Here is a 56010-nt window from a genome sequence, read left to right as displayed (position 1 = left end):
GGTGCTTTCCGAACCTCACGGTGCATGAGAACCTGGTTGCGGCCGCGCGTCCCGGTGCCTGGAGCCTGGAGCGCGTCAACGATCTCTTCCCCCGCCTGGCCGAGCGTCACGCACAGATGGCGCGGTCGCTTTCCGGCGGGGAGCAGCAGATGCTGGCAATCGGCCGTGCACTGATGACCAATCCGCGCCTGCTGATCCTCGACGAGGCGACGGAGGGACTTGCGCCGGTCATCCGACAGGACATCTGGGCAGCAATCCGCAAGCTGAAGGCCGAGGGGCTCTCCATCCTGGTGGTCGACAAGACGCTGTCGGAACTGCTGCCGGTCGCCGACCGCTGCGTCATTCTGGAAAACGGACGGAGCGCCTGGCATGGAACGCCGGCGGAACTGACCGCCGACCTGCAGGACCGTTATCTCGGCGTGTGAGCTGCCGCGAACATGGGCCCGCCCTTGTGGGCCGGAAAGCCGTAGCCGTTGATCATCACCAGATCGATGTCGCTCTCGCGAGCGGCGATACCGTCCTCAAGCAGCTTCCTGCCCTCAGCGGCCATCGCGGCAAGCAGACGGTCGACGATCTCTGTGGCAGTGAAGCTGCGCGGTGTAACAGTCTTGCTTGTGCGGCACTGCGCGATGATCTCGGTCACGACCGGATCCACCTGCCGCTTCCCCTCGGGATAGGCATACCAGCCTCGCCCGGCCTTCTGACCGAGCCGGCCGGCTTCGCAGAGCCGATCCGCAATCTCGACATAACGCTCCGACGGGTCACGCGTTACTGCCTGTCGCTTGCGTCGCGCCCAGGCGATCTCCAGTCCCGCCATATCGTAGACGGCGAAGAGACCCATCGGGAACCCATAGTCTTCCAGCGCCGCGTCGATCTCGTGCGGCAGGGCGCCGTCCTCCAGCAGGAACTCGGCTTCGCGTCGATAGGCGGAGAAGATGCTGTTGCCGATGAATCCTTCGGTGACGCCGGTGACGATCGCGAGCTTCCGGAGTTTCTTGGCCACGGCAAGCCCGGTCGCCAGAACGTCGGGCGCCGTGCGGGCGCAGCGCACGACCTCGAGCAGCCGCATGACATGAGCCGGCGAGAAGAAATGCAGGCCGATCACGCGCTCCGGGCGGGCCGTAGCAGCGGCGATCTCGTCCGGGTTCAGGTAGCTCGTATTGGTGGCGAGGATGGCGTCAGGCCGGATGACCTTGTCCAGGCGGCGGAAGAGATCGATCTTGACGTCGAGATCGTCGAACACCGCCTCGATCACGAGATCGCAGGGAGCAAGATCGGCATCGGCTGCCGTGACCGAGAGGCGGTTTTCCTGTGCGTCGAAGGCCGTCTGATCGATCCGTCCGGTGTAGAGGTTCTTCTGCAAAAGTCCGAGAATGCGCTCACGACCCCTGGCCGCTGCCTCATCGTCGCGGTCAAGCCCGATCACCCGATAGCCCGCGCCGAGCGCGGCGACTGCGATGCCGCTTCCCATCAAGCCGAGACCGGCGATCCCGATCGTCTCGACCAGGCGAGGGGGAACACCCTCCAGATCCTCCACCTTCGATGCCTGCCGTTCTGCAAAGAAGACATGGCGGAATGCGGCCGCCTCGCTGCTCTCGCGGAGCTTGAGGAAGGTGGCCCGCTCGTCGGCCATGCCTTCGGCGAGCGGCCGCGCGGCCGCTTCCACGAGGCGGATGGCTTGGGCGGGGGCGTGTTGCCCGCGTGCCTTGGCAAGGATCCGCGTCTTGGCCTTTTCGACGGCGGCGCTGTCGGTAGCCGGAACCGCCAATTGGCCGGTCCGGCGCGGGTCTTGGCCGGCAAGCCGCCGAACTGCCGCAAGGGCTGCCTCTACGGTGCCGGCATCCGCGATTTCATCGATCAGGCCGAGTTCGTGGGCTTCCTTCGCCTTCACGCTGCGGCCGCTGCCGATCAGGTCGATTGCCGCCGGGATGCCGATCAGCCGGGGCAGGCGCTGGGTGCCGCCCGCACCCGGGACGATGCCGAGCTTCACTTCGGGGAGCCCCATCTGAGCAGCCGAAGACGCCACCCTGTAGTGGCAGCCGAGTGCGACCTCCAGGCCGCCTCCGAGAGCCGCACCATTAAGGGCGGCGACGGTTGGTTTCTCTAAGTCTTCGATCCGCTCTATGACCGCCGGCAGGATCGGCTCCACCGGCGGCTGTCCGAATTCACGGATGTCGGCGCCGCCAATGAAGGTTCTTCCAGCTCCGGTTATGACGAGACCGAGGATGCCGGCGTCACCACGAGCGCGATCCAGTGCCGCTACGAGGCCAGAGCGGACATCGGCCGAGAGCGCATTGACCGGCGGATTGTCAATGATGACGACGAGAATATCGCCCTGGACCTCGCCGCGTACGGTGTCGGAGAAAAGGATCGCGGCGGCTTCCATCGGCTTACTCCGGAACGACGGCGATGGCCTGGATCTCGATCTTGGCGCGGTCCTCAATCAAGGCCGTCACCTGCATGGCGGCCATGGCGGGGAAGTTCTTGCCCATGATTTCGCGATAGGCCTGGCCGATGCCCTTCAGGTTGGCGAGATACTCTGCCTTGTCGGTGAAGTACCAGGTCATGGTCGTCACGTGCTCGGGGCCCGCACCGCCGGCGGCGAGGACGGCAACGACGTTCTTCAGCGTCTGGCGGACCTGCTCGATGAAATCGTCCGTCTCGAACTGGCACTGGCCGTTCCAGCCGATCTGGCCGCCGACATAGACCTGCCGGCCGCGTGCCGCCACGCCGTTGGAATAGCCGATCGGCTTCGCCCAACCCTCGGGCTGAAGAATGTCATGCATGCGTCTTCTCCGGAGGCGCGCTCTTCAGAAGTTCGCGCGCGATGATGAGTTTCTGGACTTCCGTGGCGCCCTCGTAGATCCGCAGCGCACGGATTTCGCGATAGAGGCTCTCGACGATCTCGCCGCTCTTCACGCCCCGTCCGCCGAACATCTGCACGGCGCGGTCGATCACCTGCTGGGCGTTCTCCGTCGCGACCATCTTCGCCATGGCTGCTTCCTTGGTGGTCGGCAGGCCCTGGACGTCGCGGCGCCAGGCGGCACGATAGGTCAGGAGAGCCGCGGCATCGATCTGCGCCGCCATGTCGCCGAATGCGGCCTGGGTCAGCTGAAGGTCGGAAAGGCGGTTGCCGAACATCGGACGGGCCGTCGCATGGGCAAGCGCCTCGTCCAGCGCCCGGCGGGCAAAGCCGACCGCAGCTGCGGCAACTGATGCGCGGAAGATGTCGAGCGTGCGCATGGCGATCTTGAAGCCCTCGCCGGGACTGCCGAGCAGCCGACCGGCAGGTATGCGGCAGTTCTCGAAGCGGATGGTCGCCAGTGGATGCGGCGCAATCACGTCAATTCGTTCGGCGATCGAGAAGCCGGGATCATCGGCATAGACGACAAACGCAGAAATGCCGCGGGTGCCAGACGCCTCGCCCGTGCGAGCGAAGACGGTGTAGACGTCGGCAATGCCGCCATTGGAGATCCAGGTCTTCTCGCCGTCGAGGACAAAGTGATCGCCGTCGCGGCGCGCCAAGCAGGCCATGGCAGCGACATCGGAGCCCGCGTCCTTCTCTGAGAGCGCGAATGCAGCGATCCATTCGCCGCTCTGCGCCTTCGGCAGCACGGTGCGACGCAGTTCCTCCGTTCCGGACAGCGCGATTGCACCGGTGCCGAGACCCTGCATGGCGAAGGCGAAATCGGCGAGGCCGTCATGCCAGGCAAGCGTTTCGCGGGTCAGGCAGGCTTCGCGGGAATCGATCGCGCGCTTGCCACCCGCGCCGGTCGCCGCGTCCAGTAGCCCCGCCTCTCCGAGTGAGCGAACGAGGCTGCGGCAGGCGCGGTCGGTGTCCGCATGGTCGATGCCGGACAGCGACCCCGATGCGGCATAGGCGTCGAGCCTGGCTGCGAGCGCGCGATGGCTGTCGTTGAAGAAGGGCCAGTCGAGATGCTCGCGGGTCGGACCGGTTAGCCGGGTCGGTGCCGCCATGTCAGTTCCCCTCGAAGACGGGCTTGCGCTTAGCGGCGAAGGCTTCGAAGGCGCGGCGGAAATCCTTGGTCGCCATGCAGACGGCTTGCGCCTGCGCCTCCGACTCGATCATCTCGTCGATGCCCATGGCCCATTCCTGGTTCAGCATGGTCTTGGTCATTGTGTGGGCGAACCATGGCCCGTCCGCGAGTGACTGCGCCAGCTTCAGTGCCTCGGCCTCTACCGTGGCCGCCGCGTGAAGCGCATTGTAGAAGCCCCAGGCGTGACCTTCCGAGGCGCTCATGGCGCGCCCAGTGAAGAGGAGTTCGGCGGCACGGCCCTGGCCGATGATGCGCGGCAGGATACCACAAGCGCCCATGTCGGCACCGGCAAGGCCCACGCGGGTGAAGAGAAAAGCGGTCTTCGCCTCGGGCGTCGCAAGCCGCAGGTCGGAGGCCATGGCGAGGATGGCGCCCGCGCCGGCGCAGATGCCGTCCACCGCCGCGATGATCGGCTGCGGGCACTTCTTCATCGCCTTGACCAGATCTCCGGTCATCCGCGTAAAGGCGAGAAGGTCCGGCATCGCCATCTGCGTCAGCGGTTCGATGATCTCGAATACGTCACCGCCAGACGAAAAATTGCCGCCGGCTCCGGTCAGGATCACTGCGCGAACATCAGAGGCATAGGCAAGGTTCCGGAACAGGTCTCGCAGCTCCGCGTAGCTTTCGAAGGTAAGCGGATTCTTACGGTCAGGCCGATTCAGCCGGATGGTAGCGACCCGCCCATCGGTGCTGACTTCCCAGAGGAAATGCTGCGCCTGATAATCCTTGAACGGGCGAAGGTGCCCTGCCATGGAAGCCGTGCTCATCCTGCCAATACCTCCCCGCCGGCGATTGCGATCGCCTGGCCGTTGATCGAAGCCGCGGCGGGCGATGCCAGCCACAGAACCGCGTCTGCGACTTCTTCAGGCCGGATCAGCCGTCCCTGCGGATTGCTTTTCGTGAATTCCTTCATCGCGTCTTCCAAGCTGCGGCCGGTCTTCGCGACGATCGTTTCCACCGCCTGCGCGATCAGCGGCGTATCGGTAAAGCCGGGGCAGACCGCGTTGACGGTGATACCCGTCTTCGCAAGTTCCAGCGCCAAGGAGCGCGTCAGACCGATGACACCATGCTTTGCCGCCGTATAGGCCGAAACATAGGCATAGCCTGTGAGGCCCGCGGTGGAGGCGACGTTGATGATACGGGCACCGTCGCCGCGCGACTTCAGGTCGGGAAGGACGGCCTGCGTTATGAGGAAGGCTCCAGTCAGGTCGACCGCGAGGACGTGGTTCCACATGTCCAGCGAGGTTTTCTCGAACGGCGCGCTCGGCGCCTCTCCGGCATTGTTGACGAGGATGTCCACGGGGCCGAGTGCGGCACGGGCGGCCTTCAAGCCCTCCGCCACAGCTGTCTCGTTTGTGACATCGAAGCCGTGAGCCACGTGAACCTGCGAGGGCCCGAGTCTTTCGGCGAGCGCCTTCAGGGGTTCTGCGCGGCGTCCGGCCAGGGTGACCCTCGCACCGGCCTCGACGAGCGCGGTGGCGATGGCAGCACCGATGCCGCTGCCGGCGCCGGTCACCAGCGCATGACGCCCCACAAGCTTGCGCGCTGCATCCATCAGCCGGTCCTCACTTCGCTGCCGCGGCACGCGCCAGATTGGTCTCGTATTGCTGTTTGCCGGAATAGTACTGCTTCGGCCAGGCAACGTCGGTGAGCCCGATGCGCGCTGCCTCGTGCAGCACCCAGGCCGGATCGGCGAGATGCGGACGGGCGACAGCGCAGAGATCGGCGCGGCCCGCGGCGATCACCGAATTGGCGTGGTCCGCTTCCGAGATCGCGCCGACGGCAATGGTGGGAATGCCGACCTCGTTGCGGATCTTGTCGGAGAACGGCGTCTGGAAGAGCCGGCCGTAGACCGGCTTTTCTTCCTTCCAGACCTGGCCCGACGAGCAGTCGATCATGTCGGCGCCAGCGTCCTTGAACATTTGCGCGAAGATCGCCGCATCGTCCGGCGTGTTGCCGCCCTCGAACCAGTCGTGGCAGGAGAGGCGCACCGAGATTGGCTTATCCTTGGGCCAGACGGCGCGAATGGCATTGAAGATCCCCAGCGGGTAGCGGGCGCGGTTCTCGTGGCTGCCGCCATATTCGTCGGTCCGGCGGTTGGTCAGCGGCGACAGGAAGCTCGAGAGCAGGTAGCCGTGCGCGCAGTGTAGCTCCAGCCAGTCGGCGCCGGTCGTCACGGCAAGCTCGGTGGCGCGGACAAAATCGGCCTTCACCCGATCCATGTCGGCGCGGTCCATGGCTTTCGGAACCTGGCTGTTCTTCAGGTAGGGCAGGGCGGAGGCGGAGATCAGCGGCCAGTCGCCCGTCTGAAGCGGCTGGTCGATCCCTTCCCATGCCAGCTTCGTGGCGCCCTTCCGTCCGGCATGACCAAGCTGGATGCCCACCTTAGCGGTGCTGTTGCCATGGACGAAATCCACGAATCGCTTCCAACCCTCCGCCTGCTTCTCGTTCCACAGGCCGAGGCAACCGGGGGTGATGCGGGCGTCCGGCGACACGCAGGTCATTTCGCCGAAGACGAGTGCTGCGCCGCCGAGCGCGCGGGCGCCCAGATGCACGAGATGGAAGTCGTCGAGCACGCCGTCCTTTGCCGAATACATCGCCATCGGCGACATGACGATGCGGTTCTTCAGCGTCACCCCGCGCATCGTATAGGGCGTGAACATCGGAGGCGGCACCCGGCCATCGGCTGACGGTTCGACGCCTGCCTGGCTGGCGAACCAGCGCTCGTAGCCTTCGAGCCAGGCCTTGTCGCGCAGCCGCAGGTTCTCATGGCTGATACGCTGCGACCGGGTCAGCATGGAATACATAAACTGTTCGGGCGGCAGCGTATCGGCATAGCGCCTGCCGACGACCTCGAACCATTCCATCGCGTTGCGGGCGGCGTTCTGAATGCGGGCGACGTCGACGCGGCGGATTTCCTCGTAGTCCTCCAGAACCGCCGGGATCTGCTCCTTCGCATGGCCGTGTCTGTTGAACTGGTTTGTGAGCTCGATCGCATCATCAATGGCGAGCTTCGTCCCCGACCCTATGGCGAAGTGGGCGGTATGGGCGGCGTCGCCCATCAGCACGACGTGCGAGTGACCGTTGAAATGGCTCCACTTGCCGCAGATCAGGCGGTTGAAGTTCAACCAGGCGGAGCCCCGCAGGTGGCGGGCATTGGTCATCAGTTTGGCGCCGTCCAGCACCTCGGAAAAGAGGTCCTGGCAGAAGTCGATCGAACCCTGCTGGTCCATCTGGCCGAGACCGTGCTTTTCGTAGGCATCCTCGGTGGTCTCGACGATGAAGGTCGAAGTCTTGTCGTCGAACTTGTAGATGTGCGCCTGGAACCAGCCGTGATCCGTCTTGCGGAAATCGAAGGTGAAGGCATCGTAAAGCTTGTTGGTGCCGAGCCAGATGTAGCGGTTCGGCCGTGTCACGAGGTCGGGTTCGAAAACCTCGTGATACCGGTTGCGGATCTTCGAATTGAAGCCGTCCGAGGCGATGACGAGATCTGCATCCGGATAGTCGAGGTCGCTCGCGACCTCCGTCTCGAACACCAGTTCCACGCCGAGCGCCTCGCAACGGCGTTGCAGGATGTTGAGGAGCTTCTTGCGGCCAATACCAACGAAGCCATGGCCGGAGGTGCGCTGACGGGTACCCTTGAACCAGACCTCGATGTCGTCCCAATGGTTGAAGGCGTCCTCGATCTCGGCCGCACTCTCGGGATCCCAGGCGCGCATCGCCTCCATGGTTGCATCGGAAAAGACGACTCCCCAGCCGAACGTGTCATAGGGACGATTGCGCTCGACGACCGAAATCTCGTGCGCAGGGTTCTGCTTCTTCATCAGGAGTGCGAAATAGAGCCCCGCCGGGCCGCCGCCGATGCAGACGATGCGCATGAAGCTGTTCCTCCTGATGTTTCACTTTATTATTTTAAGTTTAAACTATATGCCGCGTGACGCGATCGTCAAGCGCTTTCGGGACGGAGACCTCGACCAAGGGAGCCTTTGACAATTCAAATATCGCTTCGTAACTGTTCAGGCAGGGGGATGTCGCGCGGATGGATACGATGGAAAACGATGCCGCAAGCGCGGATCTGGAGCTGATCTTGCATGGCCCCGCGGGCGCGGCCAAGCCCGAGACGCGGCTGTGGCTGCGCATGCTCTCGACCACCAAGCTGATCACCACGGAAATCCGCCGTCGGCTGAGAACGGAGTTCGGCGCGACGCTGCCGCAATTCGATCTCATGGCGCAGCTCTACCGCGAGAAAAACGGGTTGCGTCTTGGGGAGCTGTCCCGCCGGACAATGGTTACCAACGGTAATGTTACCGGGCTGGTGGAGCGGCTTGAATCCGACGGACTGGTCAAACGCGTCACGCCGGATCGTGACCGGCGGGTTACGGTCGCGCAGCTGACGCCAGCGGGGGCAAAACTCTTCGCGGCCATGGCCGTCGCCCACGAGGCATGGCTTCGTGACCTGATGGCTGATGTCGACCGCGCCATGGTCGCCGACCTGTGGTCGGATATCGGCAAGGTCAAGACTTCGGTCCGCAACCATCTCTCCGGCTCGGAATTCGAATAGCGACCCCATGGAACACCTGCAGTCCATCGTGGACGAGATCCATCACGCACTCCTGCCGCGGCTTGGGGAAGGCAAGATAGCGGATTACATCCCGCAACTGGCCCATATCGACCCGAGGAAGTTCGGGATCGCCGTGATGGACGTGGATGGGACCGTCGCCAAGGCGGGTGACTGCGACGAGCCTTTCTCGATCCAGAGCATCTCCAAGGTCTTTACCCTGACGCTGGCACTCGGCAAGCACGGCGAGAATGTATGGAAGAGGGTGGGGCGGGAGCCGTCCGGATCGGCTTTCAATTCCATCGTCCAGCTGGAGCACGAGGAAGGCAAGCCGCGCAATCCGTTCATCAATGCCGGCGCAATTGCCGTCAGCGACATGGTCCTCGCCGGTCATACGCCAAGGGAGGCGATCGGCGAGATCGTTCGCTTCGTCCAGTACCTCGCGGACGATGATGGTATCGCGATAGACCCGGCCGTTGCAAAGTCCGAGGCGGCGACGGGATATCGCAACATCGCCCTCGCCAACTTCATGCGGGGCTTCGGGAAGATCGACCATCCGGTCGACCACGTTCTCGGCGTCTACTTCCACCACTGCGCACTGGCCATGACCTGCACGCAACTCGCCCATTCCGGACTTTTCCTTGCGGCAGCCGGCCGCAACCCGCTGACCGGCCATACGGTGGTGTCGCGACAGAGAGCCCGGCGGATCAACGCGCTGATGCTGACCTGTGGCCACTACGACGGCTCGGGCGATTTTGCCTACCGCGTCGGCCTTCCGGGGAAGAGCGGAGTGGGCGGCGGCATCCTTGCCGTTGCACCGGGCAAGGCGTCCATCGCCGTCTGGTCGCCCGGCCTCAACCACAACGGAAATTCTTTGGTTGGCTCTCTCGCGTTGGAAATGCTGGCCCACCGGACCGGCTGGTCGGTCTTCGGACCCTGAAACAAAAAAGGGGGCGCAGCCGAAGCCGCACCCCCTCCGTCCTGGGAGGACTAGCTCAGTCTTCGTTCGCGGCCATCTGCGACAGCATTGCACCCCGGCCGCGGATCCGAAGGATCAGCGGAACGATGAAGGCGAGCGCCGCCACCACGAAGAGCACGGCAGCGATGGGCGAAGTGAAGAGATAGGTGACGTCGCCCTGGCTGATCGCCAGAGCGCGACGTAGTTGCTGTTCAGCCAGCGGCCCGAGGATAAGGCCGACCACGACCGGTGCGATCGGGTAGCCGAAAACCCGCATGACATAGCCGAGCAGCCCGAAGGTCAGGAGCATGCCGAGTTCGAACACGGAAGGGTTCGCCCCGATCGTCCCTAGCGTCGCGAACACCAGGATACCGGCATAGAGCCAGGGCTTGGGGATGGTCAGCAGCTTCACCCACAGGCCGATCAGCGGCAGGTTGAGAACGAGCAGCATGGCATTGGCGATGAGAAGCGAAGCGATCAGGCCCCACACGAGCTGCGGATTGGTGGCGAACAGCAGCGGGCCGGGTTGCAGGCCATACTGCTGGAATCCGGCAAGCATGATCGCCGCCGTCGCGGTGGTCGGCAGGCCGAGCGTCAGCAGCGGCACGAGCGTGCCGGCGGCCGATGCGTTGTTGGCTGCCTCCGGTCCTGCGACGCCTTCGATGGCGCCGTTGCCGAATTCCTCCGGATGCTTCGTCAGTCGTTTTTCTGTCGCATAGGAAAGGAAGGTGCCGATCTCCGCACCGCCGGCGGGCATGGCGCCGATCGGGAAGCCGATCACGGTGCCGCGAAGCCAAGGTTTCCAAGAGCGGGCCCAGTCCTGCGCGCTCATCCAAACGGAGCCTTTCACAGCCTCCACCGTCTCCGGCCCCCGCATGCCTTGCGCGGCGACGAAGAGCGTTTCGCCGATGGCGAACATTGCGACGGCCATCGTGGTCACTTCGATGCCGTCGAGCAGGTCTGGAACGCCAAACGAAAGGCGGGTCTGGCCGGTCAACTGGTCGATGCCGACGATCGAAAAGGCCAGACCGACGAAAAGCGCCGTCAGGCCACGAAGCGCAGAATCGCCGAAGGCTGAGGAGACGGTGACGAAGGCGAGCACCATCAGCGCGAAGTATTCCCGCGGTCCGAACTGGATGGCGATCTGGACGACGTAGGGGGCAAGGAAGGCCAGCAGCAGCGTGGCGATGAGACCTGCAGCGAAGGAGCCTATGGCAGAGGTCGCCAGGGCAGGTCCGCCACGGCCCGCCTTGGCCATCTTATTGCCCTCCAGCGCCGTGACGATGGACGCGCTTTCGCCGGGTGTGTTAAGGAGGATCGATGTCGTCGATCCGCCGTACATGCCGCCGTAGTAGATGCCGGCGAACATGATCAGGGAACCGGTCGGGTCAAGCCGGTACGTGACCGGCAGCAGCAGAGCAACGGTCAGCGCCGGGCCGATCCCAGGCAGAACGCCGACGGCCGTGCCGAGCGTCACGCCGATCAGGGCATAGACGAGGTTGATCGGCTCCATGGCCGAAAGCAACCCCTGCAAGAGAAACTCGAATGTGGTCATGAGGGTATCCCGGTGCTCTCGTCAGAGGAACAGCTGTTCCAGTGGCCCGGCGGGTAGGGACAGCTGGAGCAGTCCGGCGAAGATCAGGTAGATTCCGAGACAAATGGCGATGCCGACGGGGATGGTAAGCCACAGCTTTCTGCGACCGAAGCCGGCAGCGACAAATCCGAAGAGCACGCCGGTAGCAATCGAGAAGCCTGCACGGTTTAGGAGCAGCATCTGCGCAGCAAGACCTGCGACCACCCAGAATACCGGGCCAAGCTCCTGCTTCTCCCGCTGCGGAAAATCGCCCCGAAATGCTTCGATGGCGGTCCAGATGGCCAGGCCAATCAAGCCGAAGGAGATCCATTCCGGAACCGTTGCCGGCCCGACCTGCGAATAGCCGGCGGCACCCTTCACGCGGGCAACGTCGAAGAAGATCACAGCCGCAATTACGACGAGAACGGCGGCGATGGCAAGCGCCGCCCAATCAGGGCGGCGCTGCTCGTTTGCGGAACCTGGTCGGTCGAGGCTCATTTCACCAGCCCGATGTCCTTCAGCACGGTTTCCGTCGCGCTGATGTCTTTCTCGAGCTGCGCATCGAACTCATCGCCGGCAAGGTAGGTATCGGCCCAGCCCTTGGTCTTCAGCGTCTCCTGCCAGGTTGCCGACTTGGCGAGCTTCTCGATGTCGGCGAGCACGGCAGCCTTCTGCTCGTCTGACAGGCCCGGAGCAGCGGCAACCATGCGCCAGTTCTGCAGCACGACGTCGTAGCCTGCTTCCTTCAGCGTCGGGGCATCAACACCCTCGATGCGTTCATCGCTGGAAACGGCGAGGAGGCGCAGCGTACCGGCCTCGACCTGCGACTGGAATTCGCCATAGCTGGAGATGCCGGCAGTGACCTGGCTGCCGAGGATGGCTGCGAGTGCTTCGCCGCCGCCCGAATAGGCGATGTAGTTGATCTTGGTGGGGTCGACGCCGGCTGCCTTCGCGAGGAGCCCGACGGCAATATGGTCGGTGCCGCCGGCGGAGCCGCCTGCCCAGGAAACAGAACCCGGATCCGCCTTCAGCTTCTCGACGAGCTGGTCGATCGACTGAATGTCGGAGGACGCTGGTACGACGATCGCCTCATATTCGCCGGTCAGGCGGGCGATCGGCGTGACGTCCTTCAGGGTCACCGGCGACTGGTTCGTCAGGATGGCGCCGACCATCACATAACCGCCGACGATCAGGGCGTTAGCGTTGCCCTTCTGCTGGCTGGCGAACTGCGCGAGGCCAATCGTGCCGCCGGCGCCCGGAACGTTGACGACCTGCACATTGCCGGAAATGCCCTCTTCCTGAAGGGCCGTCTGCAGCGAGCGTGCGGTTTGGTCCCAGCCGCCGCCGGGCGCTGCAGGCGCCATGATGGTGTAGTCGGCGGCTGCGGCCGGCAGAGCGAGAGCTCCGGCGAGAATCGAAGCAAGAACGAAGTGTTTCAAGGGTCTGTCCTCCAACAAGCGCCGTCTGGCGCGATCATCTTGATTGGGAAAGGAGGACGGCGTGCTGGCGGCACATGCCGCCGGGCGCTCCTCCCATCCGCATCGGCACTCCCCTCCAGGAGCGCCGAATGCCCATAAGCGATCATATCAAGCTGACATCTACCTGACATTCCGCCTCTCCTGCGCAAATGGCAAGGGGAGTTCACTGCAGCCGCAGCACCTCGTTCCAGCGAGAAATGAGCCGCGCACGCTTCACCTGGTCGAGATAGACCATCAATCCGAGGCTGACCGGGACGGGCTTAAGCTGCCCGCCCAGCATCTCCCGCATGGTGGTGGCGGTATTGTCGCCCGAGACCTCCGGGCTGACGGCTGGGATCTGCAATTCACGCGCCATGATCGTCTGGCCCTGGCGTGACATGAAGAACGAGAGGTAGCGGCGCCCGAGTTCGGGAGCGGCGGCGGCCTGGGGAACGAGACCGATCCGCGACATGACGACGGTATAGTCCTTCGGAAGCACGATGCCGACATCGGGATGCCGCGAGGCCCAGTCGGCCGCATAGGAACCGAGGATGTTGTAGCCAAGGACAAACCGCCCGTCGGCCACGCGCTCGAGAATTGCCTGGCTGGTCGAATAGAGCTTGACGCCGGCAGCTCCCATGGCTCGGATTACAGACCAGATGTCCCCGAACTGTTCCTGGTCGCGCGACATGAACAGGAAGCCGACACCCGAGCGCTCGATGTCGTAGGTGCCGATCCGGCCATAAACGTCATCGCCGCGCTGCGACAGGAGCGCCTCGAACTCGGCGCGGGTCGAGGGTGGTGCTTCATCCTGGAAGCTTGGCTTGTGATAGACGAAGACTGCCGGCTCGAAGGTCAGGGCATAGGCGGTATTGCGCCAATTGGCCCAGCCTGGCCAAATCTCGCTCATCGGCAGATCGCTACGCTGTGCATAGCCGTCATTCGCAAGCTTGACCTGCAGGTCCATCGCAGAGGAGAAGGCGAAGTCGGCCGTTTTCTGCCCGGCATCCGTTTCCCGCACAATCCGATCGTAGATTTCGCCTGTCAGCATGTCCTCATAGCGTACGGCAATATCCGGATTGGCGGCCTGGAAGCCCGCGACCATCGGGCGCGCCAATGGCTCGTCGAGCGAGGAGTAGACCACCAGTACAGGTGCATCGGCGCGGCCGGACAGGGCAGGAAAAACCGTCGTTGCCGCGGATGCAAAGCTGGACAGGAAGGAAAGGAGAAGGGGGAGGATAGCGAGCGGCCTCATGCTCGAACCATGCATCAGCAGGAGCCGCAGCACAAGCCGAGGATCCGGCCCCTCGCTTTCGTGACAACGGGCATCGCGCAGGATAATCTCCGGCGAGAGGGGTATAGACGTGCGAATTCTTCTGGTGGAAGACAATCAGGCGTTGGCCGAGGGTCTGTCGACGCTCTTGCGCGGCAGCGGCTATGCTGTGGACGTGGTGGCCGACGGCGCCTCGGCGGAGGCGGTCGCCGTGGCGGAGACCTATGATCTTGTCATTCTCGACCTCAACCTGCCGGAAATGGATGGTCTCGATGTGTTGCGCTCCATGCGTTCGAGGCAGAACCGCGCAGCCGTGATGATCCTGACGGCACGCGGCGCACCGGAGGAACGCGTGCGCGGCCTCGATCTCGGCGCTGACGACTACATGATCAAGCCGTTCGACATCTCCGAGTTCGAGGCGCGCATCCGCATGCTGATGCGCCGGCAGGCGGGGTTGAGAAGTTCCGTCGTCCAGTTCGGGGGCGTCATGCTGGATCTTACCTCCCGGACATTCACAAGCGCCGGCGTGCCGCTCGACATTCCTGCGCGCGAGCTTGCCCTGTTGGAGCTGCTGTTTCTGCGAGCTGGAAAAGTCGTCTCCAAGGATGCGATCGTGGGGTCACTGACGGGCTTTGACGAGGACCTTTCGGCCAATGCCATCGAACAATATGTCAGCCGACTGCGCCGCCGGCTGGCTCCGCACGGATTGACGGTGAGGACCGCCCGGGGGATCGGCTACTACCTCGAGACGGCTACCGCTGGATGACACCCCCTTATTCCCTTCGACGTCGGCTGCTCGCCTGGCTGCTCCTTGCCACCGCCGTGCTCGGAGCGTTTGCACTTGCGGACACCTGGCGGGAGGCCGAGAAGACCGCGGACGAGGTGTCCGACCGTGTGCTCATGGGCTCAGCGCTGGCGATCGCGGAGCGCGTCGTGGTGTCGGAGGACGGCGGGCTGGAGGTCGACATTCCCTATGTCGCGCTCGAAATGCTGACATCGGCGGCACAGGACCGTGTCTTCTATCGTGTGGACGGACCGCCCGGGACCTTCATAACAGGCTACCAGACCCTGCCGTCGATTCCACGTAGCGAGGGTCAGGCGGCCGCCTTCAAGGACGCCGTGTTTCGCGGCGAGCCTATCCGGGTGGCTGTCCTGGCGCGCTCTGCGTCGACTGGTATTAATTCCGTCCCGTTCAGCGTGACGGTGGCGGAAACGACCATGGCCCGCCAGCAGTTGATGCAGACCATCCTGTTCCGGTCTGCGGCCCGCCTGCTGTTCATGATCATCGGTGCCGCCGTGATCGTGTGGATCGCAGTCACCGTCTCCCTTCGCCCGCTCTACCGCTTCAGCGAAGCGATCGCGCAACGCAGTCCCGATGATCTGCATCCGATCGCGGAGCGGGTCCCAAGCGAGGTGCAGGGTCTGGTGGACACCGTCAACTCGTTCATGGTGCGGCTTGAATCGGCACTCGAGGCGCTTCGGCATTTTACGGGAAATGCCAGCCATCAGCTGCGCACGCCGCTTGCCATCATCCGCACCCAGCTCGCCCTCGCATCTCGGTCGATGGACCTCGAGACCGCGAAGGTTGCCGTCAGCAAGGCTGATGCAGCGGTCGCGGACGGTGAAAGACTGCTCGCCCAATTGCTCCTGATGGCGAAGATCGACGCGGCGACGCGCTCGGCCTCCTTTCGGGAGACGGATCTTGCCTCGCTTGCGCAGAGCGTGACCGCCGATCACGTCCCACTCGCGGCAGAGGCGGGCATCGATCTTGGTTTCGAGGGCGGCGGCAAGCTGATGATCACCGGGGAGCCTCTGCTTCTCGCGGAGCTTCTGAAGAATCTCGTTGCCAACGGGCTCCTCTATGCCGGCCGCGGTGCGGACCTGACAGTTCGTGTCAGGAGAGAGGGAGTGGAAGCGATCCTTGAAGTGGAAGACAACGGGCCGGGTATTCCGCCGGAGAGGCGGGACTCCGTCCTGCAGCGCTTCGACCGTGGCACGCGCGCCGATTCCTCAGGCTCGGGCCTTGGCCTGCCGATCGTGGAAGAGATTGCCGAGCTGCACCATGCGCGTCTGGAACTACTGGATGGGGCCGGTGGGCACGGTCTGTGCGTCCGGATCCGGTTTCCCCTCCTCGGGGATCATGCCGAGTAGACGCAGGCACCGCCGATCCAGGTGCTCTTCATTTGCAGGTCGTCCGTCAACGCTACAAAATCCGCATCCGTGCCGGGTAACAGACGGCCCTTTCGCGGGGCGACCCCGGCCGCCTCGGCCGGATAGGTGGAAACCATCCGGAACACCTCTTCGATGGGTAGGCCGAGACTGCCGTGCAGGAAGCGGACAGAGGCAAGCATGTCGATGTCGGCCCCGGCAAGTGTCCCGTCCGCCAAGGTCAGGCGGCCGTCGCGACGAAGGATTTCCCGTCCGTTCAGCGTGAATCGCGCAAGATCGGTGCCGATCGGCGACATGGCGTCCGTGACGATGAATATTCGGCCGGGTCCCTGTTTCGAGCGCAGTGCGATCGCCATCGCGGCGGGATGGACATGGATGCCGTCAGCAATCAGGCCGGCATGGAGCCCGCCGGTGTGCAGGGCGGCTCCAACCATGCCCGGCTCACGGTGGCCGAGCGGGCTCATGGCGTTGAAGAGATGGGTGACGGTCCGCGCGCCGGCCTTTGCATACCGTTGGACGGTGTCGAAATCCGCATCGGTATGACCGAGACTGACGACGAAGCCTGCTTCGGCCAGACGCGAAACCTGTGCTTCCGTAACGTTCTCGGGCGCGACAGTGATCATCATCGCCGGGAAGCTGCCGCCGCAGGGGAGGAGGAGGGCGAGATCTTCTTCCTCCATGGGCCGGATCAGCGCGGGATCGTGGGCGCCTTTGCGTTCGAGCGAAAGGTGCGGACCTTCGAGATGCAAGCCGAGCAGGCCTGGCAATTGCCCGGCCATGGCCTGCCGTCCGGCGGCGATCACGGCCGCGGTGGTCTCCGGCGTATCGGTGATCAGCGTTGGAAGGAGTGCGGTCGTGCCGAAACGGGCATGGGCGGCGCAGATGGTCCGCAGCCCTTCTGCCGTCGGAGCGTCGTTGAGCATGACGCCCCCGCCGCCGTTCACCTGGAGATCCACGAAACCCGGAACCAGAATGCCGTCACCAATGTCGACGACTTCGGCCTCGGCGGGAACGTCCGATTCCGCAACGATAGCCGTGACACGTCCCTCGGAAAGCAGGAGAGCCGAGTCCTGATGCCAGGTCTCTCCATCGAAGATGCGGGCGTTGCGGATGGCTGTTGGGGTCATTTCGTTTCCGTCACTTTCTTGAGCGCCGCAGGGGCGTCAGGATTAAAGCCGCGCGTGCGCGACCAGGCTTCGACGAAGCCGTAGAACGGCAGGATGAGGCAGAGTGCATCGGTGAGGGGGTGGCCGGTCGCGACGAAGGGAAGCTCGCTGGCCTTGCCGGCCCGGCTCGATGTCGCGAAGGCAAGGGCACCCTTGCCGACCAGACCATCGGCGATCTCGACCACCGAGGCCTCGGCGGCGTCGCGCGCCGCAAATGCGATGACCGGGAATCGATAATCGACGAGCGCCACCGGACCATGCAGGACCTCGGCGGAGGAATAGGCTTCCGCATGCATGTTGGAGGTTTCCTTGAACTTCAGCGCAGCTTCGCTGGCAATCGCAAGTGCCGGCCCGCGGCCGAGCATGAAAAGCGAATCCGCATCACCGAGCTGCCCAGCAAGATCCGTCCAATCGAGGTTTACGGCCCGTGAGCAGAGCGCCGGAAGATCCTGCAGCGCACGCTTCAGGGCGTCGTCGTCCACCCACTCCGCCAGCAGTGCGAGCCCCGCCACGATCGAATTGAAGTAGGACTTGGTCGCAGCCACCGCGAGTTCAGGACCGGCCTGGATGTCAATCGTGTGGGAAGAGGCCTGCGCCATCGGCGAGGCCGGTGTATTGGTCAGCGCGAGGGTGAGGGCCCCCGCCTGTGTCGCCGCCTGCGTCATGGCGACGATGTCCGGGCTCTTGCCCGACTGCGAGATCGCGATGGCCGCGCTGCCGGCCAGCTTCATTGGTGCATGATAGATGGAGGCAAGCGACGGACCGAGCGAAGCGACCGGGCGTCCTGTCGTGAGCTCGATTGCGTACTTGATAAAGGTTGCTGCGTGGTCGGAGGAGCCGCGCGCTATCGTGACGAGGAAGGCCGGATCCCGTTCTCGCAGGGCCCGCCCCGCGTGAGCCAGATCACCCGCCGACCTTTCCAGGAGCCTCGCGACCGCCTCCGGTATCTCGTTGATCTCGCGCCGCATATGCGTCTGCATTGTCAATCCCCCAAGGTCAGTTCGGCCACGAAGTCATAGGTGTCGCCGCGATAGAGCGAGCGGGTGAATTCCACCACCCGCCCGGAGGCGAGGTAGGAAATGCGCTCGATCGATAGCCCCGCCGCCCCCACCGGAACGGCAAGCAGACCCGCTTCAGGTTCCTTGACGTTGCAGGCGGAGATGCGCTGAATCGCGCGCGCCGGGCGCGCATTCTTTTTCTCGAGTTCGGCGTAGAGCGACGTGGTGACCGCCTCCGGGTGGGGCAGGAATTCCGCCGACAGGCTCGCCCGTTCGATCGCCAGCGGCATGTCTCGCGCGATGCGCAGCCGCCCAAGCCGTGCGACCAGCGTTCCGGCAGCAAGGCCGAGCATCATCATCTCCTCGGGCGATGGGTGGAATAGTCCGCGTTCCAGCCATTCCGAGCGGGTCTCGAGGCCGCGCCGCGCCATGTCCTCGGTGAAGGATGTCAGTCGCGAAAGGGGCTGCTGCACGCGCGAAACGGGCTTGGCCACGAAGGTGCCCGAACCCTGGCGGCGCACCAGCAGTCCGTCCCGGACGAGATCGTCCACCGCCTTGCGCACCGTCACCCGGCTGACATCGGCGTAGTCCGCGAGATCCCGTTCGGCGGGGAGCGCATCGCCCTGACCGAGGCGGCCGGAGCGGATGGCTTCCTCGAGCAGCTGCCGCAGCCGAAGGTAGAGCGGTCCGCCGCCAGGCGCCTGAAGACCCTCCAGGGGAAGCAGCGAAGCAAGCGGTGCCGTCATACCCCCTCCCTCCGGAACGCCTTCACGGCCAATGCAACCGCCCCGGTGAGCGCGTCCCCCTGCGGCGGGACGAGCCGGCTCCTGTGACGCTCGGCGAGGTAGGATGGGTAGATCTCTGCAAGCCCGCCGAGCAGGCAGAGGCGACCGGTGCCGCCGTCGATCCGTGCCATTGCATCGAGCGCCTCGTCCACATGCGATGCCGCATCCTTCATCAGCCGCAGGGCGATTGCATCGCCTTCCGCGGCGAAGGAAACCACGACCGGTGCGTAGCGTCCGTAGTCCCCGGGGCGGGCCGCGCGCGCGAAATCGACGATTTTCCTGGGGTCGTGTGCGAACTCATCAAGGATACGGGCCGCCAGGGCGCTGCCGGGTCGGATCCGGTCATGGACGAGCAGGCTTTCCTGCAAGGCAGCATGGCCGAGGCGAGCACCCCCGCCCAGGTCGCCCACCTGGAAACCCCAGCCGCCGAGATAGTGGATCTCATCTGCGTGGCGCAGGATGAAGATCGTGCCGGTGCCGACGATGCCGATCGCACCATCGTCATCGCCGAGAGCGCCCTGCAGGGCAATGAGGCCATCCGACACGATCTCCGAGTGCCGGAAGGGAAGCCGGGCCTGGACGTAGGAAACAGCGTCTCCGACATTGTTGCCTGCCACGCCCAGAAGAGCCGATGCCTCGGAGAGGTCGGCGGAAATCCCTGCCTCCCCGAACGCCAGCCGCGTTGCCTCCTCGATGTGCCGGAGCGCCGTATCGGGATCGGTCAGGATGTTGGACGCGCCGCTTCGCCCACGGCCGATGATGCGTCCGTCGGCATCCGCCACTGCAGCCCTGCAGCTTGTTCCGCCGCCGTCGATGCCAATGAAATATGCCTGCATGGATGACCTCCGCACTTATAATACCAAAAAAATACCAATTACCAAGAGTGAAAGCGAAGAGGCGTGCTAAAGCCGCTGAATTGGCTCAATAGACCGACGCAACCCTCCTACTAGCCGACGAATTAAGGCGATCTTCACATTTCTTAATTTGCCCGCTGGACAATTGGTATTTTTTTGGCATCATTTCAGCCAGAGGGAGAAACGGATGAGCGGAACCGCCACCGAAGCCAGACATGAAGGAGCAGGGGGGCTGGATACCCGCCCGCCGCATGAGATCCTGAGGCTTCTCGCGGCTGGACAACAGGCTGCGGCCGCTGCTGTCGATGCGGCCATCCCGGCAATAGAGGCAGGTTCGGAACTGATGGCTCAGGCGCTGCGTGCCGGCCGCAGGATCGTTTATGCGGGCGCGGGAAGTTCCGGCCTCATGGCCATGGCAGACGCCCTCGAGCTCCCAGGCACCTACGGTATCCCCAAAGAGCGGATCGTGATCCTTCTCGCTGGCGGTGTTGCGAGCCTCAGTGATCTGGCGGGCTCGCCGGAAGACGACGTCGAACAGGCCCTCACGGATGCCGCTTCGATCGAGCAGGGCGATTGCGTCATCTGCGTCTCGGCAAGCGGCTCCACACCCTATGCACTTGCCGTCGCGGAGTCCGCCAAGGGACGGGGCGCGCAGGTCATCGCCATCGCCAACAATTCGGGGGCGGCCCTGTTTGCCGATGCGGACGTCCCGATCCTGCTGCAGACCCCGCCTGAGGTGATTGCGGGCTCGACCCGCATGGGTGCGGGAACGGCGCAGAAGATCGCCTTCAACATGCTGTCGACTCTTGCGGCAGTCCGGCTCGGACATGTGCATGACGGTCACATGGTCAACCTTCATCCGGACAACATCAAGCTGCAGGCGCGCGCAACGCGCATGGTCTCCGATATCGCCGGCGTAGCGATGGACGAGGCGGGACCACTGCTCGATAGAGCCGGAGGCTCGGTCAAGGTCGCCGTTCTCCTCGCGGCCGGGATGCCGGATATCGAGTCTGCACGGCAGGCACTGCACAGAAACGGTGAGGTGCTGCGTACCACCCTCGCCGAGTTCAAGACAAATAATGGGTTTCACAAGCGCGCCTGAGTGCGCGAACAAGAGGGAGAACGATATGACCCGCATTCTGAGAGGCATGCTGCTTGCTACGACCGTTCTGGCTCCGGCCGGCATCGCGATGGCGCAGGAGACCCAACTCGTCATCGAGAGCTGGCGCAACGACGACCTGCCGATCTGGCAGGAGAAGATCATACCGGCCTTCGAAGCCAAGCACCCGGACATCAAGGTGACCTTCGCGCCGATGGCGCCGACCGAGTACAATTCTGCCGTCAACGCCAAGCTGGAAGCGGGCACCGCCGGTGACCTCATCACCTGCCGCCCGTTCGATCTCTCTCTCGCCATGTTCGAGAAGGGGCAGCTTGCAGCCCTGAACGACCTGCCGGGCATGGAGAACTTCTCCGACGTCGCCAAGTCGGCCTGGACCACGGACGATGGCCAGACCACCTTCTGCGTACCAATGGCCTCCGTTATCCACGGCTTCATCTACAACAAGGCAGCCTTCGAGGAAGTCGGCGTCGAGGTGCCGAAGACCGAGGAAGAGTTCTTCGCAGTCCTCGAGAAGATCAAGGAAGACGGCAACTACATCCCGATGGCCATGGGCACCAAGGACCAGTGGGAAGCCGCCACGATGGGCTACTACAATATCGGCCCGAACTATTACAAAGGCGAGGAAGGCCGCAAGGCGCTGATTGATGGTACGCAGAAGCTTACCGATCCGCAGTGGGTCGAACCCTATGCTACGCTCGCCAAGTGGAAGGACTATCTCGGCGACGGCTTTGAGGCGCAGACCTATCCGGACAGCCAGAATCTCTTCACGCTCGGACGCGCTGCGATCTACCCGGCAGGTTCCTGGGAAATCGCACCCTTCAAGAGCCAGGCAGATTTCGAGATGGGCGCCTTCCCGCCGCCGGTGAAGGCTGAGGGCGACAAGTGCTACATCTCCGACCACAACGACATCGGCATCGGTCTCAACGCCAACAGCAAGAATGCCGAAGCCGCCAAGACCTTCCTCTCGTGGGTCGCATCGCCGGAATTTGCCGACCTCTACGCCAATTCGGCTCCGGGCTTCTTCAGCCTGAACTCGACACCCGTGACCATGCAGGACGAACTGGCCCAGGAATTCGTATCCTGGCGCGAGAACTGCGAGACGACCATCCGCCCGAGTGCCGCCATCGTCGGCCGCGGCGATCCGAACCTCGATCTCGAGATGTGGCGGGTTTCGGCCAACGTCATCAACGGCACGATGACGCCGGAGCAGGCTGGCGAAGAGACCCAGAAGGGCCTCGACAGCTGGTACAAGCCGAAGCAGTAAGAACGCCTTCGGCCACCATTGCTCGCCCTCTCCCTGACCGGGGGAGAGGGCTTCTTCCTACCCGAGCTTCGGCCGCCATCAGCGGCACGCCCATATCGACGGGAGGGGCGGGCGGTAGCTGGCAGGCGCCGCTGCCATAAACTTGGACGATGCCTCGTTTCCGGAACACGCCGATGACCCAATCCGACATTGCCGAGACGCGGATCGCTCCACCGAAGCGCACCATGCGCTGGCACATCCTCGTGTTCCTAGCCCCTGCATTCTTAGTCTACACCGCGGTCATGATCCTGCCGCTGATCGAGACGTTGAGGCTGTCGCTCTTCAACGTCGTTGATGGCCAGATGGCTTTCGTTGGACTGGCAAACTTCCAGCGCCTGTTCGGCGACCCGCGGCTTGCCGCCGATTTCTGGAACGCCCTCTGGAACAACACGATCTTCTTCATCATCCATATGGCGGTGCAGAATCCGATCGGCATCGCGCTTGCCGCCATGCTGTCCGTTCCAACGCTGCGGTTTGCCGCCTTCTACCGAAGCGCCATCTTCGTGCCGACGCTGCTTTCCTTTGTCATCGTCGGCTTCATCTGGAAGCTCATCCTCTCGCCGATCTGGGGAATCGCGCCCGGCCTGATGGACCTCGTGGGCCTGAAGTCGCTGTTTTCACCATGGCTCGGCAAGCCGGAAAGCGCGCTCATCACCGTGTCGCTGATCTCGGTGTGGCAATATGTCGGCATACCGATGATGCTCATCTACGCAGCTCTCCTCAACATCCCCGACGAAGTGCTGGAAGCGGCGGAAATCGACGGCATCACCGGCTGGAGCCAGTTCTGGAAGATCAAGCTGCCGCTGATCCTGCCTTCGATTGGCATCATCTCGGTGCTCACCTTCGTCGGCAACTTCAACGCTTTCGACCTGATCTATACGGTGCAGGGGGCGCTCGCCGGACCGGATGGCTCGACCGACATTCTCGGCACGCTGCTCTACCGCACCTTCTTCGGCTTCCAGAACCAGATGGGCAACCGTCCAATGGGTGCGACGATCGCGACCGTGATGTTCCTGATCATCCTCGCCGGTGTGTCGCTATACCTCTTCGTCATCCAGCGGCGTATCCGCCGCTACCAGTTCTGAAGGAGGCGAGATGTCCAAAGCACGTTCTTCCCTTCTTCGCTCCGGACTCATCCATGTAGCGTTGATCACCTATACGCTGATTGCGCTCTTTCCGGTCTTCCTGACGCTGGTGAACTCGCTCAAGGCGCGCAACGCCATCTTCCGCGAGCCGATGGCCCTGCCGACGCCGAAGACCTTCAGCCTTGTCGGCTACGAGACGGTGCTGAAGCAGGGAGATTTCGTCGGCTACTTCCAGAACAGCCTTATCGTCACTGTCGTCGCGATCGCGCTGGTCCTGCTGTTCGGTGCCATGGCCGCCTTCGCCCTCTCCGAATATCGCTTCCGCGGTAATACGCTGATGGGTCTCTATCTCGCGCTTGGGATCATGATCCCGATCCGCCTGGGCACGGTTGCCATCCTGCAGGGCATGGTGGCGACAGGGCTGGTCAACACGCTGACGGCGCTGATCCTCGTCTACACGGCGCAAGGTCTGCCGCTGGCGATCTTCATCCTTTCGGAGTTCATGCGCACCGTTTCCGACGACCTGAAGAATGCCGGGCGCATCGACGGGCTGTCGGAATACGCGATCTTCTTCCGCCTCGTTCTGCCGCTGGTGCGCCCGGCCATGGCGACCGTTGCCGTCTTCACCATGATCCCCATCTGGAACGACCTGTGGTTCCCGCTGATCCTGGCGCCCGGTGAGGCGACCAAGACGATTACGCTGGGCGCACAGATGTTCATCGGCCAGTACGTGACCAACTGGAACGCGGTGCTGTCGGCGCTCTCGTTGGCCATCCTGCCGGTGCTGGTCCTTTACGTCATCTTCTCGCGGCAACTGATCCGCGGCATTACCTCCGGAGCAGTGAAGTGAATTCTGAAACCAAGCCTATCCGCGTCCTCGTCGCCGGTCTCGGCAATATGGGCCGCAGCCATGCGCTCGCCTACCACAACAACCCCGGCTTCGAGATCGTCGGTTTCGTCAACCGGTCCGAAGTGGCGCTGCCGGAGGAACTGCAGGGCTACACCATCCACCCGTCTTTCCCGGAGGCGCTCGCCGAGCTGAAGCCCGACCTCTGCTCGATCTGCACCTATTCGGACAGTCATGCCGACTATGCCGTCATGGCCTTCGAGGCGGGATGCCATGTCTTCGTTGAAAAGCCGCTGGCAACCACCGTGGCCGATGCAGAGCGTGTGGCGGCGGCGGCAAAGGCCGCCGACCGCAAGCTGGTGATCGGCTATATCCTGCGCCATCACCCGTCCTGGATGCGGCTCATCGAGGAGGCCCGCAAGCTCGGGCCGCCTTACGTCTTCCGCATGAACCTCAACCAGCAGTCCTCGGGTCCCACTTGGGAGACTCACAAGGCGCTGATGCAGACGACCTCGCCGATCGTCGATTGCGGCGTCCACTATGTCGACGTCATGTGCCAGATCACCGATGCCAAGCCGGTGCAGGTGCGCGGCATGGGCCTGCGCCTTTCCGACGAGGTGGCGCCTGACATGTACAACTACGGCCACCTGCAGGTGATGTTCGATGACGGTTCGGTCGGCTGGTACGAAGCGGGCTGGGGCCCGATGATCTCCGAGACCGCCTTCTTCGTAAAGGACGTGATGTCGCCCAAGGGCTCGGTCTCCATCGTCATGGATCCGAACGCGAAGTCCGACGACATCGACACCCACACCAAGACCTCGCTGATCCGGGTTCATACCGCCGAAACGGGCCCGGACGGGAAATTCCTGCGTGGGGACGAAGATCTGGCGATGGCTGGCGAACCGGGTCATCAGGATCTTTGCGACATGGAACAGGCCTATGTGCTCAAGGCCATTCGCGAGGATATCGACCTCGACCGCCACATGAACGACGCCGTGCAATCGCTGCGCATCTGCCTCGCCGCCGATCAGAGCGTGCGGACCGGCGCGCCAGTCATTCTCTAATGCCGCCTATCTCGTAAGGACAACGCCATTGGGTTCGCTGCAACTGACCTCCATCCGCAAGTCCTTCGGGACCCACGAGGTGCTGAAGGGGATCGATCTCGACGTGAAGGACGGCGAGTTCGTGATCTTTGTCGGGCCCTCGGGCTGCGGAAAGTCCACGCTCCTGCGCGTCATCGCGGGCTTGGAGGACGCGACTGCGGGAAGCGTCCGGATCGATGGTGCGGAAGTGGTGAACACGCCGCCGGCCAAACGCGGAATTGCCATGGTCTTCCAGACCTATGCCCTCTATCCGCACCTGACGGTGAAGGACAACATGGGGCTCGGGTTGAAGCAGGCGGGCGAGGCGAAGGCGGTGATCGAGGAGCGGGTCGCCAAGGCTTCCATCATGCTGTCCCTTGACGAATACCTCGGGCGTCGGCCTGCGGAACTGTCTGGCGGGCAGCGCCAGAGGGTCGCTATCGGCCGCGCCATCGTCCGTGAACCGAAGCTCTTCCTGTTCGACGAGCCGCTGTCCAACCTCGACGCGGCGCTCAGGGTCCATATGCGCCTCGAGATAGCCGCACTTCATCGCCGCCTGAAGGCGACGATGATCTATGTCACGCACGATCAGGTCGAGGCGATGACGCTTGCGGACAAGATCGTTGTGCTGAATGCCGGCGCCGTAGAGCAGATCGGCTCGCCGATGGAGCTCTACAATCGCCCGGCCAACCTCTTCGTCGCAGGCTTCCTCGGCTCCCCGCAGATGAACTTCATCGAAGCCGGGCGAATGGGCGAGGCAGGGGCGACCACGATCGGCATCCGGCCGGAGCATATCGCCCTTTCCCGGGAGGCTGGTAGCTGGAAGGGCAGGGTCGAGCATGTGGAGCATCTTGGCGCCGACACAATCGTCTACATCCAGACGGAGCAGGCAGGACTGGTGACGGTGCGGCTTTTCGGCGAACACCCCTATTCAGCCGACGACATCGTCTTCGCAACGCCCGATGCGACCAGCATCCACCTTTTTGACGCCGATGGTCGGGCAATCGCCAGCTGAGGTCTGCCGGCGCTACTGCGCGACGGTGGAGATGACGGTGTTCTCGATGGACCGGCCCACTCGGTTGATCTGTTCGCCATAGGTGCGGCGGGTCTGCGGATCGAACACGGCAATCGGGGCGCTGACCGTGGCGCTGGCGACTCCGCCGACTGTCTGGGCCGTGCCGAGGGCAATTGCGCCGAGCCGCTCCCCGAGCGCGACATTGGTCGTTGCGATCTCCTGCCCGGCCAGAAGTCGGGTGCCGATGAGTTGGACGACCTGCGGGCTCTGCGCGAACTTTCCATGGTTGAGCGGGTCGCCGCTCTCTAGTGCGGTGAGGTCGATCACGCTGATGCCGGCGGCCTCGAACTGGGACCGGTAGGGCTCTGCCGTAGGGTCCACCTGTCCAAGACGGTCGACACTGCCGGAAATCCGTCGGGACAGTTGCAGGGCGCGGTCATCGCGGGAGACGAACAGCGTGAAGCGCGGTCCGGGTGTTCCGATCGTCTTGAACTGCTGGGCAAAGACATCCACGTCGAGATCAGGCGAGGCAAGGATGACATTGCTGATCTTTCCGGGGACCCTGCCGTCACGGAGCGCCATCTGCCTCAGGGCTTCAACCGTTAGCCAGGAGCCCATGGAATGGGCAAGCACCACGACATCGGCCACCTGCGGATCGTCGGCGATCTGGTCCAGCACGCGCTCCAGCCCGTCGCGCGAATAGTTGGCGCTTTCCTTGTCGTAGTTGTAGTCGAAGATCGACGCCCGCGACGGCCAGGTGAACAGCACGGGCGCCGCATCGGCCTTGGAGTCATGCACGATCTGGGCGAACCGGTAGACGGCCTCCTCGTAGCGGTTGTTGAAGCCGTGCACGAAGACGAGCACGCGCTTGGCCGGCGGAAGGTGGCGGGAAAGCCAGCGGTTGGCGTCCTTTTCCGTCTGGACCGGCTCGACCCGCACGGTCGCAAACTCTGTGGCGGGATCGGCCGGCCGCCGCTTCGGCCACTGCACTTCGCCGACCTTGCGGTTGGCATCGGGCGGAATGGAAACGGTGATGGCTGTTGCTTTAAGATCCTGGCCGCGCTCACCGGAAAACAGGATGCCCGGATCGCTGGAAGGCTGCCGCGTCGTCGCAACGAAGATAGCGACCTCTTGGCCCGGCCCTGCCGCAGACGCCGTCGGAATCAGCACCCCTTCCGGCCGCCCCGCACAGCCGGAAAGGCTTAAGGCGAGAAGAAGGGGGAGAAGCACTGCCCGCAGGCGACGTGGAGGATGAGCGGCGCCGGTGATCATCGCTCCATTCAGCGGAGATGGGGGCGGATGTCAATTGCGGACGGTGGCGAGCGCCAAAGTTCCGACGGGCGAGGACTCTTGTTGAGAGCGCAACCTGACTTGACATGGGAAGATTTTGGTGGAGCTAAGCGGGATCGAACCGCTGACCTCTTGCATGCCATGCAAGCGCTCTCCCAGCTGAGCTATAGCCCCATCAGGGTGGTCCGGCCTAGTGTCCGGTCCTGGGAAACTCAAGGCGTGTCGCCCGGAGTGGCGGCTTCTTACTTCCGGTTTTTCGAGAGTGCAAGCCGTAAATTCGTGGCCCGGCGAAATTTGTCGATCCCCCGGGCACTTGCTGGTGGATCAGACTTCGTCGTCGTCGCCGGTGACGCCGATGATGCCGGTCATGTCGTCATCGTCGTCGTCTTCGTCGGCTTCCAGGAAGGTGTCGTCGTCGTCGCCTTCGATCTCGACGTCGTCATCGCCCATGTCGGGAAGATCATCGCCGCTGTTATCGTCGCTGTCGTCGTTCGAGACCAGTTCGACATCCGTGTTCTCGGTGTCGACTTCCTGGATCTCCTCTTCCTCGGCCTGCTCCATCTTCATCTGGGCCGTGTTCTCCTCGAAGAAGGAGAGCGGCCAGGACTTGCCGGTATAGGGAGAGACGACCGGGTCGCGATTCAGGTCGTAGAACTTCTTGCCGGTATCCGGGTCGGTACGTTTGGTTCCGAGTTCCGCTTTTGCCACTGTGAAAGCCTCGTGAGTCTGGCCGATCAAGTCGGCTTGGCCGCCGGAGCGGCTGTCAACGGGTAAAAAACTAAGCCGGTCCCCATAAGGCCTACGCTCTTTTCTGTCAAAGGTAAACTTGACGGTCCGTAAGGCCAAATTAGCCGGATGACCGGCTACCTGCTTTATGCTAACGACGCCCGCGAAACCAGGGACAAGAACAGAAGGACTAGCCATGTCGCATGGTGTTGCGTTGAAGCCGGCCCGATCGCTGCAATCCGCCGATCTGAAGGGCACCGTCCGGATCCCCGGCGACAAGTCGATCTCGCACCGCTCCTTCATGTTTGGCGGACTTGCCGCCGGCGAGACGCGCATTACCGGCCTGCTCGAAGGTGAGGACGTTATCAACACCGGCAAGGCGATGCGCGCCATGGGCGCCAAGATCGATAAGGTCGGCGATGAATGGATCATCCAGGGCACCGGCAACGGAGCCTTGCTGGCTCCGGAAGCGCCGCTCGATTTCGGCAATGCCGGGACCGGCTGCCGCCTGACCATGGGTCTCGTTGGCGTCTATGACTTCGAAAGTACCTTCATTGGCGACGCCTCCCTCACGAAGCGGCCGATGGGGCGTGTGCTCAATCCGCTCCGCGAGATGGGCGTTCAGGTGAAGGCCGCGGAGGGCGACCGACTGCCGGTGACGCTGCGCGGCCCATCCATTCCGAACCCGATAACCTACCGCGTACCGATGGCCTCTGCCCAGGTGAAATCCGCAGTCCTGCTCGCCGGTCTCAACACACCGGGCGTCACGACGGTTATCGAGCCGGTAATGACCCGCGACCACACGGAAAAGATGCTGCAGGGCTTCGGCGCCAACCTGATGGTGGAGACGGATGCCGACGGCCTGCGGACGATCCGTCTTGAAGGCCGCGGCCAGTTGATCGGACAGGTGATCGATGTCCCGGGCGATCCGTCCTCGACGGCGTTTCCGCTGGTGGCGGCCCTTCTGGCGCCGGGTTCCGACGTGACGATCGAAAACGTCCTGATGAACCCGACCCGCACTGGCCTCATTCTGACACTGCAGGAAATGGGTGCCGACATCGAGGTCGTCAATCCGCGGCTTGCCGGCGGAGAGGATGTCGCGGACCTGCGCGTGCGGCATTCAGAACTGAAGGGGGTTACGGTGCCGGCGGACCGGGCCCCTTCTATGATCGACGAATATCCGGTGCTCGCCGTTGCCGCAGCCTTCGCCGAAGGCGCGACGACAATGCTGGGCCTGGAGGAATTGCGGGTCAAGGAATCCGATCGCCTGTCCGCCGTAGCGGATGGACTGAAGCTTAATGGCGTCGACTGCGACGAGGGCGAGGACACGCTGGTCGTCCGCGGCCGCCCGGGCGGCAAGGGCTATGGCAATGCCACAGGGTCTTCGGTCGTCACCCATCTCGATCATCGGATCGCGATGAGCTTCCTGGTCATGGGTCTCGTCTCCGAACATGCGGTGACGGTTGACGATGCCGGCATCATCGCCACCAGTTTCCCGGAATTCATGGATCTGATGACTGGCCTCGGCGCCCGTATCGAGCCGGTCGAGAGCAGGGCAGCCTGATGGGCTTCGTCATCGCCATCGACGGACCGGCGGCAGCGGGCAAGGGAACGCTCTCGCGCCGGATCGCCGAAACCTACGGCTTCCAGCACCTCGACACCGGGCTGACCTACCGCGCCACTGCCAAGGCACTGCTCGATGCGGGGCTGCCGCTCGACGACGAGCAGGTGGCGGAAGAGATGGCGCGCGAGCTGGATCTCGGCGGCCTCGACCGGTCCGTCTTGTCGCGCCACGAGATCGGGGAGGCGGCGTCGAAGATCGCGGTGATGCCTTCCGTTCGCCGGGCGCTGGTCGAGGCGCAGCAGGCATTTTCGCGGCGTGAACCGGGAACGGTGCTCGATGGCCGCGATATCGGCACCGTCGTCTGCCCGGACGCGCCGGTGAAGCTCTACGTCACGGCCTCGCCGGAAGTGCGCGCCAGGCGGCGCTTCGACGAAATCATAGCCGGCGGCGGCGAGGCGGATTTCGAGGCTATCTTCGCCGACGTGAAGAAGCGCGACGAACGGGATATGGGTCGCGCAGACAGCCCCTTGAGGCCCGCGGACGATGCGCACTTGCTTGACACTTCGGAAATGAGTATAGAAGCCGCGTTTCAGGCCGCGAAGAGCCTTATCGACGATGCCTTGAATAAAGATTGACGACCTGCCGGTGAGCCGGCACGTCAGACTAGCTCGCAGATCAGTCCTTGCGCCGGATTGCCTCCAAAGACGAGGCGGACTGACTTCGAGCGTGTTCAACACGAACCCCCGGCGCATATGTGTCCTTGAATGGACACCCTCAGGAGATTTCATGGCAGTATCTAATCCCACGCGGGAGGACTTCGCGTCGCTCCTCGAAGAATCCTTCGCACAGACCGATCTGGCCGAAGGCTATGTGACCAAGGGTCTGGTCACAGCGATCGAAAAGGACATGGCCGTTGTCGACGTCGGCCTCAAGGTCGAAGGTCGGATCGCGCTGAAGGAATTCGGCGTCAAGGGCAAGGACGGTTCGCTGAAGGTCGGCGACGAAGTCGAAGTCTATGTCGAGCGCATTGAGAATGCTCTCGGCGAAGCCGTTCTGTCGCGCGAGAAGGCTCGCCGCGAGGAAAGCTGGGTCAAGCTCGAAGCCAAGTTCGAAGCTGGCGAGCGCGTCGAAGGCATCATCTTCAACCAGGTCAAGGGTGGCTTCACCGTCGATCTGGATGGTGCCGTTGCCTTCCTTCCGCGTTCGCAGGTGGACATCCGTCCGATCCGCGACGTCACCCCGCTGATGCACAACCCGCAGCCCTTTGAAATCCTCAAGATGGACAAGCGTCGCGGCAACATCGTCGTCTCGCGTCGTACGGTCCTCGAGGAGTCCCGTGCCGAGCAGCGTTCTGAAATCGTTCAGAACCTCGAAGAAGGCCAGGTTGTTGACGGCGTCGTCAAGAACATCACCGATTACGGTGCGTTCGTTGACCTCGGCGGCATCGACGGCCTGCTGCACGTCACCGACATGGCCTGGCGCCGCGTCAACCATCCGTCGGAAATCCTGTCCATCGGCCAGTCGGTCAAGGTTCAGATCATCCGCATCAACCAGGAAACCCACCGCATCTCGCTCGGCATGAAGCAGCTCGAGTCGGATCCGTGGGATGGCATCGCGGCCAAGTACCCGATCGGCAAGAAGATCTCCGGTACGGTCACGAACATCACCGACTACGGTGCGTTCGTTGAGCTGGAGCCGGGCATCGAAGGCCTGATCCACATCTCCGAAATGTCCTGGACCAAGAAGAACGTACACCCCGGCAAGATCCTGTCCACGACGCAGGATGTCGATGTTGTCGTTCTCGAAGTCGATCCGTCCAAGCGCCGTATCTCGCTCGGTCTCAAGCAGACCCTCGAGAACCCGTGGCAGGCATTTGCCTTCAGCCATCCGGCCGGCACTGAAGTCGAAGGCGAAGTGAAGAACAAGACCGAGTTCGGCCTGTTCATCGGCCTCGAAGGCGACGTTGACGGCATGGTCCACCTCTCCGACCTCGACTGGAACCGTCCGGGCGAGCAGGTTATCGAGGAGTACAACAAGGGCGACGTCGTCAAGGCTGTCGTTCTCGATGTGGACGTCGAGAAGGAGCGCATTTCGCTCGGCATCAAGCAGCTCGGTAAGGATGCAGTCGGCGATGCCGCTGCTTCGGGCGAACTGCGCAAGAACGCTGTCGTTTCGTGCGAAGTCATCGCCGTCAACGACGGTGGCGTCGAAGTGAAGCTCGTGAACCACGAAGACATCACCTCGTTCATCCGCCGCAACGATCTGGCACGCGATCGCGACGATCAGCGTCCGGAGCGTTTCTCGGTCGGCCAGGTGTTCGACGCACGCGTCACCAACTTCTCCAAGAAGGACCGCAAGGTCATGCTGTCGATCAAGGCTCTCGAGATCGCAGAAGAGAAGGAAGCTGTTGCCCAGTTCGGTTCGTCCGACTCGGGCGCATCGCTCGGCGACATCCTCGGCGCGGCCCTGAAGAACCGCGGCAACAACGAGTAATCGCTGTTACCGAAGACACGAAGGCCGCCGGATGCAAGTCCGGCGGCCTTTTTCATTATGGGTTTGGCTCATGCTTCAGGTCAGGTCGGCCATCCGCCAGTACAAGTCCTGGGCATGGTCGGAGAGATCATCGCTTTCAACGGTCTCGCTGTCATCCTCGGGCAAGGGATCGTCCGCCGGATCGTCTTCCCCGCCCTGCGCATCCTGATGCGACGATCGATGGTTTCCGTCCTCATCGATGGGCGAGACCCTTTCGACGTCGCGTTCTTCCTCATCCGGCGCCCGGGGCGCTGGCGGATAGGTCACCAGGACCTGCGCCAGACCTTCGCGTGCCAGCATGGGTGCTGCCAGAATATATGCGGCCGGATCGGCCACCAGATGGGGAGCCGCAGAGACGTTGGCCGTCACCTTGTTGCCCGACGCCGGCGCGGGGGCCGGAAGAGCGCTTTCGGTGTCTGCCGCGCGCGCCGCGATTGGCTCGCCCGATTGTATCAAGGGTGAGGCAGGCGCTGGGCGGGCAATCTGGGTCGCGCCGTCCTCGGCCGACTGTTCTGCCTGGACGGGAGCAAGGACCTGGGGCACCGGCGCCTTGCTGGCGCCTGTGCTCTCCGACGCAGAACCGCCCGGTGCGGAATTCTGAAACAGGACGTTCTGTATGAACCTGTTCTTCGGATCCTCTACCGCCATCTGGGCGAAACGTGCCAGCGCGGGGGCGTCATAGATGACGGGCGTTCCAACGTGGCCCGGCATTGCCGGACGCGGTTCGACCACTACCTCGGCGCGGCTGGGGAGAGATTTTTCTGTGGCCACGGAGCTCCCGCCGGCTCTCGTTTCCCCCGGCCCTGGGAGTTCAGGGGATCGGGCTGCGGGCGGAGTGCGATCCGGATCGGAACCGTCAAGCTGCATCGGAGACATGCCGCCGCGCGTGACCGGCTGTGTCGATTGCTGTGGTCTCAGCGAAGGAACACCGGCGTCCTCTCCTCCTTCCGCAACCGCTCCCTGTGCGGGAGGTACCGCCGTGACGACGCTCGTAGGGGAGGTCGGACCAGCGGTGGCAGAGGCTGCGGCGCCCCGGACGTGCGCCGCCGGCACTGCGGCAGGCCCTTGATCGCCTCCGGCGGCCTTCGCAGGAAGCTCGGCTGGCGCTGGAGCCGCGCCCGCCAGCGGGGTGCGAACCGAGGCAGAAGCGGGAGAAGCGGAGGAGCCCACTGCAGCGTCGTTCTGGCGGTAGGAGCTGACGACGGCCCGGGTCGCCAAGTCGCGATCGGCTGCCGGTGCGCTTTCCAGATAAGCGGTGAGGCGTGCCGCCTCCGGTCCGAGCGGATTGTTCAGGATTTCGGTGAGGATGCGAAGCGTGACGCCGCGTACAAGCTGGGCGATGCTTTGCTCGAGTGCGGCCCGCTGCGACAGGCTCAGCGACTTCAGGGCTTCCGCCAGCCGGTTTGCATAGTCGACAAGGCCTTCGCCTTCGCGTCGGTTGATCTTCAGGAAGCTCCCGATGGTCTCGGCGAAGATGGAAAGGCCCTGTGCCAGCTGCACCTGGCCGGACAGGGAAAGGATATCGATCCGACCGCCGCCCAGGAGGTTTGCAGGCAAAGGGGTCGTGGCAGCTGAAACGCCAGAGGTGGCGGCGAGCGAGGCGCGCATCGCCTGCCGGCCCGCATCCTGATAGTCGACAGAGGCGCTCAACGCGGCGCCGATAGGCGGCAGCATGACCTGCTCCATGTCTTCGCGGTGGGCAAGACAGATCGGCTACTGCGGTTCAGTGTTTTCGCAACGTACGGCGCTGCGGCCGCGACGCCTCATGGCGCCACCTTTGCCGATTGATTGACTAGAATGCGACCAAGGTCGTTAAGATTTCCTTAATGACCAGAACCGACGGAAGCGCCTTGCCTTCACGGTCGTGGGCTACGCCGCGAACTTTCTCTTCAGGAGTTCATAGAGTCCGATATCGTCGACGAAGATCGGTAGAACAGGGGCGGCGTTCGCTGCGACGAGCGCCATCTCCTCGATCGCTTCAGCGGTCTGTTCTGTCACCTCTTCCGGCTGCTCGACGGCACCGGTCACATCCGAGGGAAATGCAGGCGGCTCCTCCGCTGCGGACTCCGCATCGGTCTTCTTCGCCTGCTCCGCATTCGCTCCCAGGATCAGGATCAGTTCGACGCCAGAAGCAGCGGCGTCTGCCTTCGGCTCGCCGATCCCCTCCGGCTTCAGAGCGCTGCCGTTCTGGGCCGCCACGACGTCCTGCATGTCCTGGACATCTTCCAGCTTTTCGGAGGCTTCCAAGGCCTGGATATCCTTCTGCCGTTCTGCCCGCGTTTGGGCATCCTCGACACGGGTCGGATCATATCCCTGCGGCCCGAGCTTCAGCTCTTCCAGTGTCTTGGGATCGGCGACATCCTCGAGGCGCTGCAGGACTCGGGCCACGTCGAACGCCGCACCGCCACCGTTGGCGGCTGCCGCAAGCCCTTCTAGAAGGCGTGCGTTGTCGTCACCATAGGGGTTCTTGATCGCCGCGATGACAGTCGCGAGAGAAACGCCGGCCGCCTTCAACCCGAGTTCGTCTTCAAGCCTGGCGATCGCGGTGTGATCGAGGCCGAGCTGCTTGATTGCCTCTTCGATTGCTCGTCCAAGCGAGAAATTCGACCGGTCTTCCTCAAGATCGATGCCGAGCTTCGCCGCCAGCCGCTCGGTCAGCTTCAGCTTCAGCTCGTTAGCATCCACATTGTTGATGCCGAACAACGCCTCAGCGATCTTCTCCCGTGCGCGCCGTATCTCGATGCTCGCGCTGACCTTGGCCTCGACGACAGGATCTCGCTTCTCGCCGCTCGCCTTCTCCTGGTCTTCCCGGCGCCGCTCGTCGATGCTGTCGAGCGTCGCCTGCATGACGTTCGTCGCCGCGAGCCCCGCTGTCTGCTGCGTCGGAAAAAGCATGATCCCACCGAGATGACCCAATCGCCGCCGAGGCTATGGCAGAGTGGTTAATGCGGGGATAACGATGGGGAGCAGGCATTCTGAGAAAAGGCGCATCAACTGTGCGCGAAGATGTCGGTCTCTTCCCAGCCCAGGAGGTCGAGTTTGGAGCGCGTCGGAAGAAATTCAAAACACGCCGCAGCCAGCTCCATACGGCCGTCCCGGCGGAGACGGTCTGTCAGCCGGTCGGCGAGCGAATGCAGGTAGAGAACGTCCGATGCGGCATACTCCATCTGTGCGGGCGAGAGCGTTTCGGCGGCCCAGTCCGACTGCTGCTGGGCCTTCGACACGTCGATGTCGAGGAGCTCCTTCAGGTTGTCCTTCAATCCATGACGATCCGTGTATGTCCGCGTCAGCCGTGATGCGATCTTGGTGCAGAAGACGGGCGTGGTGGTGACGCCGAAGGTGTGGAAGAGGACGGCGATGTCGAAGCGGCCGTAGTGGAAGATCTTGCGTCGTGAGGGATCGGCAAGCAGGCCCACGAGGTTCGGCGCTTCCTTCTGGCCGGCGGCGATGCGAATGACGTCCGCCGTTCCGTCACCGGGGGAAAGCTGCACAACGCAGAGGCGGTCACGACGGGGAACAAGTCCCAGGGTTTCGGTATCGATCGCAACGTCACCCGTATAGCGGGCGGCATCGGCCGCGGAAATATCACCTTCGTGGTAGCGAATGCTGCTCATCATCTGCCTCGTCGTTTACTCATGAGGCAATGCCACAGCGGCCGCTCCGCGGCAAGCTGGGCCAGCGGTCGCTTCGGAAGACATAGAAGAAGCTCTGCAAAAAACGCATTGCTGCAATGCAGCAAAGCCCTTGGCAATGCATCCGGCGCAGCCTATATCTCAATCATCGAAACGACGCACTCCTCCTCCCAGCGTCGTTAGATGAGATCGGCAATCTCCTCCTCCTCCCAATTGCCGATCATGTTTAAAGCCCGACGCACCTCCTCCCGCGTCGGGCTTTTTCGTTTCAGGACATAATCATCCTCAGTCGCAGCACGAGCCGTGCAAAAAGCCGGCAGGCCAATTGTCGCGCGGTAAAGGGCCGAACCCCGCAGGTCCACGTGCCGCTCGGTGGAGCGTCGAAGGGTGTCAGCTAACCCCGCTCATTCGCATCTCAGCCCCTGATCGAGATAGCTCGGGACGCCGGCAGGCGGGGCAGGGATGGGGGATGCGCGGCGCACGGCTGCGACGATGTAGCTGTCGATCGCCGAGTTCCCGGAGGAGCGCGAGAGTGAGACGTTGGTGATATTGCCGTTGCCATCGAAGCTGAATCGTACGGCGGCTGTGCCGGTGTCATTGCCGGGGCAACGACGCGCGTTGCGCGCGATCTTCGCCTGAACGCGCGACTTCCATTTCGCGGGCGTGACGGAGGGTTGGGACGAGCCGGTGGTGGTCTGATTGGCTGCCGTGCGCTCCGAAGGCTTCGCCTGAAGCTTGGCCTGCTGCGATGCCTTGGAGGCCTGCGGCTGCTTCTGGACGCGCTTGGGCGGCTGCTTCTTCGGCTCCGGCGGCGGTGGAGGCCTCGAGACTGGCAAAGGAACTTCGACATTCTCGAGTGCGGCGATCATCTGCTCTTCCAGCGGGTCGATCTCCTCCACCGGTTCCGGTGGCGGCTCGGGCACGGTCTTGGTGATCTCAGGCTCAGGTTCGGGCTGAGGCTCCGGCTCCACCGGCTCAGGCTCCGGTTCGATCGGCTCGGCGACTTCTTCCGGCGGAGGTGGCTCGACCGGATCAGGCAATGGCTCCGCCAGCGGCTCCTCGGCGGGCTCCAACTGCCGGCTGGCAACTTCTTCGGAATCGACCTCCTCGGTCGCGACCTGGTTTTCCTCGGTATCCGCCGCTTCCGGTTCCGCCGCAAGTTCGATCATGATCGCTGCAGGCGGCCCCGGCTCGGCCGGTGCGTCCGGCTCCTGGCGCAGAAGAACAGCGGCAGCGGCGATGTGCGCCGTCAACACCACCATCGCAGCGGACGACCATAGTGCCAGCTCTCCGAGCCGGCCGGCACGGCTGAAGCGGGGAGTGGAGAGCGTCACTGGCTCTCTCCGCTTGCTGGGGCGGCTGCTGTGGCTCCCTGTTCGGCGGAGGCAGACGGCGCTGCGCCGGACAGTGTCTCAAGCCCGACCAGGGCGATCTTCAGGTAGCCTGCGTCCCGCAGCAGGTTCATGACCTCCATGAACTGGCCGTATTCGATCGCCTTGTCGGCGCGTAGGAAGATGCGGGTCTCCTTGTCGCTCTCGGTGACCCGATCCAGCGTCGCCGCCAGTTGCTCGCGCTGCACCGGATCATTGCCGAGATTGAGGCCGAGGTCTTCCTTGAGCGTAAGATAGAGGGGCTCATCGGGGCGCTGCGCGGGCTGCGCCGACGAAGCGGGGAGGTCGACGTTCACGTCCACCGTCGCAAGCGGCGCTGCCACCATGAAGATGATCAGCAGCACCAGCATCACGTCGATGAATGGCGTGACGTTGATCTCATGGTTTTCGGCAAGGTCGTCGCCGTGCGTCTCACGAATACCGCCGGCCATGGATCATTCTCCTGCCACGAGAGAGACAGGCACGTTGCGGTTGCCGGGGGGCACTCTGCGGAAGTCGAGGTCGCGGCTGACCAGTCGTTCGACCCCGGCGGCGGCATCAGCCAGCAGCTGGCGATAGCCGGTGATGGAACGGGCAAAGACGTTGTAGATCACGACAGCCGGAATTGCGGCCACAAGACCGATCGCAGTCGCGAGCAGCGCCTCGGCAATGCCGGGTGCCACGACGGCAAGGTTGGTCGTCTGCGACTCTGAAATGCCGATGAAGGAATTCATGATCCCCCAGACGGTGCCGAAGAGACCGACGAACGGAGCGGTCGAGCCGATGGTGGCGAGAACGCCGGTGCCGCGTGACATGCGCCGGCCTGCATAGGATTCGATGCGGGAGAGCGCCGAGGCCACGCGTTCCTTCACACCGGCACTGTCTGCGTGATCGAGCGCAGCTTCTGAAAGCCGAATCTCGTCCGCCGCAGCGCGCAGCATAAGGGCCGCCGGCCCACCACGCTTCCCAAGCTCTCCGACGGCATCGACGAGCGTTGCGGAGTTTCGAATGACCCTCAGCGTCCGGCCCGCCCGCGTACGGGCTCCCGCGAGTTCCAGCGTCTTGGCCAACCAGACGGTCCAGGTGACCAGCGAGGCGAAGGCGAGACCAATCATCACGCCCTTGACCACCCAGTCAGCGGCCATGAACATGCCCCATGGCGACAGGTCGTGGGGGATGTCCGAGCGTTCGCCGGCAGGCAGGATCTCCTGCATCACCGTCGGAACATTCTCGATCAGTCCTTCCGAGGCGCGCGGCTGTTCGTCGATGGTATCAGCAGAGGGTGGAATGTCCGCAGGCGTTTGCTCGGTGGACGGCAAGGTCTGCGGGGCGGGTGCGGATGGATTGGCCTGCGATGTTGCGGCTGGCGGCGGAGCGGCATCCTGGGCATTGGTCGCAGGTGCAGCACTCAGAAGCGCGCCGACCAGGAGGGGCATCATGAGATGGTGATGAAAAGGACGGGCGGACGCAATCGTCATGTCAGAAGCTCTCCGGAATGCGAGCCTGATCGTCGGACGACCCGGGCTCCGGACTGAAGACCGGCCTTGCCGGTCTCTCTTACGGCCTCTCGATAATAAACATGACTTTGGTTGGCAACAAATAAATCTTGAACCCGACGATCCGGATTAGATCTTGTCGGTGAACTTCGCTTTCCGTGCATGCCATTGCCGCGTCGCTGCGGCAATGGCATGCCTTGGGCGGATCAGCGGGCGAGCCAGCCACCGTCCACCGGCAGTACAACGCCGTGGACATAGTCGGACGCCGAAGAGGCAAGGAAGACCGCTGCGCCGCCAAGTTCGTCGGGTTTGCCCCAGTGCCCGGCTGGAATGCGCCCAAGGATTGCGGCATTGCGGTCCGGGTCGTTCCGCAGTGCCTCGGTATTGTTGGTCTCGAAGTAGCCTGGAGCAATGGCATTGACGTTGATGCCCTTGCCGGCCCACTCGCAGGCGAGCAGCCGCGTCAGCCCCGCCAGCCCGCTCTTCGATGCGGTATAGGAGGGGATGCGGATGCCGCCCTGGAAGGAGAGTAGCGAGGCGATGTTGATGATCTTGCCGCCCTTGCCTTCCGCGATCAGGTGGCGGGCAAAGGCCTGGCTCAGGAAGAAGACGCTCTTCAGGTTGACGTCCATGACGTCGTCCCAGTCCGCCTCCGTGAAGTCCACGGCGTCTGCACGGCGGATGATGCCGGCATTGTTGACGAGGATGTTGGCACGGCCCGTCCAGGCCAGGGTCTGCTCAACAACGTCCTTTAGCGGTTCGATCGTCGAAAGATCGGCCTTGATGAAGCGGTACTTGCCCCGGCCGCCAGCGGCGATTGCCGCTTCGGTCTCTTCCATTGAAGAACGGCCTACCAGCGCAATGTCTGCCCCGGCCCCCGCGAGTGCGACAGCGATGGCTTGCCCGAGACCGGTATTTGCTCCGGTGACGATTGCCGTCTTGCCCGTCAGGTCGAATGAAATGGTCACGTCTGCCTCCTCCTCATGTGACAAGAAGAAGCCGCCGGAAATCTCTTTCCAGCGGCCCTTGATGCTGTTCCCGTCGCTTACAGCGTGCGGGTGATGTGCTCGACGCGGAAGCACTCGATGACGTCGCCGGCGCGAATGTCCTCGTAGTTCTCGAAGGCCATGCCGCATTCCTGGCCGACCGGCACTTCCGCAACCTCGTCCTTGAAGCGCTTGAGCGTCTTGAGCTTGCCTTCGTGGATGACGACGTTGTCGCGCAGAAGGCGGACGCCTGCACCGCGTTCGACCTTGCCTTCCGTGACGCGGCACCCGGCAACCTTGCCCACCTTGGTGATGTTGAACACCTCGAGGATCTCGGCATTGCCGAGGAAGGTTTCGCGCCGCTCCGGCGAGAGCAGGCCGGACATCGCCGCCTTCACGTCATCCACCAGGTCGTAGATGATGTTGTAGTAGCGGATCTCGATGCCTGAGCGCTCGGAAGCCGCACGGGCCTGCGCATTGGCACGAACGTTGAAGCCGATGATCGCGGCATTGGAGGCCTCGGCGAGCGAGATATCCGACTCCGTGATCGCGCCAGCACCGGAATGGACGATGCGGACCCGCACTTCGTCCGTCCCGAGCTTCTCGAGCGCGCCGGCAATGGCTTCGATCGAGCCTTGGACGTCGCCCTTGATCAGCAGCGGGAACTCCTTCAGGCCGGAGCTCTGGAGCTGGCTCATCATCTGCTCGAGCGAGCCGCGCGAGCCGGACTGGCGAGCGGCCGCCTTATCGCGGGCAAGCCGCTGCCGGTACTCGGAGATCTCGCGTGCACGGCTCTCGCTGTCGACGACCGCGAAGCGATCGCCGGCGGCGGGCGTGCCCGACAGACCCAGAACCTCCACCGGCATGGCCGGTCCGGCTTCCTTCACATGCTCGCCCTTGTCGGTGACGAGGGCGCGGACGCGGCCCCACTGGTCGCCGGCAACCAGGATCTGGCCGGGCTTCAGCGTACCCTTCTGGACGAGGACCGTCGCGACGGCACCACGGCCGCGATCGAGCTGAGCTTCGATAACGGTACCCTCGGCCGTCCGGTTCGGGTTTGCCTTGAGGTCGAGGATTTCCGCCTGCAGCAGAATTGCTTCCAGTAGCTTGTCGAGATTGGTCTTGTTCTTCGCCGAAACCTCGACGTCGAGGACTTCACCGCCCATGCTCTCCACGAAGACTTCGTGCTGCAGGAGCTCCGTGCGGACCTTCTGCGCGTTGGCCGTCGGCTTGTCGATCTTGTTGATCGCCACGATGATCGGCACGCCGGCCGCCTTCGCGTGATTGATGGACTCGATTGTCTGCGGCATCACGCTGTCGTCGGCAGCGACCACGAGGATCGCAATATCGGTCGCCTGCGCGCCGCGGGCGCGCATTGCCGTGAAGGCGGCGTGGCCGGGCGTGTCGATGAAGGTGATCTTCTGGCCGTTCTGCTCGACCTGATAGGCGCCGATATGCTGGGTGATACCACCAGCTTCCCCCGCGACCACATTGGCCTGACGGATGGCGTCGAGCAGCGAGGTCTTGCCGTGGTCGACGTGGCCCATGATCGTGACGACCGGCGGACGCGGCTCCAATACGCCTTCTTCGTCGGCGACGTCGAAGATGCCTTCCTCGACGTCGGACTCAGAGACGCGCTTGACGGTATGACCGAACTCGACGGCGATCAGTTCCGCCAGGTCGGCGTCGATGACGTCGCCCGGCTTCATCATCTGGCCTTCCTTCATCAGGAACTTGATGACGTCGACAGCGCGTTCGGACATGCGCTGGGACAGTTCCTGGATGGTGATCGTTTCCGGCAAGGTCACCTCGCGCATGACCTTCTCGCGCGGCTCCTGCATCTGGCTGCGGCGGAACTTCTCCTGCCGACGGCGCATCGCAGCCATGGAACGGCCGCGGGCGTTGCCGCCATCGTCGTCGGTGCTGACGGTGGTGACCGTCAGCTTGCCGCGGCGGCGCTCATCCTCAGTTTTCGGACGTGCGGGCGCCTTGGCGGGCGCCGGGGCAGCTACGCGTCCACGGACGGGAGCTCCGCGTGGCGGACCGCGGTCGTCGTCTTCCTCGTTGCCAGCCTTGCGTCCGCGACCGATGACCGGCTGTGCGGGAGCAGCAGGCTGCGTGCGCGAAATGCCCGGGCGTGCATCTGCGGCACGCTCTGCTGGTGCAGGCGTTGCAGCCGGCGCCGGTGCTTCCTCGACGGGCACTTCTACGGGAGCCGGTTCGGCGGCGCGACGGGCAGCCTCTTCGGCTTCCTGCAATTTACGGCGTTCTTCTTCTGCCTGACGACGCGCTTCGTCTTCGGCGCGCTGCTTGGCTTCGATGACTTCGCGGGCCTGCGCCTCAACCAGTGCACGGCGACGTGCATCCATTTCACTGGCCGACAGGTCATGCAGTACCGCACCCCGGGGCCGCTCGCCTTGCCGCTGCTGTGGGGCCGGCGCCGCAGGGCGTTGAGCCTGCGTTGGTTGATGAACGCGGGTTGCCGGCGGGGTCGGTTGCTGCGGGCGGGGCGCAGGTGCGGCAGGCTCTGCAGCGCGCGGCGTCGGTGCCGTGAATGCCGGCTTGTCGTCCTCCGGGCGGATCGGCCGGCGCTTGCGGGTCTCGACCACAACCGCCTTCGTACGACCCCGGCCCATATCCTGGCGCACGGTGCCCTGGCTCACTCCCGAAGGCTTCAGGGTGAGGGTCTTCTTAACCCCAAGCGTCTTGTCGTCTTTGTTGTCGGTCATTCCGTTCCTGTTCCTTCAAACGAGGACGGATGGCGTACATCAGACCTCGTTTCTCAATGCATGTCTCTCGGTGCGGCGGCCGGCTGCTGCCGGTGACCGCGTCATGTCTGTGGCCGGCGGGCGCCGCCACCTGCTCCCGATTGACCGGCACCGCGGTACTTTTCGAGCATGGTTGCGCGCTTCACTACACCCTCACCCGCCTGTCCGGCAAGCGCCGCGGCATGGATAAAAGCATTCTGGCCTAACAGTTCGTCCATTTCCGCCCCGGTGAAGAACGAAAACGATGGTATGTCTTCATCGGCATCGGTGCCGAGCCTCCAGGCCTTTCTCGCCTGGTCGATCTTGCGCACGCCGTCGGCCGCAGCATCGGCTGCATGGAAGACGGCAACCGCCGCACCTGAGCGCACGGCGGCATCCACTTTCATGGCGCCGCTGACGAACTGCCCGGCCTTGCGGGCCAGGTTCATCATCCCGGCGAGATCGGCTGCGATCAACCGGTCGACGAGGGCGCCGAGGTCAGGGTCGGCCTGCACGTCCCGCTTCAGGGCACGCGAGAACAGCTTTCGCTGCACTGCCCGCTCAACGAGCGCCCGGTCCGTCTTGACCCAGCACCCGCGCCCCGGAAGCTGCCGCTTCAGATCAGGAACAACCTTCCCATCGGGGCTGGCAACGAACCGGATCAGCATCTCCGGCGCTACCGTCTCGCGGGTGACGATGCAGGTGCGATCGTTCACGACCAACTCCGCATCGTCCTGCTCCTGTCCGACTTCTCCGGCGATCATTCCTCGGCGACGGCTTCCGCCTCCTCTTCTTCTTCCGGCTGGTCAGCGGCGAGATCTTCCTCGGTGATCCAACCTGCAAGCAGGCGGGCCTGGACGATCATGTTCTCCGCTTCGGCACGCGACACGTCGAACTTCGAGAACAGACCGTCGAACTTCTTCGTTTCGCCGTCCTTGCGCTCGCTCCAGCCGACAAGATCGTCGGCGGCGCAGCCTGCAAAGTCCTCGACGGTCTTTATGCCGTCCTCGCCGAGTGCCACCAGCATCTGGCCGTTGAGGCCGTCGATCTGGCGCAACTCGTCCTGGACGCCGAGTTCCTTGCGCTTGGCGTCCATCTCCGCCTCGATCTTCTCGAGGTATTCGCGGGCGCGCGTCTGGATTTCCTGGGCGGTGTCCTCGTCGAAGCCTTCGATGGAAGAGATCTCGTCGAGCTCGACATAGGCGAGTTCCTCGACGGCCGCGAAGCCTTCGGAGGCCAGTACCTGGCCAACCATCTCGTCGACGTCGAGCGCTTCCATGAACAGGTCGGTCCGCTCATTGAATTCCTTCTGGCGGCGCTCGGACTCTTCCTGCTCAGTCAGGATGTCGATGTCCCAGCCGGTCAGCTGCGAGGCCAGGCGGACGTTCTGTCCGCGACGGCCGATGGCGAGCGACAGCTGCTCGTCCGGAACGACCACTTCGATGCGTTCTGCATCCTCGTCGAGAACGACCTTCGCCACTTCCGCCGGCTGCAGTGCGTTGACGATGAAGGACGCCGGGTCGTTCGACCAGGGAATGATGTCGATCTTCTCGCCCTGCAGTTCGCCGACAACGGCCTGCACGCGGCTACCGCGCATACCAACGCAGGCGCCGACCGGGTCGATTGAGGAGTCGTTGGAGATGACGGCGATCTTTGCGCGTGACCCCGGGTCGCGGGCAACGGAGCGGATCTCGATGATGCCGTCGTAGATTTCCGGCACTTCCATCGTGAAGAGCTTCACCATGAACTGCGGGTGGGTACGCGACAGGAAGATCTGCGGGCCGCGCTGTTCACGACGCACGTCGTAGACATAGGCGCGGACGCGGTCGCCATAGCGCATTGTCTCGCGCGGGATCATCTCGTCACGGCGGATGATGCCTTCACCACGGCCGAGATCGACGATGACATTGCCGTACTCGACGCGCTTCACGGTGCCGTTGACGATCTCGCCGACGCGGTCCTTGAACTCGTCATACTGGCGGTCACGCTCGGCTTCGCGCACCTTCTGGACGATGACCTGCTTGGCAGACTGAGCGGCGATACGGCCGAAATCCATAGGCGGCAGCGGGTCGGCGATGAAGTCGCCGATCTTGGCGTCCGGGTTGCGGTCGCGCGCCAGTTCCAGGGGGATCTGCGTGCCGTAGTCCTCGGCCTGCTCGACCACTTCCAGCAAGCGCTGCAGGCGAATCTCGCCGGTCTTCGAATTGATATCGGCGCGGATGTTGGTCTCCGAACCGTAGCGCGAGCGCGCCGCCTTCTGAATGGCGTCGGCCATCGCGGCCAGCACGATCTCGCGGTCGATGACCTTCTCACGTGCCACTGCATCCGCGATCTGCAGAAGCTCAAGCCGGTTTGCACTCACTGCCATTGTCGTTCGTCTCCGTCAGTCGAAATCTGTGCGGCCGATGGGCCGGTTGTTACTCGTCGTCTTCGCCGTTCTGGTTGGCCGCCTGGGCCTTGGCCAGCTTGTCGGCGCGCAGCGCATCCCGGATCAGGTCATCCGTTAGGATCAGCTTGGCTTCCGAGAGCGCCGCAAAGGGGATGGTGACACTCGGCGCCTCGCCATAGGCCACCTGGTCGCGCTCGATCGTGAAGCCTTCGTCATTCGTCTCGACGATCTTGCCGCGGAACCGCTTGCGGTTGTCGATCATGATCGACGTCTCGCATTTGACTACATGGCCCTGCCAGCGCGAGAAATCCGACTTGCGGACCATCGGCCGGTCGATACCGGGCGACGACACCTCGAGATGATATGCCTTATCTATCGGATCTTCCACATCAAGGACAGGCGAAATCGCGGTCGAGATGGTTTCGCAGTCTTCGACGGTCATCGTGCCGTCGTTCCTCTCGGCCATGACCTGCAGCGTCAGCCCGTTCTGGTTCATCAGCCGGACGCGCACCAGGCGGTAATCCATTGAGGCAATCACCGGCTCGATGATCTCGGCGACCCTAAGGTCAAGCCCGGTTTCGATGATGATGCGTGGTTCGTGTTCGGTATGCGACATGGAAACTTCCGGTCGTCGTTGCCAGATGAGCCTCGGCCCGTGTCGATCGCCTAACAAAAAAGAGCGGGTCCCGGTCAGGCCCCACTCTTCATCAAACGATCAAGAATATAGGCTGCATATACGTGGTCTAGCCGGCTTTTGCAAGGGCGGTGGCCCAGTCCCATCCGGACTGGCTTCTGACGGAAGCCGCCCTATACTTCGAGCCTCATCTGCAGCCGAGTTGGAATCCCGCGTGACAGACACCCGATCGCCGTTCGCGCCGCTGCGCCACCAGACCTATCGCACCATGTGGTTTGCCAGTCTCGCCTCCAATCTGGGTGGCCTGATCCAGGCGGTTGGTGCGGCCTGGATGATGACGGCCCTTACCACGTCCGAAAACCTCATCGCTCTGGTCCAGGCGTCGACGGCCCTGCCGATCATGCTTTTCTCCGTGGTGTCGGGTGCCCTGGCGGACAGCTTCGACCGGCGCAGGGTCATGTTGACTGCGCAGTTCCTCATGCTCGTCGCCTCTCTGTTGCTGGCGGTCTTCGCGTCCTCCGACCTCCTGACGCCTGGGCTGCTGCTGATGTTCACCTTCGTAATCGGCTCCGGGACAGCCCTTCACAATCCGTCCTGGCAGGCGTCGGTAGGCGACATGGTCCCCCGCCCGGACCTGCCCGAGGCGGTTTCCCTCAACAGCGCAGGCTTCAACATCATGCGCAGCGTCGGCCCGGCGCTCGGCGGCGTCATCGTTGCCGCGGCCGGTGCGGCCACTGCGTTTGCCATCAATGCAGTCAGCTATTTCGCGCTGATCTATGCGCTTTTGCGCTGGAAGCCGGATTATCCGAAGAACCCGCTCCCCCGCGAGACCCTCGGCAGTGCCATTTCGGCCGGCTTCCGCTATGTCGCCATGTCGCCGAACCTCGAAAAGGTAATGGTCCGCGGCTTCGTCTTTGGCCTGTCCGCCGGTTCGGTGCTGGCGCTGCTCCCCATCGTCGCCCGTGATCTCCTGGAGGGCGGGCCACTAACCTACGGGATCATGTTCGGTGCGTTCGGTGTCGGCGGCATCGCAGGAGCATTCCTGAACGCAGGCATTCGCCAGCAGCTGCGAAGCGAGCAGATCGTCCGAACGAGCTTCACGGGGTTTGCCCTGAGCGCAGCGACGATCGGGCTCAGTACTTCGAGCATGATCACCTTCCTGGCTCTGGTTCTCGCCGGAATCTGCTGGGTCGTCACTCTGTCGCTCCTCAACACGGTGGTGCAGCTTTCGACACCCCGCTGGGTGGTCGGACGCGCTCTTTCCCTCTACCAGACCGCCACGTTCGGAGGCATTGCTGGCGGCAGCTGGCTTTGGGGTTACTGGGCAGAGGAATTCGACCCCACTAACGCGCTGGTCATGTCCAGCCTGTTGATGCTGGCCGGGGCGGCGCTCGGATTGCGGCTGCCCATGCCCGATTTCCGGTCACTGAACCTCGATCCGCTCAACCGCTTCGTAGAGCCCTCGCTCGGCCTGGAGATCCAGCCCCGGAGCGGGCCGATCGTCATCCAGGTAGATTACGACATCGCCGATGAAGACCTGCCGGAGTTTCTCTCGCTGATGGCCGAGCGGCGGCGTATCCGCATTCGCGACGGGGCGCGCAACTGGGCGCTGATGCGTGATCTGCAGTATCCGGAAATCTGGACCGAGACCTACCACGTGCCCACCTGGGTGGAGTACGTCCGGCACAACCAGCGTCGTACGCAAGCCGACGCAGAGACGACGGACCGGATACTGGCCCTCCATCGTGGCGAAAAGGTTCGGGTTCACCGGATGATCGAGCGGCAGACAATCCCGTCAACAAGGGACGATGTGTTCCATCAGCCGCATATCGATACGCACTGAGGAGGGCTATTTCAGCCGGTCTTTCAGCGAAGCGCTCGGAAAGCAGGTGGCAGCAAGTCCGTTCTTCGCCTGCCAGTCACCGATGGAACGCCGCGTCTTGTAGCCCGCAAGCCCGTCGACCTTGCCGACGTCGTAGCCCTGTGCCACGAGGGCCTTCTGCATCGCGAGCACGTCCGACCGCTTCATTCGGCCGACATCTCCCCACGGCGCCTGGAAAGCTCCTGAGCCATAGGCGATCCGGTCCGCGAGGTTGCCGATGAAGAGAGCGTAGAGGTCGGAGTTGTTGTACTGCTTAAGGACATAGAAGTTTGGCGTGACGATGAACTGTGGCCCGTGCCGGCCCGCCGGGACGAGCATCATGCCATCGGCCCGCAGATCAGGTTCGGGGAAGCCGCGCCCGGAGACGCGCGAGATGCCCGCACTCCCCCAGGAGGAAATCGGTCGCGCCAGATCAGGCCCTTCCTGAGCACAGCTGACGCTGTCGGGGATGGAGACCTCGAACCCCCAGTCGCGTCCCTTCTGCCATCCCTCCCGCGCCAGGTAGTTGGCAATCGACGCCAGGCTGTCAGGCACGGAGTTCCAGATATCGCGATGTCCGTCGCGGTCGAAATCCACTGCATATTTCAGATAGCTCGAAGGTAGAAACTGCGGTTGGCCGAGCGCTCCGGCCCATGAGCCCATCATCTTCGACGCGGTTATGTCGCCGCCCTCGATCATGTGCAGTGCTGCAATCAGTTCCGACCTGAACATCTCCTTGCGGGTCGACATGAAGGCCTTCGTCGCCAGAACTTCGATCGCGGAATGGGGAAGCTTGGCGCGTCCGAAGCCCGATTCGCGGCCCCAGATGGCTATGATGACCTCGCCGGGAACGCCGTATGTTGCTTCGATCCGCTCCAGGGTCGTGCGATGCTGAGCGGCCAAGCTGCGTCCGGTTGCGGCCAGACCCTGCAGGCGCTTCTCCGAGAAATATGCGCCCGGAGACGAGAACTCCGCCTGGCTCTGATCCTGGCTGGGGGGCGGCGTGCTGCCGGGCGGCACAAGGTCGGGAAGGTCCCAGTTGAGCGATACGCCTTTGAATGCGCCGGCAATTGTCTTGTCCGAGATGCCGTTCTGCTTCGCTTCCGCCGACAGATCGCCGGCGATCCATCGCTGGAATTGCTTCTCCACCTCTGCACGCGAGGCTGAGTGCGCCGCAGCGGGGAGCAGCGCGAGGAATAGAGCGGCAGCGAAAGCGAATGGTCGCATGGGACCTCCTCAGATCGCGGTTCGTGCGCGAAGGGCGGCGGTCAGCGTCCCCTCGTCGAGATAGTCGAGCTCACCGCCCACGGGAACACCATGGGCAAGCCGCGTGATCTTGACATCCAGGCCCGCGAGCTGATCGGTTATATAGTGTGCTGTCGTCTGTCCCTCGACCGTTGCGTTGACCGCAAGGATGATCTCCCGAACGCCGCCTTCGCTCACCCTTTCGATCAGCGGGCGGATGTTGAGATCATCGGGACCGATGCCGTCCAGCGGCGAAAGGGTTCCGCCGAGCACGTGGTAGGCGGCGTTCATCGCCCCAGCGCGTTCCAATGCCCAGAGATCGGATACGTCTTCCACGACGATGATCATCGACTGGTCTCGGCGCGTATCGGTGCAGACGGTGCAGGGATCGACGGTATCGACATTACCGCAGCGCGAGCAGACCTTGACCTTGTCGTAGGCCTCTCCCATGGCAAGGCCGAGCGGGCCGAGCAATTGCTCCTTCTTCTTGATCAGGTGAAGCGCCGCGCGCCGCGCCGAACGCGGTCCCAGGCCGGGTACCTTCGCCAGCAACTGGATGAGCTTTTCGATTTCGGGACCGGTAACACGCTTTGCCATGGGCGGCTTTTAGCTGATATCTCGACCAAACGGAATCGTAACAAAGGCCCTGGCCGATGAAACTTGCCGCCATCTGCCTCGGCCGGCCTGAAATCCTTCAGAGCAAGAGCTACAAGACCGGCATCAACAAGATCCCCGTCAACGCTCCGACGCTGGTGGATAGGGCGGGCCTCGTCGGTGATTCGGTCTGCAACCGGAAACATCACGGAGGGCCTGACCAGGCAATTCTGCTGGAAGGGGAGCTGACGATCACGTGGTGGTCTAGGCACCTCGGTCGGGAGCTGCCGTCCGGCACTTTCGGGGAGAACCGTCGCATCGACGCGTTGGACGGACGCGACGTCTGCATCGGCGACCGGTTTGTCTTTGCGGAAGTGGTCTTGCAGGCAACGGCGCCGCGAATTCCATGCGCGACATTCGCGGCAAGGATGGGCGAGCATGACTTCGTCAGGCGATACTCGGCTGCTGGCCGCCCCGGCATTTACTGCCGCGCCCTGCGCGAAGGAGTGTTGGAGCCCGGGGAGGCGGTGCGGTTCGAGCCTTACGAAGGCGACAGGGTTCCAGTCGCGGACCTTCTTCCCAGGGCCGGCGAGCGGATAAACCCGCCGGACCAGTCTCGGCTTATGGCGCTGCCGATCGCGGAGCGCTTGCGCAAACGGTACTCGACGGTCTGAGCCCTCAGAAAGGCAGCTTCATTCCCGGCGGGATCGGCAGTCCGGCCGTCAGTTCCCTGGTCATGTCCGCCGCGGTGCTCTCCGCCTTCTTCTTGGCGTCCTGATGGGCAGCGACGATCAGGTCTTCCAGGATCTCGACGTCATCTTCCTTGAAGAGCGATGGATCGATCTTGAGGCCGAGCATGTCGCCCTTGCCGCTCAGCCGGACCGTCACCAGGCCGCCGCCAGATGTGCCCTGGACTTCCAGTGCCGCGATGTCCGCCTGCACCTTCTCCATCTTGGCCTGCATTTCCTTGACCTTGCCCATCATACCCATGATGTCGCGCATCGTCTTTTCCTTCTCTTATAGTTCGATGTCGTCGCCGGGCAGGATGTCGCCCTCGGCGGATTCTGCGGCAGCCGGTGCCGCGATGTCTTCGTTCGCGGGATCGTCCTCGATGGCACGGATGCGTACGTCGGTTATGCGGGCACCGGGAAACTGTGCGAGGATGGCCGCAACATCCGGATCGGCCCGCGCATCGGTGAGCCGCGCCTCGCGGGCACTGGCATCCGCTTCGACGAGCGTTGCTTCGCCTGCCTCGTTACTCAGGCTGACGATCCAGTGTATGCCGGTCCATTCCTTGAGCTTTACACCGAGTTCACCGGGGAGCGTCGCTGGCCCGCCCTCGCTCATGCGCATGTCCAGCCGACCGGGCTCTAGCTTCACTAGCCGCACGAAGTTTCGCACCAGAGCCTTCAGCCTCGGGTCGCGGTTCTTCGAGCAGAGGTCGACGATGTCCTGCAACGAGTTGACGGCGACGGTCGAAGCCGGCTTCTCCGCCGGCAGCTCCTCTGTTCGGCCCACGGGCAGTTCGCGTGGTTCAGAGCTAGGCACGGCCTTCAGCATTGCGGTGGGCCCGCCGGCGGGCGCGCGAGCAGCGGGCGACATGGCCGAGGCCTGGGCGTCGAGCGGCGGTTGCAAGCTTGCCTGAACGCTCCCGCCGCCACTGCCGGAGGGTGCCAGACTGCGGCCTTCGCCATTGCCGAGTTCGCCCAGGCGCCTCGCGGCGTCCTCGGGTGCGGGAAGATGGGCGGCATGGGTCAGCCGGATCAGCACCATTTCCGTGGCGCCGGCAGGTCTGGATGAGTTCTCCGCCTCCGGGATGCCCTTCAGCAGCATCTGCCAGATGCGCGACAGGGCGCTGACGGCAACCGAATGCGCGAACTCTTGCCCGCGAACCCGCTCGACCTCGCTCAGCGACGGATCCTGCGCCGCCTCCGGGATGTACTTGATGCGTGTGACGAGATGCGTGAAGTCGGCGAGGTCCGTCAGCACCACGACCGGATTGGCCCCGGCCTGATACTGGGACTCGAACTCGCCAAGTGCTGCCGTCACGTCGCCACGGATGACATGTTCGAAGAGATCGACGATACGCGCCCTGTCGGCAAGGCCCAGCATCCCGCGGACGGTCTCGGCCTCAACACGTCCACCCCCATGCGCAATCGCCTGATCGAGCAGCGAAAGGCCGTCGCGCGCAGAGCCTTCGGCTGCCCGTGCGATCATCGACAGGGCTTCGGCATCTGCGACAATGCCTTCCTTCTCCAGGATGGTGGTGAACAGGCCGACGAGATCGGCAGCGCTGATGCGGCGCAGATCGAAGCGCTGGCAACGAGACAGTACCGTGATCGGGACCTTGCGGATTTCGGTCGTCGCGAAGATGAACTTCACATGCTCCGGCGGCTCTTCCAGCGTCTTCAGCAGGCCGTTGAAGGCCTGTGTGGAGAGCATATGGACTTCGTCGATGATGTAGACCTTGTAGCGCGCCGAAACCGGCCGGTAGCGCACCTGCTCGATGATCTCGCGGATGTCGTCGATGCCGGTATGGGATGCGGCATCCATCTCGATGACGTCCACATGCCGGCCTTCCATGATGGCCTGGCAATGCTCTCCCGGAATGCGAATGTCGATCGTCGGCTGGTCGATCTCGGGCGTCCGATAATTCAGTGCGCGCGCCAGAATGCGCGCGGTCGTCGTCTTGCCGACGCCGCGGACACCGGTCAGCATGTAGGCTTGGGCGATCCGGCCCGTCTCGAAGGCGTTGGTGAGGGTACGAACCATCGGCTCCTGGCCGACCATAAGATCGGAGAAGTCCTTCGGGCGATACTTTCGCGCCAGCACCCGGTAGCCGCTACCGGGAGGAGGAAATGATTTGGAGATGGGCCCGGTGTCGTTCATGCGCCTGCCAGCCTTCACGGGCCGTTCCAGCCTCTTGACCGGACCGGAAGCTGACCAAGATGGTAGAGGGTGGGAGGCTGGCACGGCGACCCGTGCCGGGCTCGTTAGGGCTGCTTCCTTCCGGACCTGACCCGGTTGGCGAGTGGCTCGTCCACCACCAACCTCCCGCCGCACATATCGGCAATAACACTCGCAAATGCAAGCCAAGCCTGTAAAAAACTGCTAGGGTTTAGATGTCGACGGAGGAACGCGACTTGAGGCAATTCACGCTGGACGAGAGGCTGGAGCGCGATTCGGAGCTGGTGACGGTTCTCGGCCTGTGCCAGCTTCGCCTGATGAAGGACCGTCGATGGCCCTGGCTTGTGCTTGTCCCGCAACGCGAAGGCATCAGCGAGATCTTCGAACTCACACCGCTCGACCAGACGCTTCTGACCTTCGAGACCAATGCGGTGGCCGCAGCTTTGAAGAAGGCGACCGGCGCCCGAAAGATCAATGTCGGCGCCCTCGGTAACGTCGTCGCCCAGTTGCATGTCCACATTGTCGCACGCAACGAAGGCGATCCCAACTGGCCCGGACCCATCTGGGGCCATGGCACTCCCGAACCGTACGAGAACGGCGCGGAAAACAGACTTCTCCAGACGCTGATTGAAGCCCTCTGACATGACCGGTTCCCTTTTCGACACGAATGCACCGCATCCGGAAGCCAGCAATCTCACCGCCTTCTCCGGCAATACGCTGGATCGCAGGTCCGAATACCGGGAGGAGAACTGCCTGGAGGAGGCTCTGAAGGTGGATGGCACCCATTTGCTTGCCTTCACCGGAAGCCGGCTGATCCTGAAGCATGACGGTCAGGTTCTGGATCCGTTGTTTGCTGCCTACGAACTCATGGAATTCCAGCCCGATTTCGACAATGCCGTCCTGCTTGGCTATTGCGAGAATGGCGAGCCTCGGATCGCCGTACCCGTCGGAGTGGCAGCGGAGGACCTTGCCGCTCACTTCAAGCCGACGGAGGCGCGTGCGCTCTATCGGGACGGGCTTCTGGATGTAGAATTGCTCGGCCAGGCGGCCCAGGCGGCAGCCTTGATCAACTGGAATGCGACCAACCGCTACTGCGGCAAGTGCGGGGCGGCGACCGAGAGCCGGATCGGCGGGTATCGGCGCGTCTGCAGTGCCTGCGGGCACATGACTTTTCCGCGTACCGATCCCGTCGTGATCATGCTCATCATCGACGAGCAGCGCGACCGCTGCCTTCTCGGTCGCAGCCATCATTTCCAGGAGGGGATGTATTCCTGTCTCGCCGGGTTCGTCGAGCCGGGTGAAACGATCGAACACGCTGTCCGCCGGGAGACTTTCGAGGAGTCGGGCATTCGCATCGGACGCGTCCGCTATCACGCGTCGCAGCCCTGGCCCATGCCGCATTCGCTGATGATCGGCTGCTATGCGGAAGCAACATCGACCGAGATCAAGATCGATCAGCAGGAGATCGCCGACTGCCGGTGGTTTTCACGAGAGGACGTTGGGCGCATCCTGGAAGGTCAGCCGGGAGATGGTTTCTTTGCGCCTCCGGCAGGTGCGATCGCTCATCGGCTGATCCGCGACTGGGTCGACTGGCCCTAGGAGGTCAGTGCTTCTGCAGCGCCCCGCGCATCGGATGACCCTTGTAGACACCGAGGATGCGGACCTTCTCTGAGAAGAACCGCAACTCCTCGAGTGCCCGCCGCACCGCCGCGTCGTCGGGATGGCCTTCGATGTCCGCATAGAATTGGGTAGCGACGAACTTGCCGCCCAACTGGTAGCTCTCCAGCTTCGTCATGTTGACACCGTTGGTGGCAAATCCACCCATGGCCTTGTAGAGGGCGGCCGGGATGTTGCGGACGTTGAAGACGAAGGTGGTGACGATGATCTCGGATTCGTCCTCCCGCTTCGCCCAGTGCTCGTCCCGTGAGAGAACGACGAAACGCGTCACGTTATTCTCGGTGTCCTCGACATTCTCGGCCAGGATGTCGAGACCATAGAGATCGGCGGCAAGCCGCGGGGCGAGGGCGGCCATGGTCCGGTCTCCCTTCTCGGCCACCAGCTTGGCGGCACCGGCGGTGTCGCCCGCAACGACTGCTTTCCAGCCGTTGGAGCGTATGATCTTGCGGCACTGGCCGAGGGCGTGGATGTGGCTGTGCACCGTCCGCACTTCTTCCCGCGTAACGCCCGGCAGCACCATGAGCTGGAAGCGGATCGGCATGAAATACTCGCCGATGATGTGCAGCCGCGATTCCGGCAGGAGATAGTGGATGTCGGCAACCCGCCCTGCGATCGTATTCTCGATCGGGATCATTGCCAGATCCGCCTCTCCGCTCTCCAGCGCCACGAAGGCGTCCTCGAAGGTCGGGCAGGGGAGCGGCTGCATGGACGGGAACATGTCCCGGCATGCCATGTCGGAATTGGCGCCGAAGTCGCCCTGGAAGGCGATCCTGTTGGTGGTCTGGGTCATGGAGAAAGCGCCTCAGGAAGAGCGGCTGGAGAGAATTGCACGAGCCTTTTCAAGATCGGCCGGAGTATCGACACCGAGCGGAACCGAGTCAACGATTTCAACGTCGATGAGCATGCCGGCTTCGAGAGCCCGCAACTGTTCGAGCGACTCACGCTTCTCGAGTACGGACGGTCCAAGCGAAACGAACCGCTCCAGTGCCTTCCGGCGGTACGCATAAAGCCCGATGTGATGGTAGAGCGGACCCGGCCCGTGCGGTGCCGTGGCACGCGTGAAATAAAGCGCCCGCAGCCGTGTCGGCGAAAGCGGCGAACCGACAACCTTGACCACATTGGGGTTCGTCTTCTCGTGTTCGTCGGAGATTTCCACCGTCAGTGTGGCGATGTCGACGCTGGAGTTCTCCAGGGGACGGAGGGCAGCGCGCACGGATTCTGGCTCGATGGTCGGCAGGTCTCCCTGCACGTTGACGACCACGTCGATTTTTCCATCCGGGTCCGCCTTCTGGACGGCCTCGAAGATCCGGTCGGAGCCCGACTGGTGGTCGCCTCGGGTCATGACGACCTCGAAGCCCGCCGCCTCGACTGCATCATATGTGTCCTGATGGTCCACCGCGACGATGATCCGGCCCACATCGGCCTCCCGCGCACGCCTTGCGACCTGGACGATCATCGGGAGGCCCGCGATGTCTGCTAGCGGCTTTCCGGGCAGCCGGGTCGAGGCCATACGCGCAGGGATGAGCACCAGCGTCCGCTCATTGGCAATATTGGTCATGAAAGGCCTTCAAAAGCGCGTTGATCAGTGTCAAAAAGTCTCACGCGCTGCCGTATAATCGTGTTGCAACCGTAAAGCAAAAGACATAGGTTCCGCGCGATTTCAAGATGGCCCGCCTGTACCCCGGCGGTTGCAAGGGAGCGTTTGCATGAACTCGTACGTGAACATGGCGGTAGGAGCCTTTCTTGCCACCGTTTTCGTGATGATGACGGTTTCGATTGCGTCCGACGGAATCTGGCACTCGGAAGTTCCGGAACAGGCAGGCTTTGCCATTATCGCCGCGGAAACCGGTGGTGAGGAGGGCGGCGCCGAGGAAGAAGCTGCCGTGCCGATCGCGACCCTCCTGGCCAGCGCCGACGCTGCAGCCGGAGAGTCTTCGTTCAAGAAGTGTGCGAGCTGTCACACCGCCGATCAGGGCGGCGCCAACAAGGTTGGGCCCGGCCTTTGGGACGTTGTAAATAGGCCGATCGCTTCGCACGAAGGCTTCAGCTATTCGGCAGC

52 protein-coding genes, 1 tRNA gene and 1 other RNA gene (2 of these 54 only partly in view) are annotated in these 56010 nt (G+C 63.5%); 19 read left to right on the top strand and 35 right to left on the bottom strand.

The features are described 5' to 3' along the window. A protein-coding gene (locus tag FN060_RS16615) for an ABC transporter ATP-binding protein (protein ID WP_142589052.1) crosses the window boundary here: on the top strand, positions 1-425 show its 3' portion. Its footprint begins 259 nt before the window's first position; 425 of the gene's 684 nt are visible here — the last part of the coding sequence; its start codon lies beyond the left edge, outside the window; the stop codon is at positions 423-425. Here the strand turns inward: FN060_RS16615 and FN060_RS16610 are convergent. Genes FN060_RS16610 through FN060_RS16585 form a run of 6 tightly spaced genes read right to left on the bottom strand, consistent with a single transcriptional unit; the run spans position 410 to position 7936 of the window. After that, positions 410-2386: a 3-hydroxyacyl-CoA dehydrogenase NAD-binding domain-containing protein gene (locus tag FN060_RS16610; protein ID WP_142589051.1), complete on the bottom strand. Its 1977-nt coding sequence runs from the start codon at positions 2384-2386 to the stop codon at positions 410-412. The two genes, FN060_RS16615 and FN060_RS16610, sit on opposite strands and share 16 nt — an antisense overlap. Positions 2387-2390: 4 nt before the next feature. Then, positions 2391-2786 (bottom strand): RidA family protein, encoded by a 396-nt coding sequence (locus FN060_RS16605; protein ID WP_142589050.1) that lies wholly within the window; start codon positions 2784-2786, stop codon positions 2391-2393. Beyond that, positions 2779-3978, bottom strand: coding sequence for an acyl-CoA dehydrogenase family protein (locus FN060_RS16600; protein WP_142589049.1), 1200 nt, complete (start codon positions 3976-3978; stop codon positions 2779-2781). Before FN060_RS16600 ends, FN060_RS16605 begins: the two co-directional genes overlap by 8 nt. A 1-nt stretch (position 3979) precedes the next feature. After that, entirely contained in the window at positions 3980-4810 is an 831-nt protein-coding gene (locus tag FN060_RS16595) for an enoyl-CoA hydratase family protein (RefSeq protein ID WP_425312184.1), read from the bottom strand. 11 nt (positions 4811-4821) lie between these two features. Then, positions 4822-5613, bottom strand: a complete 792-nt coding sequence (locus tag FN060_RS16590) for an SDR family NAD(P)-dependent oxidoreductase (protein WP_142589047.1) — start codon at positions 5611-5613, stop codon at positions 4822-4824. A gap of 10 nt (positions 5614-5623) precedes the next feature. Further along, a complete protein-coding gene (locus FN060_RS16585) occupies positions 5624-7936 on the bottom strand; it encodes a bifunctional salicylyl-CoA 5-hydroxylase/oxidoreductase (RefSeq protein ID WP_142589046.1) in 2313 nt (770 codons plus the stop codon). Positions 7937-8106: 170 nt separating this feature from the next. Here FN060_RS16585 and FN060_RS16580 point away from each other — a divergent pair, with 170 nt between their 5' ends. Both FN060_RS16580 and FN060_RS16575 read left to right on the top strand, forming a co-directional pair. Beyond that, positions 8107-8619 carry a MarR family winged helix-turn-helix transcriptional regulator gene (locus tag FN060_RS16580; RefSeq protein ID WP_142589561.1) on the top strand — a complete coding sequence of 171 codons (513 nt, stop codon included), beginning with the start codon at positions 8107-8109 and terminating at the stop codon, positions 8617-8619. A 7-nt stretch (positions 8620-8626) separates the two neighbouring features. Continuing rightward, complete coding sequence (locus tag FN060_RS16575) at positions 8627-9556, top strand: glutaminase (protein ID WP_142589045.1); 930 nt, start codon at positions 8627-8629, stop codon at positions 9554-9556. Between the two features lie 55 nt (positions 9557-9611). On the opposite strand, the gene FN060_RS16570 is transcribed toward FN060_RS16575, so the two are convergent. From FN060_RS16570 to FN060_RS16555, 4 genes are all read right to left on the bottom strand, one after another. Continuing rightward, complete coding sequence (locus FN060_RS16570; RefSeq protein WP_142589044.1) at positions 9612-11129, bottom strand: tripartite tricarboxylate transporter permease; 1518 nt, start codon at positions 11127-11129, stop codon at positions 9612-9614. 21 nt (positions 11130-11150) lie between these two features. Further along, positions 11151-11645, bottom strand: coding sequence for a tripartite tricarboxylate transporter TctB family protein (locus tag FN060_RS16565; RefSeq protein WP_142589043.1), 495 nt, complete (start codon positions 11643-11645; stop codon positions 11151-11153). Further along, positions 11642-12586, bottom strand: coding sequence for a Bug family tripartite tricarboxylate transporter substrate binding protein (locus FN060_RS16560; RefSeq protein ID WP_142589042.1), 945 nt, complete (start codon positions 12584-12586; stop codon positions 11642-11644). Before FN060_RS16560 ends, FN060_RS16565 begins: the two co-directional genes overlap by 4 nt. Before the next feature lie 202 nt (positions 12587-12788). Then, positions 12789-13874 (bottom strand): ABC transporter substrate-binding protein, encoded by a 1086-nt coding sequence (locus FN060_RS16555; RefSeq protein WP_142589560.1) that lies wholly within the window; start codon positions 13872-13874, stop codon positions 12789-12791. A gap of 94 nt (positions 13875-13968) precedes the next feature. On the opposite strand from FN060_RS16555, the gene FN060_RS16550 reads away from it, so the two are divergent. Together FN060_RS16550 and FN060_RS16545 are read left to right on the top strand one after the other, a co-directional pair. Beyond that, complete coding sequence (locus FN060_RS16550; protein ID WP_142589041.1) at positions 13969-14643, top strand: response regulator transcription factor; 675 nt, start codon at positions 13969-13971, stop codon at positions 14641-14643. Then, positions 14640-16028, top strand: coding sequence for a sensor histidine kinase (locus tag FN060_RS16545; RefSeq protein WP_142589040.1), 1389 nt, complete (start codon positions 14640-14642; stop codon positions 16026-16028). The genes FN060_RS16550 and FN060_RS16545 overlap by 4 nt, the downstream gene beginning before the upstream one ends. Here the strand turns inward: FN060_RS16545 and nagA are convergent. From nagA to FN060_RS16525, 4 genes are read right to left on the bottom strand one after another with little or no spacing between them, the layout of a single operon-like run. Further along, positions 16016-17173 carry an N-acetylglucosamine-6-phosphate deacetylase gene (gene nagA / locus FN060_RS16540; RefSeq protein WP_142589039.1) on the bottom strand — a complete coding sequence of 386 codons (1158 nt, stop codon included), beginning with the start codon at positions 17171-17173 and terminating at the stop codon, positions 16016-16018. The two genes, FN060_RS16545 and nagA, sit on opposite strands and share 13 nt — an antisense overlap. Next, the gene (locus FN060_RS16535; RefSeq protein WP_142589038.1) at positions 17170-18192 is read right to left on the bottom strand and encodes an SIS domain-containing protein; all 1023 of its coding nucleotides are present in this window, start codon (positions 18190-18192) and stop codon (positions 17170-17172) included. The genes nagA and FN060_RS16535 overlap by 4 nt, the downstream gene beginning before the upstream one ends. Positions 18193-18194: 2 nt before the next feature. Next, positions 18195-18956, bottom strand: coding sequence for a GntR family transcriptional regulator (locus FN060_RS16530; RefSeq protein ID WP_142589037.1), 762 nt, complete (start codon positions 18954-18956; stop codon positions 18195-18197). After that, positions 18953-19831 carry a glucosamine kinase nucleotide-binding domain-containing protein gene (locus FN060_RS16525; RefSeq protein WP_142589036.1) on the bottom strand — a complete coding sequence of 293 codons (879 nt, stop codon included), beginning with the start codon at positions 19829-19831 and terminating at the stop codon, positions 18953-18955. The genes FN060_RS16530 and FN060_RS16525 overlap by 4 nt, the downstream gene beginning before the upstream one ends. A 205-nt stretch (positions 19832-20036) precedes the next feature. Between FN060_RS16525 and FN060_RS16520 the strand changes: the two genes are divergently transcribed. From FN060_RS16520 to FN060_RS16495, 6 genes are all read left to right on the top strand, one after another. Further along, positions 20037-20951 (top strand): N-acetylmuramic acid 6-phosphate etherase, encoded by a 915-nt coding sequence (locus tag FN060_RS16520; RefSeq protein ID WP_142589035.1) that lies wholly within the window; start codon positions 20037-20039, stop codon positions 20949-20951. Positions 20952-20976: 25 nt separating this feature from the next. Further along, complete coding sequence (locus tag FN060_RS16515) at positions 20977-22233, top strand: ABC transporter substrate-binding protein (RefSeq protein WP_142589034.1); 1257 nt, start codon at positions 20977-20979, stop codon at positions 22231-22233. Between the two features lie 173 nt (positions 22234-22406). Further along, entirely contained in the window at positions 22407-23357 is a 951-nt protein-coding gene (locus FN060_RS16510) for a carbohydrate ABC transporter permease (RefSeq protein WP_142589033.1), read from the top strand. 10 nt (positions 23358-23367) lie between these two features. Beyond that, positions 23368-24207, top strand: a complete 840-nt coding sequence (locus tag FN060_RS16505) for a carbohydrate ABC transporter permease (RefSeq protein ID WP_077548491.1) — start codon at positions 23368-23370, stop codon at positions 24205-24207. Next, positions 24204-25268, top strand: a complete 1065-nt coding sequence (locus FN060_RS16500; RefSeq protein ID WP_142589032.1) for a Gfo/Idh/MocA family protein — start codon at positions 24204-24206, stop codon at positions 25266-25268. The genes FN060_RS16505 and FN060_RS16500 overlap by 4 nt, the downstream gene beginning before the upstream one ends. A 28-nt stretch (positions 25269-25296) precedes the next feature. Further along, entirely contained in the window at positions 25297-26301 is a 1005-nt protein-coding gene (locus tag FN060_RS16495) for an ABC transporter ATP-binding protein (protein WP_142589031.1), read from the top strand. A gap of 12 nt (positions 26302-26313) precedes the next feature. Here the strand turns inward: FN060_RS16495 and FN060_RS16490 are convergent, their stop codons facing one another. The 3 genes from FN060_RS16490 to FN060_RS16480 all read right to left on the bottom strand — a co-directional run bounded on the left by FN060_RS16490 (position 26314) and on the right by FN060_RS16480 (position 28299). Further along, complete coding sequence (locus FN060_RS16490; protein WP_142589030.1) at positions 26314-27573, bottom strand: alpha/beta hydrolase; 1260 nt, start codon at positions 27571-27573, stop codon at positions 26314-26316. Between the two features lie 116 nt (positions 27574-27689). Next, a tRNA-Ala gene (locus FN060_RS16485) sits at positions 27690-27765 on the bottom strand. Positions 27766-27915: 150 nt separating this feature from the next. Continuing rightward, positions 27916-28299 carry a TIGR02300 family protein gene (locus FN060_RS16480; RefSeq protein WP_077548495.1) on the bottom strand — a complete coding sequence of 128 codons (384 nt, stop codon included), beginning with the start codon at positions 28297-28299 and terminating at the stop codon, positions 27916-27918. A 214-nt stretch (positions 28300-28513) separates the two neighbouring features. On the opposite strand from FN060_RS16480, the gene aroA reads away from it, so the two are divergent. From aroA to rpsA, 3 genes are all read left to right on the top strand, one after another. After that, complete coding sequence (gene aroA / locus FN060_RS16475; protein ID WP_142589029.1) at positions 28514-29881, top strand: 3-phosphoshikimate 1-carboxyvinyltransferase; 1368 nt, start codon at positions 28514-28516, stop codon at positions 29879-29881. Next, positions 29881-30516 (top strand): (d)CMP kinase, encoded by a 636-nt coding sequence (cmk, locus tag FN060_RS16470; RefSeq protein WP_142589028.1) that lies wholly within the window; start codon positions 29881-29883, stop codon positions 30514-30516. Before aroA ends, cmk begins: the two co-directional genes overlap by 1 nt. Before the next feature lie 151 nt (positions 30517-30667). Beyond that, entirely contained in the window at positions 30668-32374 is a 1707-nt protein-coding gene (gene rpsA, locus FN060_RS16465; protein WP_052641115.1) for a 30S ribosomal protein S1, read from the top strand. 75 nt (positions 32375-32449) lie between these two features. Here rpsA and FN060_RS16460 read toward each other — a convergent pair whose 3' ends face one another. The 11 genes from FN060_RS16460 to rimP form a co-directional block, all read right to left on the bottom strand. Continuing rightward, a complete protein-coding gene (locus FN060_RS16460; protein ID WP_142589027.1) occupies positions 32450-34087 on the bottom strand; it encodes a hypothetical protein in 1638 nt (545 codons plus the stop codon). 195 nt (positions 34088-34282) lie between these two features. Continuing rightward, a complete protein-coding gene (locus tag FN060_RS16455) occupies positions 34283-35308 on the bottom strand; it encodes a hypothetical protein (protein WP_142589026.1) in 1026 nt (341 codons plus the stop codon). 95 nt (positions 35309-35403) lie between these two features. Further along, the gene (locus tag FN060_RS16450; protein ID WP_077548500.1) at positions 35404-36030 is read right to left on the bottom strand and encodes a ribonuclease D; all 627 of its coding nucleotides are present in this window, start codon (positions 36028-36030) and stop codon (positions 35404-35406) included. A gap of 419 nt (positions 36031-36449) precedes the next feature. Next, entirely contained in the window at positions 36450-37379 is a 930-nt protein-coding gene (locus tag FN060_RS16445; RefSeq protein WP_244665835.1) for a TonB family protein, read from the bottom strand. Beyond that, the gene (exbD, locus tag FN060_RS16440; protein WP_142589025.1) at positions 37376-37867 is read right to left on the bottom strand and encodes a TonB system transport protein ExbD; all 492 of its coding nucleotides are present in this window, start codon (positions 37865-37867) and stop codon (positions 37376-37378) included. The genes FN060_RS16445 and exbD overlap by 4 nt, the downstream gene beginning before the upstream one ends. 3 nt (positions 37868-37870) lie before the next feature. Next, positions 37871-38854 (bottom strand): tonB-system energizer ExbB, encoded by a 984-nt coding sequence (gene exbB, locus FN060_RS16435; protein WP_142589558.1) that lies wholly within the window; start codon positions 38852-38854, stop codon positions 37871-37873. A gap of 263 nt (positions 38855-39117) precedes the next feature. Further along, complete coding sequence (kduD, locus tag FN060_RS16430; RefSeq protein ID WP_183949757.1) at positions 39118-39879, bottom strand: 2-dehydro-3-deoxy-D-gluconate 5-dehydrogenase KduD; 762 nt, start codon at positions 39877-39879, stop codon at positions 39118-39120. A 77-nt stretch (positions 39880-39956) separates the two neighbouring features. After that, positions 39957-42626, bottom strand: a complete 2670-nt coding sequence (infB, locus tag FN060_RS16425) for a translation initiation factor IF-2 (RefSeq protein ID WP_142589023.1) — start codon at positions 42624-42626, stop codon at positions 39957-39959. A gap of 101 nt (positions 42627-42727) precedes the next feature. Next, complete coding sequence (locus FN060_RS16420) at positions 42728-43408, bottom strand: RNA-binding protein (protein WP_077548505.1); 681 nt, start codon at positions 43406-43408, stop codon at positions 42728-42730. After that, a complete protein-coding gene (gene nusA, locus FN060_RS16415; protein WP_052641135.1) occupies positions 43405-45012 on the bottom strand; it encodes a transcription termination factor NusA in 1608 nt (535 codons plus the stop codon). The genes FN060_RS16420 and nusA overlap by 4 nt, the downstream gene beginning before the upstream one ends. A 49-nt stretch (positions 45013-45061) precedes the next feature. Beyond that, a complete protein-coding gene (gene rimP, locus FN060_RS16410; protein WP_142589022.1) occupies positions 45062-45649 on the bottom strand; it encodes a ribosome maturation factor RimP in 588 nt (195 codons plus the stop codon). A 232-nt stretch (positions 45650-45881) separates the two neighbouring features. On the opposite strand from rimP, the gene FN060_RS16405 reads away from it, so the two are divergent. Next, complete coding sequence (locus FN060_RS16405) at positions 45882-47510, top strand: MFS transporter (protein WP_280514335.1); 1629 nt, start codon at positions 45882-45884, stop codon at positions 47508-47510. A gap of 6 nt (positions 47511-47516) precedes the next feature. Here FN060_RS16405 and FN060_RS16400 read toward each other — a convergent pair whose 3' ends face one another. Together FN060_RS16400 and recR are read right to left on the bottom strand one after the other, a co-directional pair. Then, on the bottom strand, positions 47517-48755 hold the full coding sequence (locus FN060_RS16400; RefSeq protein WP_142589021.1) for a lytic murein transglycosylase: 1239 nt from the start codon (positions 48753-48755) through the stop codon (positions 47517-47519). Positions 48756-48764: 9 nt separating this feature from the next. Next, positions 48765-49370, bottom strand: a complete 606-nt coding sequence (recR, locus tag FN060_RS16395) for a recombination mediator RecR (RefSeq protein ID WP_052641141.1) — start codon at positions 49368-49370, stop codon at positions 48765-48767. Positions 49371-49426: 56 nt separating this feature from the next. On the opposite strand from recR, the gene FN060_RS16390 reads away from it, so the two are divergent. Next, entirely contained in the window at positions 49427-50041 is a 615-nt protein-coding gene (locus tag FN060_RS16390; protein WP_142589020.1) for an MOSC domain-containing protein, read from the top strand. A gap of 4 nt (positions 50042-50045) precedes the next feature. Here the strand turns inward: FN060_RS16390 and FN060_RS16385 are convergent, their stop codons facing one another. The 3 genes from FN060_RS16385 to ffs all read right to left on the bottom strand — a co-directional run bounded on the left by FN060_RS16385 (position 50046) and on the right by ffs (position 52422). Then, positions 50046-50369 carry a YbaB/EbfC family nucleoid-associated protein gene (locus FN060_RS16385; RefSeq protein WP_142589019.1) on the bottom strand — a complete coding sequence of 108 codons (324 nt, stop codon included), beginning with the start codon at positions 50367-50369 and terminating at the stop codon, positions 50046-50048. A gap of 15 nt (positions 50370-50384) precedes the next feature. Further along, positions 50385-52256 carry a DNA polymerase III subunit gamma/tau gene (locus FN060_RS16380; protein ID WP_142589018.1) on the bottom strand — a complete coding sequence of 624 codons (1872 nt, stop codon included), beginning with the start codon at positions 52254-52256 and terminating at the stop codon, positions 50385-50387. A gap of 69 nt (positions 52257-52325) precedes the next feature. Further along, positions 52326-52422, bottom strand: an RNA gene (gene ffs / locus FN060_RS16375) — signal recognition particle sRNA small type. A 67-nt stretch (positions 52423-52489) separates the two neighbouring features. Here ffs and FN060_RS16370 point away from each other — a divergent pair. Together FN060_RS16370 and nudC are read left to right on the top strand one after the other, a co-directional pair. Further along, the gene (locus FN060_RS16370; RefSeq protein ID WP_183949755.1) at positions 52490-52915 is read left to right on the top strand and encodes an HIT family protein; all 426 of its coding nucleotides are present in this window, start codon (positions 52490-52492) and stop codon (positions 52913-52915) included. Position 52916: 1 nt separating this feature from the next. Then, positions 52917-53873, top strand: a complete 957-nt coding sequence (gene nudC, locus FN060_RS16365) for an NAD(+) diphosphatase (RefSeq protein WP_142589016.1) — start codon at positions 52917-52919, stop codon at positions 53871-53873. A 4-nt stretch (positions 53874-53877) separates the two neighbouring features. Here nudC and FN060_RS16360 read toward each other — a convergent pair whose 3' ends face one another. Beyond that, complete coding sequence (locus FN060_RS16360; protein WP_077548513.1) at positions 53878-54741, bottom strand: prephenate dehydratase; 864 nt, start codon at positions 54739-54741, stop codon at positions 53878-53880. 12 nt (positions 54742-54753) lie between these two features. Next, on the bottom strand, positions 54754-55509 hold the full coding sequence (locus FN060_RS16355; RefSeq protein ID WP_142589015.1) for a 3-deoxy-manno-octulosonate cytidylyltransferase: 756 nt from the start codon (positions 55507-55509) through the stop codon (positions 54754-54756). A gap of 148 nt (positions 55510-55657) precedes the next feature. Here FN060_RS16355 and FN060_RS16350 point away from each other — a divergent pair, with 148 nt between their 5' ends. Beyond that, positions 55658-56010, top strand: partial view of a c-type cytochrome gene (locus FN060_RS16350; RefSeq protein ID WP_142589014.1) — the start only. Its footprint extends 430 nt past the window's final position; only the first 353 of its 783 coding nucleotides appear in the window; it begins with the start codon at positions 55658-55660; the stop codon falls past the right edge of the window.

The organism is Pseudorhizobium halotolerans (genome assembly GCF_902153235.2).
In the GTDB taxonomy this organism is placed as follows: Bacteria; Pseudomonadota; Alphaproteobacteria; order Rhizobiales; family Rhizobiaceae; genus Neorhizobium; species Neorhizobium flavum.
Note: the sequence above shows the minus strand (reverse complement) of the source record. Positions and strands in the feature narration are given on the sequence as shown.

Bases quoted from the DNA above. Each gene is read 5' to 3' on its own strand.
- FN060_RS16610 (WP_142589051.1), bottom strand. From the start codon at position 2,386: ATGGAAGCCGCCGCGATCCTTTTCTCCGACACCGTACGCGGCGAGGTC.
- FN060_RS16605 (WP_142589050.1), bottom strand. From the start codon at position 2,786: ATGCATGACATTCTTCAGCCCGAGGGTTGGGCGAAGCCGATCGGCTAT.
- FN060_RS16600 (WP_142589049.1), bottom strand. From the start codon at position 3,978: ATGGCGGCACCGACCCGGCTAACCGGTCCGACCCGCGAGCATCTCGAC.
- FN060_RS16595 (WP_425312184.1), bottom strand. From the start codon at position 4,810: ATGGCAGGGCACCTTCGCCCGTTCAAGGATTATCAGGCGCAGCATTTC.
- FN060_RS16590 (WP_142589047.1), bottom strand. From the start codon at position 5,613: ATGGATGCAGCGCGCAAGCTTGTGGGGCGTCATGCGCTGGTGACCGGC.
- FN060_RS16585 (WP_142589046.1), bottom strand. From the start codon at position 7,936: ATGCGCATCGTCTGCATCGGCGGCGGCCCGGCGGGGCTCTATTTCGCA.
- FN060_RS16580 (WP_142589561.1), top strand. From the start codon at position 8,107: ATGGAAAACGATGCCGCAAGCGCGGATCTGGAGCTGATCTTGCATGGC.
- FN060_RS16575 (WP_142589045.1), top strand. From the start codon at position 8,627: ATGGAACACCTGCAGTCCATCGTGGACGAGATCCATCACGCACTCCTG.
- FN060_RS16570 (WP_142589044.1), bottom strand. From the start codon at position 11,129: ATGACCACATTCGAGTTTCTCTTGCAGGGGTTGCTTTCGGCCATGGAG.
- FN060_RS16565 (WP_142589043.1), bottom strand. From the start codon at position 11,645: ATGAGCCTCGACCGACCAGGTTCCGCAAACGAGCAGCGCCGCCCTGAT.
- FN060_RS16555 (WP_142589560.1), bottom strand. From the start codon at position 13,874: ATGCATGGTTCGAGCATGAGGCCGCTCGCTATCCTCCCCCTTCTCCTT.
- FN060_RS16545 (WP_142589040.1), top strand. From the start codon at position 14,640: ATGACACCCCCTTATTCCCTTCGACGTCGGCTGCTCGCCTGGCTGCTC.
- nagA (WP_142589039.1), bottom strand. From the start codon at position 17,173: ATGACCCCAACAGCCATCCGCAACGCCCGCATCTTCGATGGAGAGACC.
- FN060_RS16535 (WP_142589038.1), bottom strand. From the start codon at position 18,192: ATGCAGACGCATATGCGGCGCGAGATCAACGAGATACCGGAGGCGGTC.
- FN060_RS16530 (WP_142589037.1), bottom strand. From the start codon at position 18,956: ATGACGGCACCGCTTGCTTCGCTGCTTCCCCTGGAGGGTCTTCAGGCG.
- FN060_RS16525 (WP_142589036.1), bottom strand. From the start codon at position 19,831: ATGCAGGCATATTTCATTGGCATCGACGGCGGCGGAACAAGCTGCAGG.
- FN060_RS16520 (WP_142589035.1), top strand. From the start codon at position 20,037: ATGAGCGGAACCGCCACCGAAGCCAGACATGAAGGAGCAGGGGGGCTG.
- FN060_RS16515 (WP_142589034.1), top strand. From the start codon at position 20,977: ATGACCCGCATTCTGAGAGGCATGCTGCTTGCTACGACCGTTCTGGCT.
- FN060_RS16510 (WP_142589033.1), top strand. From the start codon at position 22,407: ATGACCCAATCCGACATTGCCGAGACGCGGATCGCTCCACCGAAGCGC.
- FN060_RS16505 (WP_077548491.1), top strand. From the start codon at position 23,368: ATGTCCAAAGCACGTTCTTCCCTTCTTCGCTCCGGACTCATCCATGTA.
- FN060_RS16490 (WP_142589030.1), bottom strand. From the start codon at position 27,573: ATGATCACCGGCGCCGCTCATCCTCCACGTCGCCTGCGGGCAGTGCTT.
- aroA (WP_142589029.1), top strand. From the start codon at position 28,514: ATGTCGCATGGTGTTGCGTTGAAGCCGGCCCGATCGCTGCAATCCGCC.
- cmk (WP_142589028.1), top strand. From the start codon at position 29,881: ATGGGCTTCGTCATCGCCATCGACGGACCGGCGGCAGCGGGCAAGGGA.
- rpsA (WP_052641115.1), top strand. From the start codon at position 30,668: ATGGCAGTATCTAATCCCACGCGGGAGGACTTCGCGTCGCTCCTCGAA.
- FN060_RS16460 (WP_142589027.1), bottom strand. From the start codon at position 34,087: ATGCTGCCGCCTATCGGCGCCGCGTTGAGCGCCTCTGTCGACTATCAG.
- FN060_RS16455 (WP_142589026.1), bottom strand. From the start codon at position 35,308: ATGCTTTTTCCGACGCAGCAGACAGCGGGGCTCGCGGCGACGAACGTC.
- FN060_RS16450 (WP_077548500.1), bottom strand. From the start codon at position 36,030: ATGATGAGCAGCATTCGCTACCACGAAGGTGATATTTCCGCGGCCGAT.
- exbD (WP_142589025.1), bottom strand. From the start codon at position 37,867: ATGGCCGGCGGTATTCGTGAGACGCACGGCGACGACCTTGCCGAAAAC.
- exbB (WP_142589558.1), bottom strand. From the start codon at position 38,854: ATGATGCCCCTCCTGGTCGGCGCGCTTCTGAGTGCTGCACCTGCGACC.
- infB (WP_142589023.1), bottom strand. From the start codon at position 42,626: ATGACCGACAACAAAGACGACAAGACGCTTGGGGTTAAGAAGACCCTC.
- FN060_RS16420 (WP_077548505.1), bottom strand. From the start codon at position 43,408: ATGATCGCCGGAGAAGTCGGACAGGAGCAGGACGATGCGGAGTTGGTC.
- nusA (WP_052641135.1), bottom strand. From the start codon at position 45,012: ATGGCAGTGAGTGCAAACCGGCTTGAGCTTCTGCAGATCGCGGATGCA.
- rimP (WP_142589022.1), bottom strand. From the start codon at position 45,649: ATGTCGCATACCGAACACGAACCACGCATCATCATCGAAACCGGGCTT.
- FN060_RS16400 (WP_142589021.1), bottom strand. From the start codon at position 48,755: ATGCGACCATTCGCTTTCGCTGCCGCTCTATTCCTCGCGCTGCTCCCC.
- recR (WP_052641141.1), bottom strand. From the start codon at position 49,370: ATGGCAAAGCGTGTTACCGGTCCCGAAATCGAAAAGCTCATCCAGTTG.
- FN060_RS16390 (WP_142589020.1), top strand. From the start codon at position 49,427: ATGAAACTTGCCGCCATCTGCCTCGGCCGGCCTGAAATCCTTCAGAGC.
- FN060_RS16385 (WP_142589019.1), bottom strand. From the start codon at position 50,369: ATGCGCGACATCATGGGTATGATGGGCAAGGTCAAGGAAATGCAGGCC.
- FN060_RS16380 (WP_142589018.1), bottom strand. From the start codon at position 52,256: ATGAACGACACCGGGCCCATCTCCAAATCATTTCCTCCTCCCGGTAGC.
- FN060_RS16370 (WP_183949755.1), top strand. From the start codon at position 52,490: ATGTCGACGGAGGAACGCGACTTGAGGCAATTCACGCTGGACGAGAGG.
- nudC (WP_142589016.1), top strand. From the start codon at position 52,917: ATGACCGGTTCCCTTTTCGACACGAATGCACCGCATCCGGAAGCCAGC.
- FN060_RS16360 (WP_077548513.1), bottom strand. From the start codon at position 54,741: ATGACCCAGACCACCAACAGGATCGCCTTCCAGGGCGACTTCGGCGCC.
- FN060_RS16355 (WP_142589015.1), bottom strand. From the start codon at position 55,509: ATGACCAATATTGCCAATGAGCGGACGCTGGTGCTCATCCCTGCGCGT.